Here is a 55,448-nt window from a genome sequence, read left to right as displayed (position 1 = left end):
CTTTTTGCGCTCTAACCTGTTCCAGGGTTCATGGAACTTTGAACGTATGCAGGCGCTTGGGTTCTGCTTCTCCATGGTGCCGGTAATCCGCCGCCTCTACCCGGAGAACAATGACGAGCGTAAGCAGGCGATCAAACGCCATCTGGAGTTCTTTAACACCCACCCTTACGTGGCCGCGCCGGTACTGGGCGTGACCATGGCGATGGAGGAGCAGCGGGCAAATGGGGCCGCCATCGACGACGGGGCGATAAACGGCCTGAAAGTCGGGCTGATGGGGCCGCTGGCCGGGGTGGGCGACCCGATTTTCTGGGGGACGGTACGGCCGGTGTTTGCCGCGCTCGGGGCGGGCATCGCGATGAACGGCAGCCTGCTCGGCCCGCTGCTGTTCTTTGTACTGTTCAACCTGGTGCGGTTGATCAGCCGTTACTATGGCGTAGCCTATGGCTACCGCAAAGGGGCGGACATTGTCAGCGACATGGGCGGCGGCTTCCTGCAAAAACTGACGGAAGGGGCGTCCATTCTCGGCCTGTTTGTGATGGGGGCGCTGGTCAATAAGTGGACGCACGTTAATATCCCGCTGGTGGTGTCACGCATTACCGACCAGACCGGCAATACCACCGTCACCACGGTGCAGACCATCCTTGACCAACTGATGCCGGGCCTGGTGCCGCTGCTGCTGACCTTCGGTTGTATGTGGCTGCTGCGGCGCAAGGTCAATGCGCTGTGGATTATCGTCGGGTTCTTTGTTATCGGTATTGTCGGCTACGCCATCGGCCTGCTGGGGCTGTAACGGCTTTACTGCACACTGCCGGGGGCCTGCCCCCGGCTTTATTTTGTCTGCACCGTACCGGGAGGGTACATGACACTGACAGAGGGGTTACTGCTGGGTTGTATTGTGGTGGTGCTGGCCTACGCCATCTACCTTGAGTGGATCCTGCCGCGGCGCAACGGCAAGACCTTGTTGCGGGTAAACTTATTACGCAAAGGCCGGGCAGACAGCCTGATTTTTATCGCCCTGCTGGGGATTGTTATCTACCAGCATTATACCGGCCGGGGTGCCCCCCTCACGCTTTATTTACTCACCTTCCTGCTGATTAGCGTCTGCTATATTTCTTTTATCCGGCGGCCGGTATTACTGTTTAAACCTGAAGGGTTTTACTATGGCAATCTGTTCATTGCTTATACCCGTATTCGCCGTCTGCATTTAAGTGAAGAGGGTGTGTTGTTCATCCATCTTGAACAACGAAAATTACCTATTCACGTACAATATATAGGCGATCTTGATAACATAAAAAACATTTTATTTAAAAATCAAGAAGATGGAATTAAAGCTATTTTATAGCATTGGCTATATTCAGATTATAGCAAAGGCTATATCTGGCTCTATTTCGAGCAATGTTTAACAATACGCTGACATTTCCCAATAAAAAGAGAGAGGGTTATTCCCCGTACAAGATGATGGTTATTTCATCATATTGCTTAATACCGTTATTCCCCTGCACATTATATGTTGTCTGGCGATAAAATATTATGTTAAGGTTGCGCCGTCATTGGGGAGTAGCCGGTTTCTGAATACATTTTCAGAAGCGCCCGTATCAACATACTCGTTTCATACAGAAACGTGGTGCGGGCAACCAGGTCAGGTTGGCGAGACCATAGGCATGTAACCCCGCGTTGGCTGGGGGTGGGTTACGTGCATATGGAGAGACCCGGCCGAGGCTTTTTTTCAATGAACCTTTCCGCAACGCTTATTCTTGCCTTTGGCATGTCAATGGACGCTTTTGCCGCCTCCATCGGCAAGGGTGCCACTTTGCACCGCCCGCGTTTCCGCGAAGCTTTCCGTACCGGTTTAATCTTTGGTGCCATTGAGGCCATTACCCCGCTGATTGGCTGGGGCCTGGGCCTGATGGCCAGCCGCTATATTATGGCCTGGGATCACTGGGTGGCTTTTGCCCTGCTGTTTATTCTCGGCTCACGCATGATTATGGAAGGGCTGAAAGCCCCGGCCGCGGATGAACCCTGCAAAGATTGCCACAGCTTCTGGGTGCTGGCCGCCACGGCTGTCGCCACCAGCCTGGATGCGCTGGCCATCGGCGTCGGGCTGGCCTTTTTGCAGGTCAATATTATTCACACTGCACTGGCGATTGGCATGACCACCATGCTGATGGCCACGTTAGGGATGCTGATTGGCCGCTTTATTGGGCCGATGCTCGGCAAACGGGCCGAAATTATTGGCGGGGTGGTGCTGATCGGTATCGGCTGCAACATCCTGTTGCAGCATCTCGGCCTGCTGGCCTGACCCCTGTCAGGCCGCCGGCTGCCGTTGATGCAGCCGGATAACAAAATCGGTTTCACACGCCAGCCCCTCCCCCAACAGCCGCCGCGCCTCTTCACCGGCACGCCAGGCAAATGGCGTCATCTGTAAGAGTTGCAATGCCGCCCCGCCCGTCAGCGCCATCGGGTAAGCCAGCGTCTGCTGGCGCAGGCGGGTAAAACCGGGGAACTGCTCATCCTGCTCCGGATGCAACTGGACATCCTCATACACTGCTGCCTTGAGTTGATACAGGTGCCGTGGCCCCGGTGCCACTGTCAGCACATAGCCACCCGGTTTTACCGTACGGGCCAGCTCCTGCGCATTACAGGGCGCATAAATGCGCACCACGGCATCCAGGCTGTTATCCTCGAACGGCAAACGGTGGCTGGAGGCGACGCAGAAATTCACCTGCCGGTAGCGTTTGGCCGCATAACGCACCGCCACTTTGGCGACGTCCAGCCCATAGACCGTGATTGCCCGCGTCTGTTTCAGCTGCCCTGCCAGCGCCGCCGTGTAATAGCCCTCACCACAGCCGATATCCAGCACGGCCTGCGCCGACGCCGGCAGTACCTCATCCAGTAACGTGCAGACCTGCTGCTGCAACGGCTGGTAATGCCCTGCGTCCAGAAAATCGCGGCGCGCCTGCATCATCTCCGGGCTGTCTCCGGGCTGTTTCGAGCGTTTATGCTGCACCGGCAGCAGGTTGACATACCCCTCTTTGGCGCGGTCAAACTGGTGGTTTTGTTCGCAACGCCATTGCTGGGCATGGGGCTGCAACGGCAGGTGACAGAGGGGACACTGGTAAGCCATGAGAAATTCCGTAAGCGCGGCGCGGGCCGCAGTCATTGAGGAGCGCCAGTCTAATCAACCCGGCAGGCCCGTGCAACCGTCAGGCTGGTCAAGTGCGGGCCACTCTGGCTACACTGGCGATTCTTTTCCCTTCAGCCCGGATGGCCCATGAAACACGATTCCCCCCTGCTCAGTGCGATCCCTGCCCTCGCCTACGGTTTCGGCGACAAGCGCGCCCTGATGCCGGTTGCCCTCGCGCCCTGGCGCGCCTCCTCCCCGGAGAAAAAACAGGTGCACGGCACCCGCATCGCCGACGTCACCCAGCCCGCCGAATGCTGCGGCGAGGCCGATGGCTTTTTCACCCGCCAGCCGGGCATTTTGCTGACGGTGCTGACGGCGGATTGCCTGCCGGTGCTGTTCAGCCGCCGTGACGGCGCGGCCATTGGGGTGGTGCATGCCGGGTGGCGCGGGCTGGCAGACGGCATTATTGAGAAAATGGCCGAACGGATCGCCTGCGAAGAGGCGCTCTCTGACTGGGTCGCCACGATTGGCCCGGCGGCGCACCCCTGTTGTTACCAGGTGAGTGATGAACTTACGGAGACCTTTTTGCAACGCCTGCCGGATTTACCGGCGTCACGGGTGATGCCGCGGCCGCGCTATCTGGATCTGCCGGGGATAGCGGCCGCCAAATTGCAGTCGCTGGGGTTTGGGGCGGTAGAGAATCTGGCACCCTGCACCATTTGCAGCCTCAGCCAGCAGGCAGACGGCCCGCGCTATGCCTTTACCAGTTATCGCCGTAACAGCCACCGGCGGGCGGTGGACCCGGCACACCCCGGCATCCGCGGCCGTAACCAGCATTCCGGGCTGGTGATCCTGCCCTGAATCGCGCCCATAAAAAAACCCGCACATGGCGGGTTTTTTTCACAGCTGACGCTGCTTAGATTGCAGTTACGTTAACTGCAGACGGGCCTTTCTGGCCGTCTTGGATTTCGAACTCAACGTTCTGGCCTTCAGCCAGGGTTTTGAAGCCGTTACCCTGGATAGCAGAGAAGTGTACGAACACGTCTTTGCTGCCGTCAGCTGGGGTGATGAAACCGAAACCTTTGGATTCGTTGAACCACTTAACTTGACCTTTGATCTTTGCCATCTTGAGTATTTCCTTTGGATTGTTTAAACCGCCCGGAGGCGTTACATAGACAAACTAGAGTCGTTACTGCTTGAGGCACTAAGATAAAAATCGGCAGAGAAGCGGTATTCAACGTGAACGTCTTTACTCAGAACTTCTTTACTGAAAATGCCACACATATACAGAACTGTACCTCGTTTTACCCAGATGCGTTATCACATACTCTGTAATCAATGGCAAGCCATTTTTAATCACTGATGGACATGTCGCACATATTTGAAACGGTTAAACGCGTTGGCCATCCCCTACGGTGAAAATAAGTTGATAGCCACGCTATTTTCTGCTCTGTATTTTACGCCCTCTACAATGTGGGTGTATCCCCGTACATTGCGGCCAAGCAATAACAACCGATCTTGATTATTGATCATTTATCCGGTGGCTGTAAGCGCCGGAGCCTGATAAATGATAATTATTATGCGATTTTATCGCGTTATAACGGCATAGCAATGCTGTTTTTTATCTTATGAAAAACAGATATTTGACTTAAGTCACAAGTTTACGTTTTTAACACACTGTTTTTCAAGAGAAAGTCAGCATAAGCGCGCCTGCGCCCCTTCTGCACCCCCGGCTGCGGGGCAACGCCGGCAGCCCGCACCGCCGCAGGACTTCCGGCGACTGCGCTTTTCTTCTGCCGGCCACAGGCGGTTGTCCTTTTCTCTTTACCTTTTTATTGTGACAGTCTGATGAAAACACAGGAGTTTACCCTTTACCACCACCGGCCCCCGGCACCGGCATTGACCCGTCTTTCGCGGTGCACCGGTTCACCATGACAGTGCAGGTTTTTTTGGTTACTTTTCCATCAGAACATTATTGCACCAGGCAAAAAACTGACCTTCAGGCTATTTGCGGTTATCGGGATTGTCAGAAATAAAATAGCGATACCGCCTGTCATGGAATAACGCGTTGCCGCTGCGCTATTACACTACAAAAATACTCCCCTTATCCCTGTTATGACAGGGTGGAATTAAAGCACCCTTTAAAAGGGAAATAGCAGAAGCGGATAAAAGGATTTTTATATCCCACTTTTATCACTCAATAATGATAAAAAATCATTGATAAGAAAAGTTGCAGAATGTGGAACACTTATCCCAGGTTGGGTGGCTCACCCGGTGTCGGCCGGGGTCTTCCTGCCCAGCAGCTTAATGCCCGCGAAAGCAACTTACCGCGAGCAACCTGCCGGCAGGAGCCTGATAACCATACGGTTAGCAAGCCTTCCAGCGGGTTTGCCCTTTCTCTCCCTAAAAAATGACACTTATTCTCATTAAACCCGGTAACTTAAACAAATTGATAACATTTTAGGGTGCACACCCCTCTGCGTTATTTTTCATTGCTGTTTGGCTGCCGCCCTACCGCAATTTCAAACGCCCCGGATTATTTTTGCAGGGCCGGCGAAGTGGCCGGTGAGGACAAATTAATGCGGCCACCAATTTTGAGTGCGCTAAACGCGTGTGCCGATATATTTTCTGCCAAAATAGCCTGTTGTAAAATGCCGGGCGGCTCATCCAGGGATTCATCCGCTAATTCAAACACTCCCCAATGAATCGGGATCGCACGTTGGCAATTGAGCTGCTTAAACAATTGGGCAGACTGTTGCGGGTCCATATGCTGCGGCCCCATGAACCATCGTGGTGCATAGGCACCGATCGGCAAGGCGGCCAGATCAAAGGGCCCAAGCCGTTCGCCAATCTGATGCAACAACGGCGTATACCCGCTGTCACCGGAGAAATAGAGGCGCACGGTGGGGTGGGTGATGACCCAGCCGCACCATAAACTGCGGTTGCGGTCCCACGGCGTGCGCATACTCCAGTGCTGGGCAGGCACACAGTGGAAATCCAGCCCGTTAAGCTGTTTCATGTCCCACCAGTCCAGCTCCTCTACCTGGCGGGCGCCGCGCCGCGTCAGCCAGCTTTTCAGGCCCAACGGCACGAGAAAGGTCACATCCGGGAAACGTTTAAGCAACTTTTTGACCGTTTGCTTGTCAAGATGATCATAGTGATTATGCGAAAGCAGCACCACATCAATGGGCGGCAGGTGATCAATCTCTGCCGCAACCGGGGTTTTTCGCCGCGGGCCGTAGAAGGAGAGCGGGGAAGCCCGTTCTGACAATGCCGGATCCGTCAGGATATAACGGCCCTGCACACGGAACAGCACGCAGGCGTGGCCCAGCCACCAGGCGGCGTCGTCATTGCCGCTGAAATCGGGCTGCTGCCACCAGTCGGCAATAAAACGCGCATAGCCCTGTGCCGGTGGCCGTGGCAGCCCCTGTTGCTTGCGTTCTTCTTGCCAGCGGCGGAAATCCCCTTCACCACGCGTTTGGGTTTGCTGCGGGTTACGGAATCCGTCAGGTGTGTGGTGGGCTTTGCTGGCATCGTAATAGCGGTTTTTATGGGCCATAGCGGCGCTCCCTGGCAAATACGCCCGACCGGCGGGACGCCGGCAGGCAGCATGGCTGTGCAGCCGATGCCTGATGACGGAATGGGTAACACAAGGATGCCGCGAAGGCATCCGGTAAATATTATGGATTTGTTAATGGCCCGGCACATTCCCCTTATCACGCCGGGTAAAACAGGGCCGTCGCCCTGTCTCATACCGAATGTTTGTAAGGAGTAAAGATGAACGCGCAAGAAAAGTCCTCCCCTCACCCACGGGCCAAACGGCACCGTTCACCGCTGGCGCGGTTGAGCAAGGCGGTGAAAAGCGGCTGGCAGCGCAGCACCCTGCCCGCTCGCGGTGTTAATGCCCTGAAAAAGATTGCCAACGCCCTGGTCTTAACGCTGATTATGGTGAGCGTGGTGGTCATTGATGTGGTTGCCACGCTGATGCACGCGCTCTGCCGGTTGTTCGGCGGGCGCAGTATGCGTGACGTCGGCCACCATGCCCCATGATGCAGGGCAGTCAATACCACGTTTTCACAGCATGACGTCTTAAGAAAAGGGTGCCGTCACCACCACGCAGTAAAAAGCCAGCCTTAAGGCTGGCTTTATCATTATCAGGGTGCGGGCGTCTCAGGCAGCGGCCATGCCGCACAACTTGCTGAGATTGCGCGCACCCGCCATCACGGTAGCCACATAGGACTGCCGCCGCGTCACCACTTCAACGGCCACACGGGCCCCTTTGTAATTCACCAGGTAAGTAGAAGGCCAGCCCTGCCGGCGCCGGCCGTAGGCTTTTTCATGACTGTCGATGGCGGCATGCGCCACGACCAGATGGGAGAGATTTTTATCGCCTTTAATGATGCGCTTCATAATGGACTCCGCCTTAGACAATACTGTCACAATGAAGAAACATTAATCAGTTGAAAGGTCTGACTTTTTAGCTCACCCTATTTATATAGCTTAATTTCAGGCGCCTTGCAGCATCGGCATCTGACTGAGTAAAAAACACTCCATTGCGGCCCGCAACGGGCAGGTATTGTAGGCCAGCCATTCGCCGGCGGGGTTGGTGATGCACGCGATCCATTGCTGGCCGGGGTTATCGGCGGGGAAACGCAGGTTGATGCGGTAATGGCAGATGATCGGCCAGGCATCGGCCGGGTTATTGCAGTAATCCTTGCCTTTCATGCCGCCGTACGGGTACCACTTATCCGGATTTTCGCCGGTTAACTCAGCGATGGTGCGATTAATATCGCTATCATGTTCTTCAGACCAGTCAATCATTGGGAAGCCTCGCCCTGTTAAAGAGTGGCTTCAGCTTACGGCGGCATTACGTCACTTTTATGACAGCGCGTGGCGGGGGGAAACGGGCGGGTAATCAGCGGAACAGGCAAAGGGATCCCTGCTCCGCAGACGGGTTAACGTTCCGGCACAAAACCTTTGAACTGAAGTATTTCTTCTTCCTGGGCGGGCGTGTCATGCGCTGCATCGCCGCCGGCCAGCCGCGCCAGCAGCTCCGTCTGACGGCGTTGCTGTTCAGCAATCTCCGTTAACAGCCGGATCTGCTCATTGGCCCTGACGCTGGCACGGTTTACCTTAAACCAGACCACCAGCAGCAATAAGGCGCTTAACAGTGATACCGCCAGCGATACCACGCCCGACGAACCTAATAAAAAATCAAACATTGCCTGTCCTGCCAGCAAAATAACCAGGCTCTTATCCTACCATCCGGCGGGCAGCACTGAACAGCAGCACTGCCCTACCAGGGGATAAAGGCGGTGACAGCACACATGCCGAGGGTGAAGTTCCCCCCCTGGTCGCAGTAACTGTTCAGGGCCAGCAGATACAGCGCGACGCACACCACACCGATGCCGGCTGCGGTGGCCACTACTTTACATTTCACCGTGATGTCTGCCTCAAGACCACTGAGATAATGGCGTATGCTACGCACCCTACCTTAAACCGGGGTGTAACTGAACCCGCATTGGCCGGGGATTTTTTTTCAGAATGTTGCCCTTTTTTGCCGCCGGGGCAGCCGGTAGAGTCGTGCCCGGTGCCCGCAGTGGGCCGTTTTACCGGGGGAGATAATATGCGGTTTAAGGGATTGGCAGCCATCGCGGTACTTTACGTGGTGTTTCTGTTTTCCGGCTACGGGGTGCTGGCCGGCAGTGAGAAAAACGCGGCCGGGCTGGGCCTGCATTGCCGCTATCTCACGGCGCGGGGCGTAGTCAGCGCGCAGTTCCTGCATTCTGACAGCGGCATCGTCGGAGTGAGCCAGTGTCCCTTGCTGAAAAAAGCGGTGGACGTGGTGGAGTAAGCGCGTAAAAAAACCCGCCGCGGCGGGTTTTTCTTATTCAGCAGCGGTGAACTTCAGGTCAATCAGCGCGATGGCTTTCTGCACTGCCCGCTTGGTGACCGCATCCGCGCCCGCCGGGTGGCGGTCAAAATCGATGCTTTTCAGCTGGTGTGACATCTTATCGCGCACCTCAGCCGGGGCGATCACATCAATCACATCCAGAATCTGTTTAATCACCAGCTGGCAGGCGACCAGGTCAGAGACCAGCTCCTGATCCTGCGTCAATAGGTCTGACATGGGTTACCTCTGTTTTAATCAGTTGCTCTGTTTACCACCCGCAATGTGCGTGGCGGCGGCAAGCATACCATGCGTTTACGCCGGGCAGAAAACAGAAAACCCGCCGCAGCGGGTTTCCAGGAACCATCAGTTTCATGTGAGGATTAGTTTGCTACAGAAAGAACCAGCCACGCCACCGTGCACCAAAAAGCAACACAACCGGCCAAAACATACGACAAAGGTGATTGAATCATATAGTGCATAACGACCTCGCATCGACAACTGTGTTATGAAAGTATCTCCTGGGAGATTAAGATTAATCTTACACCATAATCTTAAGTCTGCTGATGATTTATCGGATAATTGTTGTGATAGCCGCTGGCTATTTTCCGAAATGTTGACTGTGTCACAATCCCGGCATTTTACTGTGCATGTTTACCTGCCGCACTGTCGCCGGTGTAACAGCCCTGTCCTGTTTCAGGGCAATGCGCCGTGGCAGCGCACAGGCTGCACCGCGCCGGGATGGCGTTGAGCGGCTATGCTTGACTGAGGGGAAGGTGTTGCCGGCCGCTTCCGGTAAGCCGGTGTTGACCAAAAGGATATGCTGACGATGTATGCCCTGATTTTGTCGATTTGCTACCTGGGCGGTGGATGTGATGACCTGGTGATTGATGCGTTCAATACGGAACAACAGTGCCTGGCATCAATGGATGAGCAGCGGCTGCGCCATGCCGCCTGCTACCCGATAGAGGATTTTATTGACGGCTATGGCGTGCCGGCAGAGGAGCGTGCGGATTTCTGAGCGGGAAACGCCCTGGGAAATTTCCGGCTGAAGGGCGATAAAGGTTGCCTGACGATCCTCAGATGCTAGATTGATGATAATTTGCACATACCGGGGTGAAGTATGAAGTTCTCGGAACAAGAGATTCAACCGTTATGGGATGAGGTGGCACGTATTATCGGCGAGGGGGTCATTACGTTGCGCCATCAGGCGCGCCCGCTGAGCACGGATGCGCTGATTGAGCTGCTGGGGCATCAGTTGCGGGCCACCCCGGATACCCAACGGCGTATCATGCTCGGGGCGGCCATCAATATGCTCAAAGACAAAAACCGGGTCAATTGACGCCGGTTAACCGTGCGGTGCCGCCGGCCCGGCTGCCCGCCTGGTCAGCACCCACTTAATCAGTACCCACTTAGTCAGCAATCGTCAGTTCTGCGGTTTTCAGGCACTTCTCCAGCACCACATAATGCTGCCCATCCAGAAAGAGATAGTCGTTGATGATCATCCAGCGCACCATCGCGTCAAAATCATCCATCAATGCCCTGGCATCCGCTTCTTCCTGCGGGATGCGCCGGTTTTCCGCCCCGTGGCAGAAATAATACTCATAGACCGGCTCCGTCACGAAAATGCTGCTGGGTTCATCCTCTTTATTGCTCAACCGCTCAATATGCCAGTCACGGCGCGCCTCGCCCAACAGCCCTTCTGCCAGCGCGCGGTTAAGCGTCTGTTGGGGGTTAAGATCGTGGGCTTGTGGTAAGGCAGCCAGCGTGGCCTGGCGGATAACCTGGTACAACAGGATAAAGGTATTCATTGATAATCAGACGCCCCTCTGTGAGCCGCGCCACCGTGGCGGGCTTTCCGGACACACAAACACGCCATTATTCTGGCCCCCGCTTTGTAACATCCAGCCGGGGCGGCGGCAATCCCTGTTTATACCGGCCGCTCAGTCGCTGTCGTGCCGGTCGCGCTGGGCGAAAATAAACATCCGCTGGGCTACCTCATCCGCCCCTTTGATCATCGTGGTCTGCCGGATATTGCCCTGATTCACCGCCCGGTTAAACGCCAGCTCATGCGCCTGTTCAACCAGGGCAATCACTTTGTCACGGGTGGGTTTGTCAACGGCGCCGAGCAGGGTGGTAATAATGGCCTGATAGGCATGTGAGGCGTAGGTCAGGTTTTTTTCGCGCTGTTCCAGGACCTCAATACGGGCTGTCAGTTCTTCAAGCGAAGCATGATTTTCCATGACACTCTCCCTCTGAAAGGTGCCATCGCCGCGAAGACGTCGCCTGCGGGCAGAACACCCGCAGGCCATGAAGCGCGATGACTTACGTAAGTTTAGCAGAGGAACCGCAGCGGGGCGGCTTAACGGCGGGCAATGATCCAGATGGCGTGAATGATACCAGGGATGTAACCCAGCAGCGTCAGCAGGATGTTGAGCCAGAATGCCCCACCAAAACCGACCTGCATAAACACACCCAGCGGCGGTAAAATGATGGCAATAATGATACGTATCAGATCCATATAGTCTCTCCTTATTGTCGTCTGTTCTATTAACTCTAGACGATTATGCTGATTATTCAAGGCTATACAAAATTTTACAAACCATCATCCGGTACGGCGGGCAGGCACGGCGGGCAACGCCTGTGCCTGCCCTGCCCGGTCAACGTTGTTCATCCCGTGAATCGACCTCATCCGCATCCTGATCGGCGGGAATAATATTGCGCTGGTGGAAGGCCACTTCCTCACCCTGTTTCAGCTCCCAGTGGTCGAAAGGGATGTCTGCCGCCGGGGAGACCACCACCACATTGCCGATCAGCGTCTCGCCTTCACGGCGGGCCAGCATCACGTCCAGCAGGTAGACGTGATCCAATCCGTGGGTTTCCAGCCGCACGATATCACCCACAATGACCCTGTGGGCGCCCGCCGGGTGTTGGGTAGAAAACTGCACATCCGTTCTCATCATCTTTCTCCTTTTTATAGGTAACTTCATAAGGATAGATGATATTTTTCCGCTTTGCCGCCAATCTGCCCCCCTGCTCAGCAGGCAGAAACCGGCCGTGCTTCCCTCAGCGGTAGAGAATCGCTTGCGAGATCCACTGGTTGGGTACCTGGGTCGGCTCTACGTTGGTCACAAAATAGTAATGCGCACCCATCGCATCCGCTTTTTTCTGAATGAGTTCGGCGGCATTCATTGGGTTGCCGTATACCGTGACCGACGCCGTGCCGACCTGCGTCAGGTTGGCGGTTTGGTCGCGGCGGATCTCCTGCGCATGTGCGCCCGGTGACAGGGTACCCAGCGGCGCGCTTTCGGTCAGGCTACAGGCGCTCAGGCAAAGCGCCAACAGGGCAGGCAAACCAATCTTCATAAGTGTCATGATGTTATTCCATAAAAAGGGGGATTGCCGCCCAGCATACCGCCCCAGGGACACTGCCCGCCACTCTCTTTCGTTATCAACTTCTTATGCCCGGCCGCTTTTATTTACGTCCCTTTTGCCGCTGCCCCGGTGGTGCAACCTAAATAAAAGCTAAACAAAAATGTCATAATAATTGAGACACCCCTCATAAAATGCTGACCGGTCTGGTTCTACACTCTTAACGCCGTGTAATATCGTTTTTAACAGCAACAAACTCCCCTTTTCTGCTTTTTCTTCTTTTGCGGCCCTGTCGGCCCCGGTGAATGTGAGGATATGCCCTGTGGCAACCAGTTTCCCTGCGTTGTTTTCCCTGTTGTTATTTGCCGTGTCGATCACCCTTTGCCTGCGCAAGGGGATTACCAACCTGTTCTGGTTGATCTGCCTGCTGGCCAGTTCGCTGATCTTTATCCTGCTGAACCTGCTCTACTACGCCAGCAACTACTTTACCGGCAACGGCATCAATGATTCGGTGCTGTACACCCTGACCAGCAACCTGGAAGGCGCGGGGATGACCAAATACCTGCTGCCGGGGCTGGCGCTGCTCGGTGGGCTGGTGCTGCTGTTTTGTGGGGTGGTGTGGGTGCTGCTGCGGGCGTGGCGCCTGAAAAACCGCCCGGTCTATAGCCTGACGGCATTTGCGCTGATCAGCGCCTCCCTGGTCATCACCCCGGCCACCGGGGAGATTTACACCATGATCAAATCGCGGCGTGCGGACAAAGGCGAAGAGTTTTACACCTATTACAAAATCCCGTCCCGGCTGATCAGCGGCAAAAAGCGCAACCTGGTCTACCTCTACGCCGAGAGTTTTGAGCGCACCTATTTTGATGAGCAGGCGTTCCCCGGCCTGACGCCGGATCTGGCGGCGGTGAAACAGCAGGCGCTGGACTTCAGCCAGACCCGCCAGTTACCGGGCACGGAATATACCATCGCCGGGATGGTGGCCTCGCAATGCGGCATTCCGCTGTTTGCGCCGTTTGACGGCAACGCCGCCGGTTCAGTGGACGGCTTCTACCCCGGCAAAATCTGCCTCGGCGATATTCTGAAAGCCTCCGGCTACGCCCTCTCCTTCTATCAGGGGGCGGATCTGGCGTTTGCCGGCAAAGGGCAGTTTTTGAAGTCGCACGGGTTTGATCAGATCTATGGCCGCAAAGAGCTGCAACCGCAGCTTCAGGACCCGGCCTACGTCAATGACTGGGGGTTGTATGACGACACCCTGCTGGATCAGGCCTATGCGCAGTTTGAAACGCTGTCGGAACAGGGAAAGCCATTTGCCTTGTTTGCGCTGACGGTGGATACCCACCACCCGGACGGCTACGTATCACGCAGTTGCCGGAAAAACCGTTACCCGATAAACGGTAAAGAGAACAAATCCCTGAGCGCCATCCTGTGCAATCAGGAGACGGTGGCGAACTTTATCCGCCGCATCCAGCAGTCGCCTTACTACAAAGACACGGTGATTGTGGTCTCTTCCGATCACCTGGCGATGAATAACACCGCATGGAGCCAGCTGACGCGCCATGACCGTAAAGACCTGTTCTTTATCCTCGACGGCAGCGGCACGCTACAGGGCATGAACCACCAGCCGCGCAGCACGCTGGATAACGGCGCCACGGTGCTCGATCTGCTGGGCGGTGACAATTTCATTGGTCTTGGCCGCAGCACGCTCTCCAACGCCTCCCTGACCACTACCACGCAGGATCTGGCCGCGAAAATCACCTCCTGGGTACCGGCGCTGATTGAGCTGTGGGGCGTACCGAAACGCATCAGCCACTATCAGGTTGATCTCAATGCGCACCGCTTCTCCTTCTCCGGCAGCACCTTTACCTACCCGCTGGTGCTGAAGATCGGTAATCAGAAAATTGAGCCGAAGTTTGAAACTTACCTGCTGGCCCCGCTGAACCAGCAACTGGCAGGCTTCCGGCCGGGCGAGCTGTTTGTCTGGGTAGACGCCTGTGACCGCATCGGCCATATCTGGCCGGCGTCGCCGCCTTCCGGCCTCTGCCTCGCCTCCGGCAAGCTGGGGTCACGCCCGGACATCCAGCCGATCACCGGGCCGGTTTTCCAGGGCACCGTGCGTTTCCCGTTGGACAAGCACAGCGATACCCTCTACCAGCAGACGGTGGCGCAGCTGCAACAGGCGCCGGTTCCGGCGGAAAAAGGGTAAAAAAAACGGGAGCCGCAAAGGCTCCCGTTTCGCAGGCGTGATGACGATTACATGTTGCTGATGATGTCGTCGCCGAACTCGCTGCATTTACGCAGGGTGGCGCCTTCCATCAGGCGTTCGAAATCGTAGGTCACGGTTTTGGCGGCAATCGCGCCTTCCATGCCTTTCACAATCAGGTCTGCGGCTTCGAACCACTGCATGTGGCGCAGCATCATCTCAGCAGAGAGGATAACTGAACCTGGGTTCACTTTGTCCTGGCCGGCATACTTCGGTGCGGTACCGTGGGTGGCTTCAAACAGCGCGCACTCGTCACCGATGTTGGCGCCCGGCGCGATGCCGATCCCGCCGACCTGTGCAGCCAGCGCATCAGAGATGTAGTCACCGTTCAGGTTCATACAGGCGATCACGTCATACTCAGCCGGGCGCAGCAGGATCTGTTGCAGGAAGGCGTCAGCGATCACGTCTTTGATGACGATCTCTTTGCCGCTGTTCGGGTTCTTGATTTTCACCCACGGGCCGCCGTCAATCAGTTCACCGCCGAACTCTTCACGGGCCAGTTGGTAGCCCCAGTCCTTGAAGGCACCTTCGGTGAATTTCATGATGTTGCCTTTATGCACCAGGGTCACGGAGTCGCGGTCGTTGGTTATCGCATACTCAATGGCCGCACGGACCAGGCGCTTGGTGCCCTCTTCAGAACACGGCTTAATGCCGATGCCGCACTGCTCTGGGAAACGGATCTTCTTCACGCCCATTTCGTTTTGCAGGAAGTTGATCACTTTATCCGCTTCTGCAGAACCGGCTTTCCACTCGATACCCGCATAGATGTCTTCGGAGTTCTCACGGAAAATCACCATGTCGGTGTCTTCCGGGCGTTTCACCGGGCTTGGGGTGCCCTGATAGTAACGCACCGGACGCAAGCAGATGTAGAGATCAAGCTGTTGGCGCAGGGCAACGTTCAGGGAGCGGATACCGCCACCGACCGGGGTGGTCAGCGGGCCTTTGATGGCCACACGGTATTCACGGATCAGGTCAAGGGTCTCTTCCGGCAACCAGACATCTTTGCCGTACAGTTCAGTAGATTTCTCGCCGGTGTAAATTTCCATCCAGGAAATTTTACGCTCACCCTTGTAAGCTTTCTCAACCGCTGCATCCACAACCTTGATCATGGCGGGGGTAACATCGACGCCGATGCCGTCACCTTCGATGAACGGGATGATCGGGTTATGCGGAACAACCAGTTTACCCTGAGCATCAACCGTAATTTTATTACCTTCCGCCGGAACAACTACTTTGCTTTCCATTAACCTCTCCTTCAAAGCGCACTTTGTTAATGATTTGTAAGATGCGTGTCAATACTACTTGAATATTCAGCCCGCGCCAATCTGAAACCGTTATCGGCTATAATGCGCCTATTGTGGCCAACGTTAAAGAACATGAAAAAAATCCCTGTTAAAAATCACCACGTTAAACGATTCAGCGCGCCTGCGGCCGCGCGCAGTGAAAAACCTGCCGGCCCGCGGCGCATTGTGCTGTTTAACAAACCCTTCGATGTGCTGCCGCAATTTACCGATGAAGCCGGGCGCGCCACCCTGAAAGATTTCATTCCGTTGTCCGGGGTGTATGCCGCCGGGCGGCTGGACCGCGACAGCGAGGGGCTGATGGTGCTGACCAATGACGGCAAATTGCAGGCTCAGCTCACACAACCGGGCAAACGCACCGGGAAAATCTACTATGTTCAGGTAGAGGGCGAGCCGGATGAGGCGGCGCTGGCGGCACTGCGCCACGGCGTGACGCTGAAAGACGGCCCGACCCTGCCGGCCGGGGTGGAACGCGTGACCGAACCGGCGTGGCTCTGGCCGCGTAACCCGCCCATCCGCGAGCGCAAGGCGATCCCCACCGCCTGGCTGAAAGTGACGCTCTACGAGGGGCGCAACCGGCAGGTGCGCCGGATGACTGCCCACATCGGGTTCCCGACCCTGCGGCTTATCCGTTATGCCATGGGCAGCGCCACCCTCGGCACGCTGGCCCCCGGCGAATGGCGGGAAGTGCCGCACCTTTAGTTCCGTTTCAGCTGTTCAAGGAGAGCCTATGTTCAAACCCCATGTTACCGTGGCCTGTGTGGTGCACGCCCAGGGCCAGTTCCTGGTGGTGGAGGAAACCATCCGCGGCAAACCGTTGTGGAACCAGCCGGCCGGGCATCTGGAAGCGGACGAAACGCTGGTGCAGGCGGCAGAGCGCGAACTCTATGAGGAGACCGGCCTGCGCGCGCAGGTGCAGCATTTCCTGCGGCTGCATCAGTGGATCGCGCCGGACAACACGCCGTTCCTGCGCTTCTGCTTTGCGCTTGACCTGCCTGCCCCGCTGCCCACCGCGCCGCAGGACAGCGACATCGACCGCTGCCTCTGGCTGCCGGCTGATGAGATCCTGCAGGCCACCAACCTGCGCTCGCCGCTGGTGGCCGAGAGCCTGCGCTGCTGGCAGCAGCCGGCACGCTACCCGCTCTCCCTGCTGGCGGCATTTAACTGGCCGTTCCCGGCCTAGGCAATTTGTGTGATTGTCGCATTCGGCGGTGCAGCAGCCCCGGCAACGTGTTAAAATCCGGCGCTCATTTTTAACAGGCATGGCCGGCCTGCCCCGCCATGCCGTGCGGCACGCGCGCTGCGCCTGCCGCCTGGTATACAGGCTCGTGAGATTCCCATGTCAGATAACAGTCAGAAAAAAGTAATCGTCGGCATGTCCGGCGGCGTTGATTCCTCGGTTTCCGCTTACCTGTTGCAGCAACAGGGCTATCAGGTGGCCGGACTGTTTATGAAGAACTGGGAAGAGGACGACGACGAAGAGTATTGCACCGCCGCCACCGATCTGGCGGACGCGCAAGCCGTGTGCGACAAGCTCGGCATTGAGCTGCACACCGTCAACTTTGCCGCCGAATACTGGGATAACGTGTTCGAGCTGTTCCTGGAAGAGTATAAAGCCGGGCGCACGCCGAATCCCGATATCCTCTGCAACAAAGAGATCAAATTCAAAGCCTTCCTGGAGTTCGCCGCAGAGGATCTGGGCGCAGACTACATCGCCACCGGCCACTATGTGCGCCGCCAGGATGTGGACGGCGTCAGCCGTTTGCTGCGCGGCATCGACGGCAACAAAGACCAGAGCTACTTCCTCTACACCCTGAGCCACGAACAGATTGCCCAGAGCCTGTTCCCGGTGGGTGAGCTGGAGAAGCCGGAAGTGCGCCGCATTGCGGAAGAACTGGATCTCATCACCGCGAAGAAAAAAGATTCCACCGGCATCTGCTTTATCGGTGAGCGCAAATTCCGTGATTTCCTCGGCCGCTACCTGCCTGCCCAGCCGGGCCGCATCCTCAGTGTTGACGGCGCCGACATGGGGCAGCACCAGGGGCTGATGTACCACACCCTCGGCCAGCGCAAAGGCCTGGGTATCGGCGGCGTCAAAGACGGCGGCGAAGACCCGTGGTACGTGGTGGATAAGGATGTCGAAAACAACATCCTGGTGGTCGCGCAGGGCCACGAGCACCCGCGCCTGATGTCCACCGGCCTGATTGCCCAGCAGCTGCACTGGGTTGACCGTCAGCCGCTGACCGCCCCACTGCGCTGCACGGTGAAAACCCGCTACCGCCAGCAGGATATTCCCTGCCTGGTGACGCCGCTGGATGGCGAGCGTATCGAGGTGCGTTTTGATGAGCCGGTGGCGGCCGTCACGCCGGGCCAGTCCGCCGTGTTCTATCTGGATGAGGTCTGCCTTGGCGGCGGCATCATCGAACAACGTATTCAGGGGTAACCGTGGCGAAAAATTACCATGACATCACGCTGGCGCTGGCCGGGATCTGCCAGTCAGCGCGGCTGGTGCAGCAACTGGCCCAGGACGGCCAGTGCAACCGCGACGCGCTGGCCGTCACGCTGAAAAGCGTGCTGGAAACTAACCCTGCCTCCACGCTGGCGGTGTTCGGTAATGACCCCGGCAACCTGATGCTGGGGCTGGAAACGCTGATGGGCGTGCTGAACGCCAACCGCCAGGGCCCCGGTGCCGAGCTGACCCGCTACACCCTGAGCCTGATGGTGCTGGAGCGCAAGCTGAGTGCCAGCAACGGCGCACTGGCGACCCTCTCTGAGCGCATCAGCCAGCTTGAACGCCAGCTGGTGCATTTTGATCTGGAATCCGACACGCTGATGAGCGCGATGGCCGCCATCTACGTGGACGTGGTCAGCCCGCTTGGGCCGCGTATCCAGGTCACCGGCAACCCCGCCATTCTGCAAAACCCGGCCATTCAGGCGCGGGTGCGTGCGGCCCTGCTTGGCGGCATCCGTGCCGCGGTGCTGTGGCAGCAGGTCGGCGGCGGCCGCCTGCAACTGATGTTCTCGCGTAACCGCCTGTTTGAACATGCTAAAAAGATTCTCGCCCAATGTTAACTATCACACCCCAGGAGTTGCTACCGATGGAATTATCCTCACTGACCGCCGTTTCCCCCGTTGATGGACGCTACGGTGATAAAGTCAGCGCGTTACGCGCTATTTTCAGCGAATTTGGTTTGCTGAAATTCCGCGTGCAGGTTGAAGTACGTTGGCTGCAAAAACTGGCCTCCTGCACCGGCATTGCAGAGGTTCCTGCATTTGATGCCGACGCAAACGCTTTCCTTGATGAAATCGTCGCCAATTTCAGCGAGCAGGACGCGCAACGGATCAAAGAGATTGAAAAAACCACCAACCATGACGTCAAGGCGGTGGAGTATTTCCTGAAAGAGAAAGTGGCGGCCGTCCCGGCGCTTAACGCCGTGTCTGAGTTTATCCACTTCGCCTGCACCTCCGAGGACATCAACAACCTCTCCCACGCGCTGATGCTGAACACCGCACGTGACGAAGTGGTGCTGCCTTACTGGCGTAAGCTGATTGACGCCCTGAAAGCGCTGGCCCATGAGTACCGCGACATCCCGTTGCTCTCCCGTACCCACGGCCAGCCGGCGACCCCGTCCACGCTGGGCAAAGAGTTCGCCAACGTCGCGTACCGCATGGAACGCCAGTACCGCCAGCTGGCGCAGGTGGAAATCCTCGGCAAAATCAACGGCGCGGTCGGCAACTACAACGCCCACCTGGCCGCCTACCCGGACGTGGACTGGCACCAGTTCAGCGAGGAGTTTGTCACCTCCCTCGGCGTGACCTGGAACCCCTACACCACCCAGATTGAGCCGCATGACTACATCGCCGAGCTGTTCGACACCATGGCGCGTTTCAACACCATCCTGATCGATTTCGACCGCGACATGTGGGGTTACATCGCCCTCAACCACTTCAAGCAGAAAACCATCGCCGGGGAGATTGGCTCCTCCACCATGCCGCACAAGGTGAACCCGATTGACTTCGAAAACTCCGAAGGCAACCTCGGCCTGGCGAACGCCGTGCTGGGCCACCTGGCCAGCAAACTGCCGGTTTCCCGCTGGCAGCGTGACCTCACCGACTCCACCGTGCTGCGTAACCTCGGCGTCGGCGTCGGCTACGCGGTGATCGCCTATCAGGCCAGCCTGAAAGGCATCAGCAAGCTGGAAGTCAACGAAGACAACCTCGCCTATGAGCTGGACCACAACTGGGAAGTGCTGGCCGAGCCGATCCAGACCGTGATGCGCCGTTACGGTATTGAAAAGCCGTATGAGAAGCTGAAAGAACTGACCCGCGGCAAGCGCGTGGACGCCGCCGGGATGCAGGCGTTTATCGATGGCCTGGCACTGCCGGAAGAGGAAAAAACCCGCCTGAAAGCCATGACGCCGGGCAACTACCTCGGCCGCGCCGTGCAGATGGTGGATGACCTGAAATAAGCGTTTCTGACCTCCTGCCTCACCGGGCGGCACCCCGCCGCCCGTTTTCCCCGGTTTGCCTCCCCTGTTGCGCCTCCGTTTGCCCGGTTATCCCGGCGGTTTACCTGTGGTTTAGCCGGCGCAGTGATAATAGGCGCATCCGGGCAGCCGGCGGCGACAAAAGTCTCGGGCAAACACAGCGGTTCCTGCCATAATGGCGGGCTGAGCCTGACCGGGCCGCGCGCCCGGCTCCCCACTCATGGCAGCATTTCAGAGGAAACAGCTATGCGCGTTTTGGTCGTGGAAGATAATGCCCTGCTGCGCCATCATCTGGCGGTTCAGATGCGGGAGATGGGGCATCAGGTGGATGCCGCCGAAGATGCCAAAGAGGCGGATTACTTTTTGCGGGAACATGCGCCGGACATCGCGATTGTGGATCTCGGCCTGCCGGGCGAAGACGGGCTGAGCCTGATCCAGCGCTGGCGCAGCCACCAGACCACGCTGCCGATCCTGGTGCTGACCGCGCGGGAAAGCTGGCAGGACAAAGTGGCGGTGCTGGAAGCCGGGGCGGATGACTACGTCACCAAACCCTTCCATCTGGAAGAGGTGATTGCCCGGATGCAGGCGCTGATGCGCCGCAACAGCGGGCTGGCTTCCCAGATTATCAGCCTGCCGCCGTTCCAGGTCGATTTGTCACGGCGGGAGCTCAGCATCCATGACCAGCTGATCAAGCTCACCGCCTTTGAGTACACCATTATCGAAACGCTGATTCGTAACGCCGGTAAAGTCGTCAGCAAAGATGCGCTGATGCTGCAACTCTACCCGGATGCCGAACTGCGCGAGAGCCATACCATCGATGTGCTGATGGGCCGCCTGCGCAAAAAGATCCAGGCCGGTTACCCGCATGAGGTGATCACCACCGTGCGCGGCCAGGGCTACCGCTTTGATGTGGGCTGACCGGCACCATGCCTGAGGCCAGCCCGCGATGAGCCGCCGTACGCCTTTTTCGCTCCGCGCCCGCTTCCTGCTGGCCACCGCGGCAGTGGTGCTGGCGTTGTCCCTGGCGTATGGGCTGGTGGCGGTGGTCGGCTATATTGTCAGCTTTGATAAAACCGCCTATACCCTGCTGCGCGGCGAAAGCAACCTGTTCTTCAGCCTGGCGCAGTGGCGCGATAAACGGCTGACCATCACCGTGCCGCCGGATCTTGACCTCAACTCCCCGACGCTGGTGCTGATTTACGATGACCACGGCACCCTGCTGTGGCACCAGCGCGCCGTGCCGGGGCTGGAGTCCCGCATCCCGCGTGACTGGCTGCGCAAGGGCGGCTTCTACGAGCTGGACGCCGACCCGCACCTCAGCAGCACCGTGGTCGGCAATAATCCCCATGCCCAGCGCCAGTTAAAAGGGTACGAAGAGGATGAGCCGTCACTGACGCACTCGGTGGTGGTGAATAAGTACGCCGCCACTGCCCGCCTGCCGCCGCTGAGCATCGTGGTGATCGACACCATCCCGCAGGAGTTACAGCGCAGTGACCTGGTCTGGCAGTGGTTCAGCTATGTGCTGCTGGCTAATCTGTTGCTGGTGCTGCCGCTGCTGTGGCTGGCGGCGCACTGGAGCCTGCGGCCGATCAAGGTGCTGGCGCAACAGGTGGGCGAGCTGGAGAAGCGCGAACGGGAGATGCTGGAGGTGAACCCGCCGCAGGAGTTGCGCAGCCTGGTGCGTAACCTCAATGTGTTGCTGAACAATGAGCGCGGCCGCTCCCTGCGCTACCGCACCACCCTCGCCGATCTGACCCACAGCCTGAAAACCCCGCTGGCGGTGCTGCAATCGACCCTGCGCGCGTTGCGCGGCGGCAAACAGCTCACCATTGAGCAGGCTGAGCCGGTGATGCTGGAGCAGATCAGCCGCATCTCCCAGCAAATCGGCTACTACCTGCACCGCGCCAGCCTCGATTCAGAGAAAAACGTGCTGACCCGCGAAATCCACTCCGTCTCCGCCCTGCTCGACAGCCTCTGTTCCGCGCTCAATAAAGTCTACCAGCGCAAGGGCGTGGTGCTGACGCTGGAGATCCCGCCGGAGCTGACCTTTATCGGCGATAAAAATGACTTTATGGAAGTGATGGGGAACCTGCTCGACAACGCCTGCAAATATTCGCTGGAGTTTATTGAGGTCAGCGCCATTCCGGCGGAAAACCAGCTGGTGCTGGTGGTGGACGATGACGGCCCGGGCATCCCGCCCGCCAAACGTGAGCTGATTTTCCAGCGCGGCCAGCGCGCGGACACGTTACGCCCCGGCCAGGGTATCGGGCTGGCGGTGGCGAGTGAGATCATCATGCGTTATCAGGGCAGCATTACCCTCAGCGACAGCCCGCTCGGCGGCGCGCGGATGCAGGTAACCTTTGGCCGCCAGGGTGAGTCTGGGGAATAAATGCCCGCCTGATGGCTTTTGCGCAGGGAAATACACGCGCCGCGCCCGGCATCCGTTATACTCGCTGCTAGTCTCCCCCGAACAGTGGAATACACAATGGATTACCAACTTGACCTCGACTGGCCTGATTTCCTGCAACGTTACTGGCAAAAGCGCCCGGTTATCCTGAAGCGCGGCTTCAAGAACTTTATTGACCCGATCTCCCCGGATGAACTGGCCGGGCTGGCGATGGAAAATGAGGTCGACAGCCGGCTGGTCAGCCATGACGAAGGCAAATGGCAGGTCAGCCACGGGCCGTTCACCAGCTTTGATCATCTGGGTGAGACGAACTGGTCGCTGCTGGTGCAGGCAGTTGACCACTGGCATGAGCCGTCTGCGGCGCTGATGCGCCCATTCCGCCACATCCCGGACTGGCGCATGGATGATCTGATGATCTCCTTCTCGGTACCGGGCGGCGGCGTTGGCCCGCATCTCGACCAGTACGATGTGTTTATCATCCAGGGCACCGGCCGCCGCCGCTGGCGCGTGGGGGAAAAGGTGGCGCTGAAGCAGCACTGCCCGCACCCCGACCTGCTTCAGGTCGAGCCGTTCGATGCCATCATTGATGAAGAGATGGAGCCGGGCGACATCCTCTACATTCCGCCGGGCTTCCCGCATGAAGGCTATTCGCTGGAAAATGCGCTGAACTACTCCGTGGGCTTCCGTGCGCCGAACGGCCGCGAGCTGGTGAGCGGTTTTGCCGACTACGTGCTGTCACGCGAGCTGGGCAGCAAGCGCTACAGCGACCCGGACCTGCCGGCGCGTGAGCAGCACGCGGACATCCTGCCGCAGGAGCTGGACGGCCTGCGCGGCATGATGCTGGAGCTGTTGCAGCAGCCGGAGCACTTTGAGGGCTGGTTTGGGGAGTTTATTTCCCAGTCGCGCCACGAGCTGGATCTGGCACCGCCGGAGCCGCCGTACCAGGCCGGTGAGATTTATGAGCTGATGCAGAGCGGCGAAGTGCTGCAACGCGTCGGCGGCCTGCGGGTACTGCGGATTGGCGAGCGCTGCTTTGTGAACGGTGAGCGCATGGAAACAGAACATGCGGCAGCGGCAAATGCGCTCTGCCAGCACATGACGCTGGATGCCTCGCACTTCGGCGATGCGCTGGATGACCCGTCCTTCCTGGCGCTGCTGGCCGCGCTGGTGAACAGCGGCTACTGGTACTTCAAAGACTGAGTGACCGGCAAACCCGCCGGCCAATGAAAAAAGCCGGGCAGCCTGCGCTGCCCGGCTTTTTTATGCCTCGTTTCAGGCGCTTTTGGCGCGCTGCGCGGTGAGTTCGGCAATACGGGTGATCACCGACACCGATTTTTCCATCCCTTCCAGGGTGGCGAACTCATGTTTGCCGTGGTAGTTGTAACCGCCGGTGAAGATGTTCGGGCACGGCAGCCCCATAAACGAGAGCTGTGCGCCGTCCGTCCCGCCGCGGATCGGCTTCATCACCGGCTCGATGTCATTGTCTTTCATCGCCTGCGCGGCAATCTCAATGATGTGCGGGTGCTTCGCCACCTCCTCGCGCATGTTGTAGTAGCTGTCCTCCAGCGTCACCTCAATGTAGCAATCCGGGTGCAGCCCCTCGCCTACCTGTTCCGCCACGCTTATCAGCTGCTGTTTGCGCGCCTCAAATTTCTCGCGGTCAAAATCACGGATGATGTAGTGCATCTCTGCACGGTCAACGCTGCCTTTCATGCTGTTCAGGTGGAAGAAACCCTCGTAACCGGCGGTGTGCTCCGGCGTCTCCGCCGGCGGCAGCGCCTGATGGATACGGGTCGCCAGTGACAGGGCGTTCACCATCACCCCTTTGGCGGTGCCGGGGTGGACGTTATTGCCGACAATTTTAATCGTGGCCGAGGCGGCGTTGAAATTCTCATACTCCAGCTCGCCCACGCCGCCGCCGTCCACGGTGTAAGCCCACTCGGCCCCAAACGCCGCGACATCAAAGACGTGCGGCCCCTTGCCGACTTCCTCATCCGGCGTAAAGGCCACCCGGATCTCGCCATGCGGAATGTCACCCTGTTTCAGCCGGGCCATCGCCGTCATGATTTCAGCGATACCAGCTTTGTCATCCGCGCCGAGCAGCGTTTTGCCGTCGGTGGTGATCAGCGTCTGCCCCAGTAACTGGTGCAGCACCGGGAACATCACCGGCGACAGCACCTCCTCACCGCTGCCCAGTGCCACATCGCCGCCGCGGTAGTTCTCGACAATCTGGGGGTTCACATTTTTCGCAGTAAAATCCGGCGAGGTATCCAGGTGCGAAATAAAACCGATCACCGGCACCGGCCAGTCCACATTGGCCGGCAGGGTCGCCATCACGCAGCAGTGCTCGCTCAGGGTGATCGCCTCCAGCCCCAGCGCGGCCAGCTCCTGCTGCAATGCATGGGCCAGTTTCCACTGCCCTTCTGTGCTCGGCACCTGGCGGACATTCACTTTTGACTGGGTATCAATAGAGACGTAATGCAGAAAACGATCGAGTAAGTTATCCATAGTCTATCCTCTGAGAGCCGCGGGCCATTATGCGCAGCCTGATGGGGTGAGTGTATTGCGTCAGGTCAGTTTTCATCTTTGTTAACCTTAGCGTTTATTTGCCCCGTTTGGGCCGCTTACGCACTGTTTGCCGGGTTTTTCCCCGCTCAGGCTGCGTAAGCATTGGTGATACCGGCAGTTTCACGTAGAATTCACCCCCTCCGAGATCTGACTCACTGTATGAGACGATAGCCTGCTGCGCGCTGCCAAATCGGCAACCTGAGCACAAGAAAAGAGTGCCCCGATAAATGACTGAAAACCTGTCTCCGACCCCCCTGGTTACCCTGAGCGGATTGAGTAAAGCCTTTGACGGCAAAACCATTATCCGCGATCTCAACCTGACCATTAATCATGGCGAATTCCTGACCCTGCTCGGCCCGTCCGGCTGCGGCAAAACCACGGTATTGCGCCTGATTGCCGGCCTGGAAGAGACCGACAGCGGCACCATCATCCTGGATGGCCAGGATGTGACTGCCGTGCCGGCTGAACACCGCCACGTCAATACCGTTTTCCAGAGCTACGCCCTGTTCCCGCACATGAGCGTGTTTGAGAATGTGGCCTTTGGCCTGCGGATGCAGAAGACGCCGGAGGCGGAGATCGCCGGCCGGGTGACCGATGCGCTGCGGATGGTGCAACTGGATGAATTTGCCCAGCGCCGCCCGCACCAGCTTTCCGGCGGCCAGCAGCAGCGGGTGGCGATTGCGCGGGCGGTGGTCAACCGCCCGCGGGTCTTGCTGCTGGATGAGTCGCTCTCCGCGCTGGACTACAAATTGCGCAAACAGATGCAGAACGAACTCAAAGCGCTGCAACGCAAACTCGGCATCACCTTTGTGTTCGTCACCCACGATCAGGAAGAGGCGCTGACCATGTCAGACCGTATCGTGGTGATGCGTGACGGGCGGATCGAGCAGGACGGCACCCCGCGCCAGATTTATGAGGAGCCGGAGAACCTGTTTGTCGCCAGCTTTATCGGTGAAATCAACATTTTTGAGGCACAAGTGATCCGCCGCCTGGATGACCAGCGCGTGCGCGCCTGGGTCGAGGGGCGTGAGTGTGACATCACCGTGAACCAGCTGGCGGTGACGCCGGGGCAAAGGCTGAACGTGCTGCTGCGCCCGGAGGATCTCAAAGTGCAGGAGATTAACGAGGGCGACACCGCCGAGGGCTTTATCGGCCATGTGCGGGAGCGCAACTACAAAGGCATGACGCTGGAGTCCACGGTGGAACTGGCCAGCGGCAAACTGGTGATGGTCAGTGAGTTCTTCAACGAGGATGACCCGGATGTGGATCACTCCCTCAACCAGACCGTGGCGGTGACCTGGATCGAAAGCTGGGAGGTGGTGCTCGCCGATGAACAGCTCACGTAAGCTTTTTCAGCGCGGGGTGATCCTGCTGGTGGTGGCCTGGCTGACACTGTTTGTCTTCCTGCCGAACCTGATGATCATCGGCACCAGTTTCCTGACCCGCGATAACGACAGCCTGGTGCGGATGGTGTTCTCGCTGGACAACTACCGGCGGCTGCTGGACCCGCTGTACGCCGATGTGCTGCTGCACTCGCTGAATATGGCGCTGATCGCCACCCTCTGCTGCTTGCTGATTGGCTATCCGTTCGCCTTTATCCTGGCGCGGCTGCCGGCCCGCGTGCGGCCGTTGCTGCTGTTCCTGCTGATTGTGCCGTTCTGGACCAACTCCCTGATCCGCGTTTACGGGCTGAAGATTTTCCTCAGCACCCGCGGCTACCTCAATGAGTGGCTGATGGCGCTGGGGCTTACCGATACACCTCTGCGCATTATGTACACGCCGCAGGCGGTGATCCTCGGCCTTATCTACATCCTGTTGCCGTTTATGGTGATGCCGCTCTACGCCAGCATTGAAAAGCTCGACAAAGCCTATCTGGAGGCGGCGCGCGACCTGGGCGCAGGCAAGGTGCAGACCTTTGTGCGCATCATCCTGCCGCTGACCATGCCGGGCATTATCGCCGGCAGTTTGCTGGTGATGCTGCCGGCAATGGGGCTGTTCTACATTGCTGACCTGATGGGCGGTGCGAAAAACCTGCTGATCGGCAATGTGATCAAGAGCCAGTTCCTGAATATCCGTGACTGGCCGTTCGGCGCGGCCACCAGCATCTGCCTGACGCTGCTGATGGGCCTGATGCTGCTTGTTTATTACAAAGTGGCGAAAGCGCTGAACAAAAAAGGGGAGCTGGAATGATTGGACGCGGGTTGCGCGGCGGCTTTATGGCGCTGGTGTACGCTTACTTTTATATCCCCATCATCATCCTGATCGTGAATTCGTTTAACAGTTCACGCTTTGGCTTTAACTGGCAGGGGTTCACTACCCGCTGGTACAGCACCCTGATGAATAATGACAGCCTGATCGAGGCGGCACGCCACTCCGTGACGATGGGCGTGCTCTCCGCGACCTTTGCGACGCTGATCGGCGCGCTGACGGCGGTGGCGCTCTACCGCTACCGCTTCCGCGGCAAGCCGTTTGTCAGCGGGATGCTGTTTGTGGTGATGATGTCGCCGGACATCGTGATGGCGATTTCGCTGCTGGTGCTGTTTATGCTGGTGGGGATGTCGCTCGGCTTCTGGTCGCTGCTGTTTTCCCATATCACCTTCTGCCTGCCGTTTGTGGTGGTCACCGTCTATTCGCGGCTGAAAGGGTTTGATGTGCGGATGCTGGAAGCGGCCCGTGATCTGGGGGCCGGGGAGTTGACCATCCTGCGCAAAATCATCCTGCCGCTGGCGATGCCTGCGGTGGCCGCCGGCTGGCTGCTGAGTTTTACGCTGTCGATGGATGATGTGGTGGTGTCGTCGTTTGTCACCGGGCCGGATTACGAGATCCTGCCGCTGAAGATCTACTCGATGGTCAAGGTCGGGGTATCGCCGGAGATCAATGCGCTGGCGACCCTGCTGCTGGCACTGTCACTGGTGCTGGTGCTCGCCAGCCAGTGGCTGTTGCGTGACCGGTCATCCCATCAGGGGTAGCAACCGGTTGCTTCCTTTCACGCCGGGCGCTCCTTATACTGGGCGCCTGGTTTTTTAATGGACGGCCGAGACGTCCGGATGGTGAAACACCCCTCCCGTGCCGCAGGCACACTGGAGAGAGGGTGATTAACAGGGGTAACAATGAAAAAAACAGCACAGTGGCTGGCAGCGGGCTTACTGGCCGCCAGCGCCTTCGCCCAGGCGGATGACAACAACACCTTATACTTCTACAACTGGACGGAGTACGTCCCGCCGGGCCTGCTGGAGCAGTTCACCAAAGAGACCGGCATCAAGGTGATTTACTCCACCTATGAGTCCAACGAAACCATGTACGCCAAGCTGAAAACCTATAAAGAGGGCGCGTACGACCTGGTGGTGCCGTCGACCTATTTTGTGTCGAAAATGCGCAAAGAAGGCATGTTGCAGAAGATCGACAAAAGCAAGCTCAGCCACTTCTCTGCCCTGGACCCGAACCTGCTGAACAAGCCGTTTGACCCAGGCAATGACTACTCAATCCCTTACATCTGGGGTGCCACGGCGATTGGGGTCAACAGTGACCAGATCGATCCGAAAACCATCACCGGCTGGGCCGACCTGTGGAAGCCGGAATACAAAGGCAGTCTGCTGCTTACCGACGATGCGCGTGAAGTGTTCCAGATTGCGCTGCGCAAGCTCGGCCACTCCGGCAACACCACTGACCCGAAAGAGATTGAGGCGGCCTACCAGGAATTGCGCAAGCTGATGCCGAACGTGCTGGCCTTCAACTCTGACAACCCGGCGAACCCATACATGGAAGGGGAAGTGAACCTCGGTATGGTCTGGAACGGCTCCGCCTACGTGGCGCGCCAGGCCGGCACACCGCTGACGGTGGTGTGGCCGAAAGAGGGCGGGATTTTCTGGATGGACAGCCTGGCGATCCCGGCCAACGCGCATAACGTGGAAGGCGCGCACAAGCTGATTGATTTCCTGCTGCGCCCGGAAGTGGCGGCGCAAGTGGCGGAAACCATCGGTTACCCAACGCCGAACCTGGAAGCGAAAAAACTGCTGCCGCCTGAGGTGGCGAATGACCCGTCGCTCTACCCGTCTGACGCGGTGATGAAAAACGGTGAGTGGCAGAATGACGTCGGCACCACCAGCGAGCTGTACGAAACGCTTTACCAGAAACTCAAAGCCGGGCAGTAAACGGCTTCCCTGCCGGGCGCGCCCTGCGCCCGGTTATCCGTGCCTTACTGCCACTTCCCTTCCCCACCGGCGATCATCTGGCGGACAAACGCCGGCACCACCTCACTCGCCAGCCCATACTGCCGCTCATCAAACTGGCTTTCGACCTGGCTCGGCTCCAGGTTCAGCTCCACCGTGTGCGCCCCGCTCAGCCGCGCCTCATGCACAAAGCCCGCCGCCGGGTAAACATGGCCGGAGGTGCCTATCGAGATAAAGTAATCCGCTTTCGCCAGCGCCTGATAAATCTCATCCATGCCGATCGGCATTTCGCCAAACCACACCACATGCGGGCGCAGCGGTGACGGGAACTGGCAACAGTGGCAGCGGTCATCCACTGTCAGGTCGCCCGGCCACTCAATCACCTGGTTGGAACGGGTACAGCGCACTTTCAGCAGCTCGCCGTGCATATGCAGCACCCGCTGGTTACCGGCGCGTTCGTGCAGGTTATCGATATTCTGCGTCACCAGCAGGAAGTGGTCGCCCAGGTTTTCTTCCAGTTCTGCCAGTGCCAGATGGGCGGCGTTGGGCGCAATCGCCGGTTGCTGCAACTGTTGCCGCCGGGCGTTGTAGAACGCCTGCACGCGCGCCGGATCACGCTGGAACCCTTCCGGCGTGGCGACATCCTCCACGCGGTGCTCCTCCCACAGCCCGTCCGCCGCGCGGAACGTGCGGATGCCGGACTCCGCGGAAATGCCCGCGCCGGTCAATACCACCACAAAAGGTTTTTTCATCTCGGTAACCGCCATATTGTCACGATGGAAAATGCGTGAGCGAAATCGTTGGTGCCGCAAATGTTTCAGCTTGCGGAACCGGCGCAGCCTGTGGCGTGTGTGCATGACACCTGCTCCTCTGTACTGCGGTGCGCGACCCCGGATGGGATAACGTTACTCTAACAAATTTAGGCAGGCTGCCCCGCGCGCGCCACCTGCATCGCCATAGCGGGCTTTTTCAATGCGCGGCGGCTCACAGCCCGGCAACAGGTGGGCCGGCAGGCGCGCGGCCAGCGCCGGGTAAAGCTCATCCACATTCGACAGGCCGCCGCCAATCACCACCAGATGCGGGTCCAGCACGGTCAGCAGGTTGCCGAGGCAGGCCGCCAGCAGGTCGGCGTAGCGGTCAACGTGCGCCACGGCAATGGCGTCCCCGGCCCGGTAGCGCGCCATGATCGCCGGGGCGGTGAGCGGTTGGCCGCCGCCCAGGGCATATAAGCGCTCAAACCCACGGCCGGAGAGGTAACCCTCCATGCAGTCGGTCTGGCCGCAGCCGCACACCACCGGCGCGGCATCAGGCCCCAGCAACGCCCGTGCATCCACCGGCAGGCGCATATGGCCCACTTCCCCGGCCACGCCGTTACGGCCGCCAAACACCCTGCCGTTAAACACCAGCCCGCCGCCGACGCCGGTGCCGAGAATCAGCCCCAGCACGCTCGGGTAGGCACGGAATTCGTCATCCCAGGCTTCTGAGAGCGCAAAACAGTTGGCATCATTGTCAATGCGGACGTCACGCCCCAGCAGGCGCGCCAGATCCGCCTGCAACCGCTTGCCGGATGCCGCCGGGACATTGGCGGAAAACAGCGTGCCGTCAGCCTTAATCAGGCCGGGAATACCGATGCCGACCCGCCCGCCACCGACACGGGCATCGGCCTCCTGCACCAGCGCCGCCAGCGCCGCCAGCAACGCCGCGTAGTCATCCCGCGGGGTCGGCACCCGTTTCTGCCACCGCCGGGTGAGCTGCCGGTCAAACACCGCCAGCTCAATTTTGCTGCCGCCCATATCAATGCCGTAATACATGCTCAATCCCTTACTGGCCGCCGCTCAACACGCGTGCCGGGTCGATGCGGCTGGCGCGCCGTGCCGGATACCAGCTGGCGATCAGGCTCAGCAGGATGGCGGTCAGCAGCACGCCGCCGACATCCAGCCAGTGCAGTTCTGACGGCAGGAAATCGATGAAGTAGATGTCACCCGACAGGAACTGATGGCCGATCAGCGTTTCCAGCCCGCGCACAATCGGCGTAAGCTGCAATGCCGCCGCCACGCCGACCACCACGCCGCTCAGGCTGCCGACCAGCCCGGCCAGCAGCCCGTACCAGATGAAAACAGCGCGGATCAGCCGGTCACCCGCGCCCAGGGTGCGCAGCACGGCGATGTCACTGCTCTTGTCTTTGACCGCCATCACCAGCGTGGAGACGATATTGAAGCAGGCCACGCCAATCACCAGCACCAGCGCCAGGTACATAATGGCGCGCACCATTTCGATGTCGCGGTACATGTAGCCGTAGGTGCCGATCCAGCTGCGGATATAGACGTAAGCTTCAGTGACTTTGCCTGCGTCGCGCACCAGGGTATTGGCACTGAACGGGTCATTGGCTTTGAGGGCAATCCCCGTGACACTGTCACCCATGTCGAGATAGCCCTGCGCATCGGCCAGCGGCACCATCGCAAAGCTGTGGTCGAGCTGGCCGCTGAGTTGCAGGATGCCGGTCACCCGCAGGCGGATGCGCTTGGGTTGCAGCAGTTTGCCCTGCGGATCGCTGTTTGGGATCATCACCGTGACGGAGGACCCGGCCTTGACGCCCAGTTCATCGGCGATGCCTTTGCCCAGGATCACCTGCTGTTCACCGGCGCGGAAATGCGCCCAGGCGTCGCCCTGCACAAAGTGCGGCAGCGCGCTGAGTTGCGCTTCCTGTTGCGCGTCCACGCCTTTTACCTGCACCGCGCGCAATTTCGCGCCGCTTTCCAGCAGGCCGGTGAAATTAATGTACGGCGCGGCGGCCGCCACGCCCGGCACCGCCGCCACTTTCGGCAGCAGCGCTTGCCAGCCGTTAAACGGCTGGTCTACCGGCTCAATTTCACCATGCGGCACCACCGCCAGAATACGGTTATTCAGCTCACGCTCGAAACCGTTCATCGCGCTCAGGCCGACAATCAGCACTGCCACACCCAGCGCAATGCCGACGGTCGAAATGATGGAGATCAGCGACACCATGCCGCTGCGGCGACGGCCGCGGCTGAAGCGCAGGCCAATCACCAGGGAGAGAGGCAGCCCCATTACTGCGCCCCCAGCAGGGAAACATCCTGCTGCAACCGGCCGTCACGCATCTCCAGCTGGCGGTTCAGGCGGCGCGCCAGCGACAGGTCGTGGGTCACCACCAGGAACGCGGTGCCCTGCCGCACGTTCAGCTCGCCCAGCAGTTCAAAAATGCTGTCGGCATTGCGCTGGTCAAGGTTGCCGGTCGGCTCATCCGCCAGCACCAGCGACGGGTTATTCACCAGCGCACGGGCGATCGCCACCCGCTGGCGCTCCCCGCCGGAGAGTTCTGACGGCCGGTGGCCGCTGCGTTTCTCCAGCCCGACGGCAGCCAGCATCTCACGCGCTTTTTCCTGCGCGTCCGCCGCGCTGCCGGTGCCGATCAGCAACGGCATCGCCACATTCTCCAGCGCCGTAAAATCCGGCAGCAGGTGGTGGAACTGGTAGATAAAGCCCAGCTCACGGTTACGCAGTGCGGCTTTGGCGCGGGAGGACATGCCGCTGAGCGCCGTGCCTTTGAACACCACATCCCCGGAGGTGGGGGTGTCCAGCCCGCCCAGCAGGTGCAGCAAGGTACTTTTGCCCGACCCGGAGCTGCCCACGATCGCCATCATCTCGCCCGGCTGCATGGCAAAGGTCACATCGCGCAGCACAGAGGTTTGCAGCTTGCCTTCCTGATAGGTTTTGCACAGGCTGTCGCACTGCAATAAAGGATGGTTACTCATAACGTAAAGCCTCAGCGGGTTGAACGGCGGCAGCGCGCCATGAAGGGTAAAGCGTGGAAAGCAAAGCCACCGCCATCGCCACCAGCGCAATGCTGATGACCTGGAGCGGCTCAATGTCGACCGGCAGCGACGCGCCGTCAATCGCCATGCCGAGCGCGGGCATAATCGTCCCCAGCTGGCTCGCCAGCAGGGTGCCGAGCAGCGCCCCGAGCAGTGCGCCGATAATGCCGGCACTGGCGCCCTGCACCATAAACACCGTCATAATCTGGCGGCGCGTCAGCCCCTGGGTTTGCAGGATCGCGACTTCACCCTGCTTTTCCATCACCAGCAGGCCGAGCGAGGTGATGATGTTAAAGGCCGCCACCGCCACAATCAGGCTAAGCAGCAGCCCCATCATGTTCTTCTCCATGCGCACCGCCTGGAACAGCTCGCCTTTGCGGTCACGCCAGTCTTTCCACTGGGTGCCGGCCGGCAGCGGCTGTTGGCTCAGGGTATCTACCGCGAGCGGTTGTTCCAGCGTCAGCCGCCAGCCGGTGATGTTGCCTGCCGGGTAGCGCATCAGGCGGGAGGCGTCCTGCTGGTTTACCAGCAACTGGTAGCCGTCTACTTCACTGTTGGCCGCAAAGGTGCCGATCACGGTAAACAGGCGCTGGCTCGGGATCCGCCCCATCGGGGTGAATTCGCTGGCGCTGGTGACCATCAGCCGCAGCGTGTCGCCGCGTTTGACGCCCAGTTGCCCGGCCAGCTGTTCACCCAGAATGACGTGGTAACTTTTCGGCTGGAGCTGCTGTTGCTGTGCGCCGACCAGATAGCGCGCCAGCGGCTCCGGCTGGTCCGGGTTGACGCCCAGCATCACGCCGACGGCCACGCCGCGCGCGCTTTGCAGCACCACATCGCCGGTGGTCAGCGGCACAATGCCCGCGACGCCCTGCAAACCGGCCAGGCCGGAGGCGGGGAGTTTCTGTGGGTTAAGGGAGCCCTGCGGGGTGGTGATCAGCGCCTGAGGCATCAGCCCGAGAATGTTCCTCTCGAGATCGCGCTCAAAGCCGTTCATCACGGAGAGGACGGTAACCAGCGCCATCACGCCAAGCGTAATGCCGATGGTGGAAAGCCAGGAAACAAACCGGCCGAAGCGGTCTGAGGCCCGCCCGCGCATATAACGCAGGCCGATGAATAACGCGACAGGTTGATACATGAAATCCGTTTTATGACAGTTGCTAAAGCAAAGTGATCAAGGATAATAAAGGCTACAACCGCATTAGGGAACCACTTCCTTTAGTAAGTACTTGTGTCGGTACTTATCTATTAACTACCAGGCTTTCAGGGTTGCTTATACTTACTGCATCGCGTTTTCTGCGCTGGTAAGCCAGCCTGATGCGTGTGCTGCCGCGAACCTGCGGCTTCACGATACGGCGGGCAAGATGCCCGACTGACCGGGATGGCCCGTTGCTGAACAAGAGAATGTAAAACTGCCTATGCCTCACACATACCGTTACTCCCTGCCCGCCCGCCGCGGCGATGTCCGTGTGCTTGGTCAACTGACCGGCTCAGCCTGCGCCGTCGAGTGCGCCGAGATCATTGAGCGCCATGATGGCCCGGTGATGCTGATCGCCCCTGACATGCAAAATGCCCTGCGGCTGCGTGATGAGATCCAGCAGTTCACCTCACACCTGGTGACGGCGCTGTCGGACTGGGAAACCCTGCCCTATGACAGCTTCTCCCCGCACCAGGAGATCATTTCCGCCCGCCTCTCCAGCCTCTACCAGCTGCCGACGATGGCGCGCGGGGTCATTATCCTGCCGGTCAACACCCTGATGCAGCGCGTCTGCCCCCATGCGTTTTTGCACGGCCACGCGCTGGTGATGCAAAAAGGGCAGCGCCTCTCGCGTGACAAATTGCGCGCCCAGCTGGAGCAGGCGGGCTACCGCAGTGTGGATCAGGTGATGGAACATGGTGAGTACGCCACCCGCGGCGCGCTGCTTGACCTCTACCCGATGGGCAGCGAGGAGCCGTACCGCCTCGATTTCTTTGATGACGAGATCGACAGCCTGCGGGTGTTTGATGTGGATACCCAGCGCACCCTGAGCGAAGTGGATCGCATTAACCTGTTACCGGCGCATGAGTTCCCGACCGATAAACCGGCGATTGAGCTGTTCCGCAGCCAGTGGCGGGAAAAATTTGATGTGCGCCGTGAGCCGGAGCACATCTACCAGCAGGTCAGCAAAGGCACCTTCCCGGCCGGGATTGAGTACTGGCAGCCGCTGTTCTTCAATGAACCGCTGAGCACGTTGTTCAGCTACCTGCCGGAAAATACCCTGCTGGTGAATACCGGCGATCTGGAGGCGTCAGCTGAGCGTTTCTGGCTGGACGTGAACCAGCGCTATGAGAACCGCCGCGTTGACCCGATGCGCCCGCTGCTGGAGCCGGAATCCCTGTGGCTGCGGGTTGATGCCCTGTTCGCCGAGCTGAAACAGTGGCCGCGGGTGCAACTGAAAACTGAGCAGCTGCCGGAGAAAGCCGCCAACACCAATTTAGGCTATGAGCCGCTGCCGTCACTGGCGGTGGAGCCGCAGCAGAAATCGCCGCTTGATACCCTGCGCCGTTTTGCGGAAGCCTTTACCGGCCGCCTGATCTTCTCGGTGGAGAGTGAGGGCCGCCGTGAAACCCTGCAGGATTTGCTGGCGCGGATTAAATTACGCCCGGTGCTGATTGAGCGCCTGGAGCAGGCGGAAGCGCCGGGCCACTACCTGATGATCGGCGCCAGTGAGCGCGGGTTCCTCGACCGCCCGCGTGAGCTGGCGCTGGTGTGCGAAAGCGACCTGCTGGGCGAGCGCGTCAGCCGCCGCCGCCAGGACAACCGCCGGACCATCAACACCGAAACGCTGATCCGCAACCTGGCGGAGCTGCACCCCGGCCAGCCGGTGGTGCATCTGGAGCACGGCGTCGGCCGCTATGCAGGCATGACCACGCTGGAAGCCGGCGGCATCAAGGCGGAATACCTGATCCTGACCTATGCCGGGGAGGACAAACTCTATGTGCCGGTCTCTTCGCTGCACCTGATCAGCCGTTATGCCGGGGGCGCGGATGAAAACGCCCCGCTGCATAAACTGGGCGGTGAAGCCTGGGGCCGGGCGCGCCAGAAAGCCGCCGAGCGGGTGCGGGATGTGGCGGCTGAGCTGCTCGACATCTATGCCCAGCGCGCCGCCAAAGAGGGCTACGCCTTTAAACATGACCGCGAGCAATACCAGCTGTTCTGCCAGTCATTCCCGTTCGAAACCACCCCGGATCAGGAGCAGGCGATCAATGCCGTGCTGAGCGACATGTGCCGGCCGCTGGCAATGGACCGGCTGGTGTGCGGCGACGTCGGCTTCGGCAAGACCGAGGTGGCGATGCGCGCCGCGTTCCTGGCGGTGGAAAACCACAAGCAGGTGGCGGTGCTGGTGCCGACCACCCTGCTCGCCCAGCAGCATTATGATAACTTCCGCGATCGCTTCGCCAACTGGCCGGTGCGTATTGAGCTGATGTCGCGTTTCCGCAGCGCCAAAGAGCAGCAGGTGGTGATTGATGAGGCGGTTGAGGGCAAGGTCGACATCATTATCGGCACCCATAAATTGCTGATGAGCGATCTGCGCTGGAAAGACCTCGGCCTGCTGATTGTCGATGAGGAGCACCGTTTCGGTGTACGCCACAAAGAGCGTATCAAGGCGATGCGCGCCGATGTGGACATCCTGACCCTGACGGCCACCCCGATCCCGCGGACGCTGAACATGGCGATGAGCGGGATGCGCGACCTGTCGATCATTGCCACCCCGCCGGCGCGGCGGCTGGCGGTGAAAACCTTCGTGCGCGAATATGACAGCCTGGTGGTGCGCGAGGCGATCCTGCGTGAGGTATTGCGCGGCGGGCAGGTGTACTACCTCTATAACGACGTGGAAAATATTGAAAAGGCGGCCCAGCGCCTGACCGAACTGGTGCCGGAGGCACGGATTGCGGTCGGCCACGGCCAGATGCGCGAGCGCGACCTGGAGCGGGTGATGAATGATTTCCACCACCAGCGTTTCAATGTGCTGGTGTGTACCACCATCATCGAAACCGGCATCGACATCCCCAGCGCCAATACCATCATCATTGAACGGGCCGATCACCTCGGGCTGGCGCAGCTGCACCAGTTGCGCGGCCGGGTCGGGCGTTCCCACCACCAGGCCTACGCCTACCTGCTCACCCCGCCGCCCAAGGCGATGAGCGGCGATGCACTGAAACGGCTGGAGGCGATCGCCTCATTGGAAGATCTGGGGGCCGGGTTCGCGCTGGCCACGCATGATCTGGAGATCCGCGGGGCCGGTGAGCTGCTGGGTGAAGACCAGAGCGGGCAGATGACCACCGTCGGCTTTACGCTCTATATGGAGCTGCTGGAGAGCGCGGTGAATGCGCTGAAAGAGGGGCGCGAGCCGTCACTGGAGGATCTCACCAGCAACCAGACTGAGGTAGAGCTGCGGATGCCGTCGCTGTTGCCGGAAACCTACGTGCCTGACGTCAACACCCGGCTTTCGTTCTATAAACGCATCGCCAGCGCCAAACAGGCCGGTGAGCTGGAGGAGATCAAAGTTGAGCTGATTGACCGCTTTGGCCTGCTGCCGGATGCGGCGCGCAACCTGCTCGACATCGCCGCGTTGCGGCTGGCAGCGCAGGCGCTGGGCATCCGGCGCATTGAAGGCAATGAGCGCGGCGGCTTTATTGAATTCGGCGAACAGAACCGCGTCGACCCGGCCTACCTGATTGGCCTGTTGCAGAAAGAGCCGCAGGTCTACCGGCTGGATGGCCCGACCAAGCTGAAATTCAACCGCGATTTAACCGAGCGCAACCTGCGGCTGCAATTCCTGGACAGCCACCTGAAGGCCTTTGCTGAGCACACGCTCTGACCCCCTGCCGGGCGGCGGCCGCTGCCCGGTATTTTCCCCATAAGAAAGCCCGCGCCAATGTTAATGCCACTCGCTTACCTTGCCTCAGGCGGGTAAACGATCAGAACTAACACTGTGCGCGGGCGCAATTTTTCTATAGATACTGCGCTGTCAGGTGCGGTTGCTGTCGTTCAGAATCAGCTGGCCGTTACGATCCAGCGGGATCTGGTTGCCCGGCTGACGATCCATCCGCACTTTGCCCTGCTGGTCACCGATTTTATAGGTGACGTCATACCCCAGGGTTTTTTGGGTTTTCTCATACACCGTGCTGCAATGCTGTTTCGTGGTGGTGTAGGTGTCATTCTCCTGCAGGCTGCTCTGCGCGCGGTTCCCTGCATAGCCACCAGCCAGCGCCCCGGCCACGGTGGCGACATCGCGCCCGCGGCCGCCGCCAAACTGGTGGCCCAGCACCCCACCGGCCACCGCACCCAATACTGAGCCGGCGATCTGGTGTTCATCCTGCACCGGGCGACGGTGGGTGACGGTGACGTCACGGCACTCCTGGCGCGGCGTTTTTATGGTTTCCGTAATCGGTGTGGCATTCACTACCTGCGCATATTGCGGGCCGGAGAACGCATCCATATTGCTGGCGACGGCGGCGATACCCATCGCGGCGGCAATGCCAATACCGATACCTGCGGCCATTGATTTATTCACAGGACATCCTCCCGGTTCATTCTTATGCCATGTTACATGCCCGGTACACCCCGGCCGTCAGACGACGCATCGTACCGCGGCCGGGTGCCCGGACAGGGGCAGTGATACCTGCTCTGCCCCCTTCTGATGGAAAGGAGTGTGCCTCTGGATTACGCATCCGGCAATAAGAGACGTGGACGAAAAGTGGCATTTTCACGGGGAAAACCGCAGGTTTAGGAGTTGTCTGAAGGGTAAAGCGTGCTTAAGTAAAATTTTATGCGGTCAACGTAACGTGGGAAAGAATAAGGCCCGCCGGGGATGGCGGGCCTTGGGTCACCTAAACAGGCTTAATGTAATTTCAGCCGCGGGCGGATGACGCGGTTAATACTGCCCACCAGCACCATCAGGCCGGTACGCAGGTAACCATGCAGCGCCACCTGGTGCATACGGTAGAGCGAGACGTAAACGAAACGCGCGATGCGCCCTTCGATCATCATCGAGCCGCGCATCAGGTTACCCATCAGGCTGCCCACGGTACTGAAGCGGGAGAGTGACACCAGCGAGCCGTTGTCTTTATAGATATACGGCTTCAGCTTGTTGTCATGGCCGTTGAGCTGCAACAGCAGGTTGTCATAGCAGCGGGAGGCCATCTGGTGCGCAGACTGGGCGCGCGGCGGCACAAATTTGCCGTCCGGCTGCGGGCAGGAGGCGCAGTCACCGATGGCATAGATGAACGGGTCACGCGTGGTTTGCAGGGTCGGTTCGACCACCAGCTGGTTGATGCGGTTGGTTTCCAGGCCGCCGATCTCTTTCATAAAGTCCGGTGCCTTGATCCCGGCAGCCCAGACCATCAGATCGGCTTCAATGTACTCGCCGCCTTTGGTGTTCAGGCCGCCCGCATCGGCGCTGGTGACCATGGTGTTGGTCAGCACGCGCACGCCGAGCTTGGTCAGCTCCTGATGGGCGGCGGCTGAGATGCGCGGCGGCAGCGCCGGCAGAATGCGTTCCCCGGCCTCCACCAGCGTCACATTCAGCGCTTTATTATCCAGCCCCTGGAAACCGTAGCTGTGCAGCTGTTTCACCGCATTGTGCAGTTCCGCAGAGAGCTCCACCCCGGTGGCCCCGCCGCCGACAATGGCGATGTTTACCTGCTCACGGTCAGCCGGGTTCGCGGAGAATTTCAGGAACAGGTTCAGCATCTCGTTGTGGAAACGGTGCGCCTGATGCGGGTTATCGAGGAAGATGCAGTTCTCTTTGACGCCCGGCGTACCGAAGTCATTGGAGGTGCTGCCCAGCGCCATCACCAGGTAGTCGTAGCTGATTTCACGCGCGGCAACCAGCACATCACCCTGGGCATCGCGGATCTCCGCCAGTTGCAGGGTTTTGCTCTCACGGTTGATGTCAGTGACTGACCCGAGCTGGAACACGAAATGGTGGTTGCGGGCATGGGCCAGGTAGCTCAGTTCATCTACCCCGGCGTCCAGTGAGCCGGTGGCCACTTCGTGCAGCAACGGTTTCCATAAATGGCTGTTATTGCGATCGACCAACACAATTTCAGCCTTGTTTTTGCGGCCTAATTTATTCCCCAGGCTGGTTGCCAGCTCCAGCCCGCCTGCACCACCACCTACGATGACGATCTTTTTCATTGGCGTAGTCAATTTGACCCCCTCAAATGTGAACCATTTGTAATCTAAAAGTTAAAATAATGTCCTTAGAAAACATAGGGTTCGCGTAAATTAAACCTGCATCTGGGGCCAGAATAGCATGCGGGGTTATTTGGTCATACCAAAATTGATGTGCATCAAACTTTTTTGTTTATTTTGTAGACACGAGGCGATTTTAATGCATTTAAATCATTAAGTTATTAAGAATAATCTCACCTGCCGGCACAGGTTATATGCTGAAAAAAAGCGCAGGCAGCGTGCAGGAAACCAGCAAAAACGCACAAAAAAACCGGCCAGCTGAAGCGGGCCGGTCTTGGCACAAAACAGGCGTCAGCTTACGGTTTTAAACGCGTTAATACGTTGCAAATGCGGGGAGAGGTTTTTGAATTTATGGCCCTGCTGCTCATCCCAGAGGATGGGGTAATAAGGGTGCAGCGCGGCCGCACTGCGGCGGCTGTCCAGCACCTCATCCTGACGGGAGAGGATCAACAGACAGCGGTCACGGTTGCGCTCGCGGAAATCACTGACACATTTGGTGGCGATGTCGAGGTACTCTTCCGGCCGGTCGATTTTGCCGGGCATGTTCTCTTCCGGCCAGAGGTTGGGGTTGACGCTGACCTGGCGGATACCGCAGAGAAAACCGATACGCTCTGCCCAGAAGCCGCCCAGCCCCACCCCACAAATCAGCGGGCGGTCGTCACTGTTTTGCTGGAGCGCTTTATCCACCTCTTTCAGCAGGAATTGCATATCGTGGCGTGGATGCAGGGTGCTGTAGCTGATCAGCCTGACATCAGGATCGATGAATTGCAGTTGCAGCACTTTTTCATGATTGCCGGGACTGGTTGAATCAAAACCATGCAGATAAATGATCATGTTTTTCCCCGTATGATGTGAAACGGCCCCGGCCTGGATGGCCGGGGCCGGATAATCACCCGGCGTTCTGCTGTTTATGCGCCTGCCAGCGGTCATCCAGGGCGGTAAGCTCCCGGTTGGCCTGCTTCCAGCGCGGCGAGTCTAACAACGCCTGCCGGGTATATTTACCGCGATGATACAATTGTGCAACCTGTCCTGCGTTGACCGGCGTCAGGTTATCCAGCACGCTGACGGCCCCGGCGCGGTGGTTACACACCAGGATCATGTCGCACCCGGCATCCAGCGCGGCCTGGCCGCGTTCCGCGTAGCTGCCCATAATGGCTGCGCCTTCCATGGAGAGATCGTCCGAGAAGATGATGCCGGTAAAGCCCAGCTCCTGGCGGAGCACCTGCTTCAGCCACCAGGGTGAACCGCTGGCCGGGCGCGGATCGGCCTCAGTATAGATGACATGCGCAGGCATGATGGCATCCAGGCGGCGGCGGGCAATCAGCTCGCGGAAAATCAGCATGTCATGTTCGCGGATCTGCGCCAGCGGGCGCGGGTCACGCGGCGTCTCTTTGTGGGAGTCCGCGGCCACTGCCCCGTGGCCGGGGAAGTGTTTGCCGGTGCTTTTCATCCCGGCCTGTTGCATGCCGAGGATAAAGCGCTCCGCCATCGCCAGGGCAATCTGCGGCTCCTCATGGAAGGATCGCTCGCCAATCGCCGCGCTGCGGTGGCCGATGTCCAGCACCGGGGCAAAACTGATGTCAATGTCCATGCTGATCATCTCGGCGGCCATCAGCCAGCCCGCCTCTTCGGCCAGCCGCCCGCCCTCTTGCGCATCATTCAGCGCCGCAAAAGATTGGGCCGCCGGCAGGCGGGTAAAGCCGTCACGGAAACGCTGCACCCGGCCGCCTTCCTGATCCACCGCCACCACCAGCCGGTCATGTGAGGCCTGGCGGATTTGGCGCACCAGCTCGCGCAACTGCGCGGCATCATGAAAATTACGGCTGAACAGGATCAACCCGCCGACCAGCGGATGGCGCAGAATTTCACGTTCTTCTGCATCCAGTTCATACCCTTCCACATCTAACATTACCGGACCCACGGTACTCTCCCTTGACTGCCTGCTTGGGAACCTGTCGGTTCCGCTGTTATCGACTCTGTAACCGGGCGTGCAGGCCATCAGCCGCCGCCCTGAATGAAATAGTGTGTGTTTGCTGCCAGCGGACTTCGTACCACATCAGCATCAGGTAGTCGATCCACGGCAGCCAGCGGGTTACCGCTGTGTGCAGCCTTCCGGCATCGCCGTAGCCGCCCGCCGCACAGTAGGCGGCCACCAGGGCTGTCTGCTGTTGTGCTGACCAGCCGTTGCCGCGCACCAGCGCCGCCAGTTCGCAGGCAATATCACCGTCGGCGGCGTACTCCCAGTCAATCAGCCGCCAGCCACCGCCGGTCACGATGATATTGCCGGCATGGATATCCATGTGCAGCGGCGCGATCTTCAGCACCGGCGGCAACGGCGCGCGCAGCAATGCCTGATGGTAACGCAGCCAGCGCGGCGTCAGGCGGGTGCGATCGATCTGCTGCCCCGACCTGACCAGGGCCGCCTTCAGCACCAGCGGAGAACCGCCGCGCGGCTGCCGGTGCAGCCTGACCAGCAACGGTGCCAGTGCCCCATCAGGCCCAAACGCCGCATCCGGCAATGGCTCACCGCCAATCCAGGCCACCAGCAGCCAGTCCCCGTGCAGCCCCAGCGGTGGCGGCCCCACGGCACCCTGGCGCTGGCGGCGCAGCATCCGCAGCTCCCGGCGGCGGCTGACGCCCATTTCCGCCATTTCCCGGGTCTGGCGGCGGGCCAGATACTCCCCCTGTGGGGTCTGGATGCGCCAGCTCTCCCCGGATAAGCCGGCCACCGGGCTAAAACAGCAACCGGCGGTATCGACCGCCGGCAGGAGCTGTTTCAGGCTGACAATCAGGCTGGGATCAACGCTGTACGTCACCGCTGCCCGACCAGACGATTTCGCCGGTCTGTACCAGCATCAATTGCATCTCCAGCGTCGGGGCTTTGGCACTGCCGCTGGCGTCACTGTAAAGCACATACTGCGCCTTGAGGTAACGCGCCAGGCCAATCGCCTTGCTGCGGGAGACCAGGCTGTCGTCGGCAGACAGGCCGAGCGCCTGCTTGGCCTGGATCAGCTGGCTGGCCGGCACCACCGAGAAGGTGCTGCTGCCGCCCAGGGCATCATAGAGGGCGGCCGTCGCGGCGCTGGTCTGTAGTGTGCCGTTGGTGCTGTTTTTCACATTATCCAGCAGCAGCACGCCCCCGCTCTCCACGCCCCCGGCGTTCAGCATCTGGGCCACCAGCGGCTGCACGCTGGCCGGCCAGTCAATCGGCTTTTGCATTTTCGGCGGCTGCGGCACGGTTTCTGACGTCGGCGGCAGCGGTTGGGTCGGCTGCGGTTGCGGCTGTTCAGGCTGCGGTTGGGTCGGGATGGTGGTGACCGGTGCCTGCGGCTCTTCCGGCGGCCGGGTCATACACCCGGACAGAATTAACGCGGCCGCAGCCACAAGTAAAAGCTTTTTCATTTACCCTCTCCGGTAACTGATTAAAGATAAAGATAGAGACGTACACTGTCGGCATCCAGGTTGCCCATCAGCGAATAGATCGTGGCCGTTGATGCGGGAGCCAGCGTAATGGTGCGCGGCGGCTGGAACGGCAGCACATCCAGCCCCTGCGCATCATACCAATAGAAGCGGTAATGCACGGTTACCGGGGTCATCTGGCTGTTTGACAGCACAGACGCGGCGCTTTTGCGCCCGGAGGCATCCGCAATGGTGGGTTTGTCTGCGATAATCCCTGCGGTAAGCACCGGCGACTCCATCACCACGGTTTGCTGCGTATTCAGCGCAATTTTTTGCGGGGAGCTGCACCCTGCCAGGGCGATGCCCATCAGCAGTGCCCACCCTGCGCGCCTGTAAACCTGCATAGTGTGTTTCCTGTCAGCGTGCCAGCATCGGGCCGAGCGGCCGGCCGCCCACCAGGTGCATATGAATGTGGTACACCTCCTGGCCGCCATGCCGGTTGCAGTTCATGATCAGGCGATAGCCATCTTCCGCAATGCCCTCTTGTTCAGCAATTTTTGCCGCCACGGTAAACATCCGCCCCAATGCGTGCTCATGCTCTGCGGCGACATCGTTAACGGTGGGGATCAGTAAGTTCGGCACAATCAGGATATGCGTGGGGGCCTGGGGCGAAATATCACGGAACGCCGTGACCAGCTCGTCCTGATAGACCACATCCGCCGGGATTTCGCGGCGGATAATTTTACTGAAAATGGTTTCTTCAGCCATGACGGTTGTCCTTTAGTAACGCATGAATGATGTACGCAGTATGAGTGACATTTTCCATTTCTTTCAACCTCATTCCAAACATTCAGTGCTGACTGCCGGAGAAAAGAGCAGCGCCGCCGGGCTTGGCACCGTGCGGTAAGCAGGCCCGGCGGGACATGCGCTATGCCCGTACCGGAAAAGCAGGCATAAAAAAAGGGAGGCTTTCGCCTCCCTCTGGTGCTCCCCAGCAGAAATTAATGATTACGGATGTAATCGTCCATGTCAGTTTTGAGGTTGTCTGATTTGGTGCCGAAAATCGCCTGCACACCGGAACCTGCCACGACCACACCGGCCGCGCCCAGTTTCTTCAGACCGGCCTGGTCAACCTTGGAGACATCCGCCACGCTGACGCGCAGACGGGTGATACAGGCATCCAGGTTAGTGATGTTCTCTTTACCGCCGAACGCTGCCACCAGTGCCGCAGACATTTCGCTGCCGCTCTGGGTAGAGCGCTCACCGTTCGTGTCTTCACGGCCCGGCGTTTTCAGGTTCAGCTTGGCGATCAATACGCGGAACACCGTGTAGTAAATCAGGCCATAAATGATACCGATGATAGGGAACAGCCAGATTTTGCTGCTGTTGCCGCTCAGCACCACGAAGTCAATCAGGCCGTGGGAGAAGCTGGTTCCGTCACGCATGCCCAGCAGAATACAGATCGGGAAGGCCAGACCTGCCAGGATGGCGTGGATACCGTACAGGATCGGCGCCACGAACATAAAGGAGAACTCAATCGGCTCGGTGATCCCGGTCAGGAACGAGGTCAGCGCCGCGGAGATCATGATGCCGCCGACTTTGGCACGGTTTTCCGGTTTCGCAGAGTGCCAGATGGCAATCGCCGCAGCCGGCAGGCCGTACATTTTGAACAGGAAGCCGCCTGAGAGTTTACCGGCTTCCGGGTCACCCGCCATATAGCGCGGAATGTCACCGTGGAAGACCTGGCCTGCGGCGTTCACGTATTCACCGATCTGCATCTGGAAAGGTACGTTCCAGATATGGTGCAGACCAAACGGCACCAGCGCACGCTCAATCACACCGTAGATGCCGAACGCCACCACCGGGTTCTGGTAGGCCGCCCACTGGGAGAACGTCTGGATCGCGGTACCGACCGGCGGCCAGATGAAGGAGAGCAGCACGCCCAGGATAATCGCTGCCAGGCCGGAGATAATCGGCACGAAGCGTTTCCCGGCGAAGAAGCCCAGGTATTCCGGCAACTGGATGCGGTAGAAGCGGTTAAACATATACGCCGCAATGGCACCGGCAATGATCCCGCCAAGCACACCGGTATCCGCCAGGTGCTTGGCCGCAATCTCTTCGGCCGGCAAGTGCAGAACTAACGGTGCCACCACCGCCAGCGTTTTCACCATGATGCCGTAAGCCACCACGGCCGCCAGGGCGGACACGCCATCGTTATTGGTAAAGCCAAGTGCCACGCCGATAGCGAAGATCAGCGGCATGTTGGCAAACACCGAACCACCCGCTTCCGCCATCACATGGGAGACAACGGCAGGCAGCCAGCTGAAGTTGGCGGAACCGACACCGAGCAGAATACCTGCAATGGGCAGTACCGACACCGGCAGCATTAGCGATTTACCTACTTTCTGTAGGTTGGCAAATGCATTCTTGAACATAATTGAGTGTGCTCCTGAGTAATAGTGCTTTTGGTACTACTGGCACCTGACAGCAGAGATGGCGCGGTCTGGTGTGCAGCCGGAACGGGGGAGAAAGCCCCGGCTGTCAGGGCGTCTGAAGCGCCCCTTTAATTTTTACGAAGAGTAAAATAAATGCCGTTTGTAATGTTTGATAACAGTCACGTTTCTACAAATAAAAGATGTATCTTTCATTTTTAGCCCCCGTTTTACCGGGGAAAGGGGTGAAAAAGGCGGATTAATCGCCGGAATTAAACAGCGGCACCTCGTTTTATCCGGCATTAATTACGAACCGGAAAATAAAGCGCCGCCGAAAAATCGTCAGCTAAAGATTAGGCCAGTGCGGCCGGGGACACATGGAATAATTGGGAAAAGTTTTTCGTGGTGGTGTCCGCCAGCTGCTCCAGCGACACCCCTTTCAGCACCGCCAGGTATTCCGCCACGTCGCGCACGTACGCCGGCTGGTTCTCTTTGCCGCGGTGCGGTACCGGCGCCAGGTACGGCGAATCCGTCTCGACCAGGAGGCGATCCAGCGGGACATACCGGGCGGCGTCACGGATCTGCTCTGCATTGCGGAACGTCAGGATGCCGGAAAACGAGATGTAGAACCCCAGGTCCAGCAACGCTTTGGCGGTGGCCTGATCCTCAGTGAAGCAGTGCAGGACACCGCCGCACTGATCCGCCTGCTCTTCACGCAGGATGGCCAGCGTATCTTCACGCGCATCACGGGTATGGACGATCACCGGTTTGTTCAGCTCACGCCCGATGCGGATATGATCCCGGAACGATTGCTGCTGCACATGCAGGTTCTCTTTCTGGTAATAATAATCCAGCCCGGTTTCCCCCATCGCCACGACCCGCGCGTCAGATGCCAGCCGGCGCAGGGTGTCAACCTCATAAACGGCCTCCATATTCAGCGGGTGAACGCCGCAGGAGAACACCACATCCGGGCGATCGCCAATTAATGTGCGCATCGCGCTGTAGCCCGGCAGCGTGGTGGCCACCGCCAGGAAAAACTTCACATCACGCTGGTGGGCTTTTGCCAGGGCATCGTCAACGCCGGTGTGGAGATCCTGATAGTTCAGCCCATCAAGGTGGCAGTGTGAATCAACTAAAAACATAATTTTAAACTCGACAACCGTTAGAAAGCAGAATCCGGCGCGGCAAGCAACGCTTCCCACGCCAGCAGGTGTTCGGTGAGCAACAGCTCGCGGTTGACGGCATTGACCGTCAGTAACTGATGCCGGCAGGTCAGCCAGCCCTGCATCAGCGATTGCAGGGCTGACTGGCCCAGTGTTGCGGCCAGTGCCGCCACCAGCGGCTGCTGATCCTGATTCAGCAGATAAGCCGCCGCGCCCTGCTGCCATTTCATGGCATCCAGTAACAGCGTGCACAACCAGTGTAGACGCTCAGCCGCATCCTCGTGATTGAGCACCGGCAGCAGCGCCAGCAGGTCATGCGTTGTTAACTGGCTGCTCAGTTGCCGGCAGAGCTGTTGCCGCTGCTGCCAGCGCTCCGGCTGCAACAGCGCCGCCGCGGCCAGCGGGGCACCGTGGCTGAGTTTCAGCGCCGTCTCTACACTTTGCGGGTCTGCCGGCTGCTGGCGCTGGATCCACTGGCTGCTCAGGGCGGGCGGCGGATTTTGCAGATGCCAGTAGCTGCACCGGCTGCGCAGGGTCGGCAGCAGGCGGGAAGGCGTGCGGCAGCCCAGCAGGAAGTAGGTTTTCTCCGGCGGCTCCTCCAGGGTCTTCAGCAGCGCATTGGCGGCCGCCTCCGTCAGGGCCTCGGCCTGCGCCAGCCAGATTACTTTTGCCCCGCCCTGCTGCGCATGGGTGTACAGGCCGTCGATCACCTGACGCACCCGGTCAATCCCCAGGCTCGCCTTGCCTTTTTCCGGCGTCAGCACATGCCAGTCAGGGTGGTTACCCGCCAGCATCAGGCGGCAGCTGTGGCACTCCCCGCAACTTTTCTCGCCCTGCGGGTGCTGGCACAGCAGCCAGCGGCTCAGGCCGTACACCAGCGCCGCATCACCGTTACCCTCATCGGCATGGATCAACAGGGCGTGGTGGCCGCGCCCGGCCTGATACTGGGCAATCAACTGGCGATAAGGGGCGTTCAGCCACGGATACCAGTTCATCAGGCGTGCCCCTGCTGCAACCAGGCGCGCAGGGTGGCGGTAATCTGCGCAGAGACGTCCGGCAGCGGTTGCGCGGCATCAATGGTTTTGATGCGTGGGTCTGCTGCTGCCAGTGCCTGATAACGGGCGCGCGTGCGTTCAAAGAAGGCCAGCGACTCCTGCTCAATCCGGTCGAGTGCGCCACGCTGGCGGGCGCGCTCCAGGCCGATGGCGGGCGGCAGATCCAGATAAAGGGTTAAATCCGGGCTGAAGGCCCCCAATACGATGTCCCGCAAGGCGGCCATCATCGTGGGATCAATCCCGCGGCCGCCGCCCTGGTAAGCCTGGGAAGAGAGATCGTGACGGTCGCCGATGACCCACGCCCCACGGGCCAGCGCCGGTTTGATCACGGTTTCCACCAGTTGCACCCGCGCGGCGTAGAGCATCAGCACTTCCGCCTTGTCCGTGAGGGTTTCACCTTCAATGCCCTCTTTGATCAGTGTCCGCAGGCTTTCGGCCAGCGGCGTGCCGCCCGGTTCACGGGTAAACACCAGATCGGTGATGCCGGCTTCCCGCAACGCCGCCACGATGGTGTCCCGGGCGGTGGTTTTTCCGGCGCCTTCCAGCCCCTCAATCACAATAAATTTGCCGTTCATGGTCTGTCAGCGCCCCGTACTGGTTTTCAGGATTTCACGGTAACGTTGCACCGCTTTGTTATGGTTTTCAAGGTTGGTGCTGAACGTATGCCCGCCCGTCCCGTTCGCCACAAAGTAGAGATAGGGGGTTTTTGCCGGGTGGGCAGCAGCCTGCATGGAGGCCAGGCTGGGCATGGCGATCGGCGTTGGCGGCAACCCGGAAATCACATAGGTGTTATAGGGGGTCGGCGTCTCCAGATCTTTGCGGGTAATGTTGCCTTTATACGCGTCGCCCATACCATAAATCACCGTGGGATCCGTTTGCAGACGCATACCGATACGCAGGCGATTGATAAATACCGAGGCCACTTCATCCCGCTCCTCGCTGACTGCCGTCTCTTTTTCGATAATCGACGCCATTGTCAGCAGATCATTCGGCGTTTTATACGGCAGATTCGGCGCGCGCTGCGCCCAGATCTCGTCCACGGTTTTCTGCATCCGCGTATAGGCGCGTTTGAACAGGGAGAGATCGCTCATACCGGCAGTGTAGAGGTAAGTATCGGGATAGAGACGCCCTTCTACGGGTTCCCCCGGTTTCATGCCCAATGCCGCGCCGATGGCCGCCTCATCTTTGCCTGCCAGCTGATGCTTCAGATAGGGTGCCGCCTGCGCAACCTGCAACCAGTCACGCAGCCGCAGCCCTTCAATCAGGCGGATGCTGAACTGGGCTTCCTTACCGCTGACCAGCAGGGCCAGCATCTCCCGCACTGTCATGCCGGGGGTAAAACGGAACGTCCCGGCTTTGACATTCGCCAGCGAAGGCTCAATACGCAGCAGCCAGGCAAACCACGGGCTGGGTGCCAGCACCTTCTGCTCATTCAGCAACGTTTCCAGCCCGCTGCGGCCGGTCCCGGCCGGCAGGGTAAAAATGGTTTCCTGGCTGATGGCCAGCCGCTGGCCGGCAAAATGTTCAGCCCGCTGGTAAATAAACACAGCAGCAACCAACAACGCCGCTGCCAGGAATGTTATCACTTTGAGTTTTTTCTTCATTCAACAGCCTGGGTTAACAATAAGGAATCAGCGTATGGCAAAGCGCCCGCGACCGGTAGCGCCATTCACCGATGGCATTGACCGGCAGCAGCGGCATCAGGGCGTTACAGATAAAAACTTCCTCTGCCCCGGCCAGCGCGGCCATCGGTGCACGCACAACCTCTGCCTGATAGTCAGGGTGGTCAGCCAGCAGCGCCAGAATATGCTGCCGCATCATCCCATCCACGCCGGAAAGCGAGACGTCCGGCGTCATCACCCGCTGCCCGGTACGCCAGAATAAATTGGCCGCACAGCATTCCACCAGCATCCCGGAGGTGTCAAGTACCAGCGCCTCGTCCGCCGTTGTCTGCTCAAGATGCAGCCGGATCATCACCTGCTCCAGCCGGTTCAGGTGTTTGATGCCGGCAAGCCAGGGGCTTTGCGCCAGCGCTACCGGGCTTAGCACCAGCGTAACGCCGCGCTCACGCCAGTCATTGTAGTGCGCCGGGTAAGAGGATGTTGTAACGATTCGTGTGGGATGAAGGCAACCGGCCGGGCTGTAGCCCCGCCCGCCGCTGCCGCGGGTAAGGATCACTTTAAGTACGCCCTGCCCTGATACGGCAGCCGCCTGTACCATCTCCTGTTCCAGCGCCTGCCAGTCCACGCCCTCAATCATCAGGGCCGCGGCAGCGCGTTGCAGCCGCGTCAGATGTGCGGGCAGCCACTGCACGCTGCCGCCAAGAATACGGGCAGTGGTAAAACAACCGTCGCCAAACTGCACGGCGCGGTCACCCAGGGGAATGTCAGCGGCAGAACGGCCATTGAGCCAATACATCAGAGACCTCCGGGGCATGTCATCTCAAAGGGGTTGATACAGGCAACCTGAAACCGCTGAAGGTGCCGCGGCAGGCGGCAGGCGGTGCCCTTTCTCAGGGGACGCCACACCTGTAAAAAAGCCCGGCAGAGCCGGGCTTAGGATGCTTCTCGCCTGAGCGTTGTCGTTTTTTATACCCGACGGAATACCAACGAGCCGTTGGTGCCGCCAAAGCCAAACGAGTTGCACAAGGTATATTCCAGATTGGTCACCTGGCGCGCCTCATGCGGCACGAAGTCCAGGTCACACCCTTCATCCGGGTTATCCAGGTTGATGGTGGGCGGTATCGCCTGATCACGCAATGCCAGCACAGCAAAGATTGACTCCACTGCCCCTGCCGCACCCAGCAGGTGGCCGGTCATGGATTTGGTGGAGCTGACCATCACGCGTTTAGCATCTTCACCGAACACCGATTTCACTGCCTGAGCTTCGGCTTTGTCACCCGCTGGGGTAGACGTACCGTGGGCATTGATGTAACCGATGTGATGGGTCGAGAGGCCGCAATCCTGCAGGGCATTTTTCATTGCCATGGCAGCGCCTGAACCATCTTCCGGCGGTGAGGTCATGTGATAGGCATCGCTGCTCATGCCGAAGCCGACGACTTCTGCATAAATTTTCGCGCCGCGCTTTTTCGCATGCTCATACTCTTCCAGCACCATAATGCCTGCGCCGTCACCCAGCACAAAACCATCACGATCTTTGTCCCACGGGCGGCTGGCCGCTTGCGGGTCTTCATTGCGGGTAGAGAGTGCCCGTGCGGCGCCAAAGCCGCCCACGCCCAGCGGGGTGCTGGCTTTTTCTGCGCCGCCTGCCAGCATCACGTCTGCATCGTTATAAGCGATGATACGCGCAGCATGGCCGATGTTATGCACACCGGACGTACAGGCCGTCGCGATAGAGATGCTCGGGCCACGCAGGCCATACATGATGCTCAGGTGACCGGCGATCATGTTGACGATAGTGGAAGGCACAAAGAACGGGCTGATTTTGCGGGGGCCACCATTGACCAGTGCGGTATGGTTTTCTTCAATCAGGCCCAGTCCGCCGATGCCGGAACCAATGGCCGCGCCAAAACGCGTTGCGTTTTCTTCAGTGACCTGGATACCGGAATCCTGCATAGCCTGAATACCGGCCGCAACTCCATATTGAATGAAGGCATCCATCTTGCGTGCATCTTTGCGCGAGATGAATTCTTCACAGTTAAAATCCTTTACTAAGCCGGCAAAACGCGTTGCGTAGGCAGTAGTATCGAAATGGTCGATTAGGCTGATGCCGCTCTGACCGGCAAGGAGAGATTTCCACGTGGACTCTACAGTATTGCCGACAGGAGACAACATGCCCAGTCCGGTCACAACAACTCGACGCTTAGACACGGTTGTCCTCCAGGGAGGGAAAAAAATATGGATACTCAGGGACAAAAAAACTTAGGCGGTCGAATGACCGCCTAGATATGTTCGCTTACTGCTGGCTAGCCTGGATAAAATCAATAGCTGCCTGAACAGTAGTGATTTTCTCAGCTTCTTCGTCCGGAATCTCAGTATCAAACTCTTCTTCCAGAGCCATTACCAGCTCAACGGTGTCAAGAGAATCAGCGCCCAGGTCATCAACAAAAGAAGCGTTGTTTAAAACTTCTTCCTGCTTAACACCAAGCTGCTCAACGATGATTTTCTTAACGCGTTCTTCGATAGTGCTCATACTCTTAAATTTCCTATCAAAACTCGCTTTCGCGATGGTTTTCGTAGTGTATAAAATGTTGAAAAAGATGCAACTAAATCCCGGCTGGTCAAACCACGATTTTACGCTATTTTGCGGTGTTTACCCCAAATAACGCAAATAGTTTTCGTGATTTTTAAATCATATACATGCCGCCATTGACATGTAATGTTTCACCGGTGATATAGCCAGCCTCATCAGAGGCTAAAAAAGCAACAGCGCTGGCGATTTCTTTAGCTTCCCCAAGCCGGCTAGCCGGAACCTGGGCCAAAATGCCTGCGCGTTGATCTTCTGTCAACGCCTGTGTCATGTCCGTCTCAATAAAGCCGGGCGCCACGACGTTGACCGTAATGCCACGTGAAGCCACTTCACGTGCCAAAGATTTGCTAAAACCAATCAGACCCGCTTTAGCCGCCGCGTAGTTCGCCTGCCCTGCATTGCCCATCGTGCCGACAACGGACCCGATGGTAATGATACGGCCAAAACGCTTTTTCATCATAGCGCGCATTACCGCTTTTGACAGGCGGAATACGGAAGTCAGGTTAGTGTCCAGGATATCCTGCCACTCATCATCCTTCATACGCATCAGCAGGTTATCACGGGTAATCCCGGCATTATTGATCAAAATGTCGATCTCGCCGAATTCCGCACGGATTGTTGCCAGCACGGCATCAATCGACGCGGAATCTACCACATTTAACATCAAACCTTTACCGTTATCGCCCAGATAAGCACTGATTGCTTCAGCACCCTTCTCGCTGGTCGCGGTACCAATCACTTTGGCACCCTTTGCCACCAGGGTTTCAGCGATAGCCCGGCCGATGCCGCGGCTTGCCCCGGTCACCAGGGCAATTTTTCCTTCGAAGCTCATTGTTTTCCTCTTTTTATTGTTCAAGCGCCGCTGACAGGCTGGCCGTATCGTTTACGGCGGCCGCGGTCAGGGTGTCAACAATACGTTTGGTCAGCCCGGTCAACACTTTGCCCGGCCCAACCTCAATCAGGTGCGTGACGCCCTGGGCAGCCATGAACTCTACGCTCTCCGTCCAGCGGACCGGGCTGTAGAGCTGGCGAACCAACGCACTGCGGATCGCCTCTGGCGACTGCTCAGTGGCGACATCCACATTATTCACCACCGGCAAGGCCGGTGCAGAGAATGTCACGTTTTCCAGCGCCTGCGCCAGTTTCTCTGCCGCCGGTTTCATCAGCGCACAGTGAGAAGGCACGCTCACCGGTAACGGCAGGGCACGTTTGGCACCGGCCGCTTTACAGGCGGCATTCGCACGCTCGACGGCTTCTTTATTGCCGGCAATCACGACCTGCCCCGGTGAGTTGAAGTTCACCGGTGAGACGACCTGCCCCTGGGCTGATTCTTCACAGGCTTTGGCGATCGCGTCGTTGTCCAGGCCGATGATGGCGGACATGGCGCCGGTACCTTCCGGTACGGCTTCCTGCATCAGTTTGCCGCGCAGTTCAACCAGGCGAACAGCTTCCTGGAAATCCAGCACACCGGCGCAGACCAGCGCCGAGTATTCGCCCAGGCTGTGCCCGGCCAGCAGCGCCGGGGTTGCCCCGTTCTGCTGCTGCCAGACACGCCAGATGGCCACAGAGGCCGCCAGCAGTGCCGGCTGGGTCTGCCAGGTTTTGTTCAGCTCTTCAGCCGGCCCCTGTTGCACCAGCTGCCACAGGTCATAACCCAGCGCCGCGGAGGCCTGGGCAAATGTCTCTTCCACAACCGGATACTGCGCGGCCAAATCAGCCAGCATACCGAGCGCCTGGGAACCCTGCCCAGGGAATACCATTGCAAATGTCGTCATTATTCTTTTCCTGCCAGATTAGAAACGAACCAACGCCGAGCCCCAGGTAAAGCCGCCGCCAAAGGCTTCGAGCAGTACCAGTTGACCGCGCTGAATACGTCCGTCCCGGACCGCTTCGTCCAGTGCTGCCGGAACAGAGGCCGCAGAGGTGTTGCCGTGGCGGTCAAGCGTGACAACCACATGCTCCATCCCCATGCCAAGTTTTTTGGCCGTGGCGCTGATGATACGCAGGTTGGCCTGATGCGGCACCAGCCAATCCAGCTCACTGCGGTCCAGATTATTGGCCGACAGCGTTTCATCCACGATATGCGCCAGTTCTGTCACCGCCACTTTGAACACTTCGTTGCCTGACATGGTCAGGTACGCGGTGCCGTCCGGATCCTGGCGGTTATGGTGCGGCAGCGCCAGCAGGTTGCCGTAACGGCCATCGGCGTGCAGATGGGTCGAGAGGATGCCCGGCTCTTCGGATGCGCCCAGCACCACGGCACCGGCACCATCCCCAAACAGGATCAGGGTGCCGCGATCGTTCGGATCGAGGGTGCGGGACAGGACATCAGACCCAATCACCAGCGCATGTTTGACTGCGCCGCTTTTGATGTACTGGTCGGCCACGCTCAGGGCATAGGTAAACCCGGCACATGCGGCAGCCAGGTCAAAGGAGGCCGCATCTTTTACACCCAACAGTTGTTGGATCTGGCATGCGGAACTGGGGAAAGCGTGACTGGAGGAGGTCGTGGCGACGATGATCAGGCCCAGATCGTCTT

General features: G+C 59.0%; 62 protein-coding genes and 1 riboswitch (2 of these 63 only partly in view). Of the genes, 22 read left to right on the top strand and 40 right to left on the bottom strand.

Translation table 11 applies throughout. The annotated features are described in order from the left end of the window. From JK232_RS13745 to mntP, 3 genes are all read left to right on the top strand, one after another. Positions 1-790 carry the 3' portion of a PTS mannose transporter subunit IID gene (locus JK232_RS13745; protein WP_072925243.1) on the top strand. Its footprint begins 74 nt before the window's first position, so 790 of the gene's 864 nt are visible here — the last part of the coding sequence; the start codon falls outside the window, past its left edge; its stop codon occupies positions 788-790. Positions 791-859: 69 nt separating this feature from the next. Further along, the gene (locus JK232_RS13740) at positions 860-1,342 is read left to right on the top strand and encodes a DUF986 family protein (protein WP_072925246.1); all 483 of its coding nucleotides are present in this window, start codon (positions 860-862) and stop codon (positions 1,340-1,342) included. A gap of 198 nt (positions 1,343-1,540) precedes the next feature. After that, a riboswitch (yybP-ykoY riboswitch) is annotated at positions 1,541-1,717 on the top strand. A 12-nt stretch (positions 1,718-1,729) separates the two neighbouring features. Further along, positions 1,730-2,299, top strand: coding sequence for a manganese efflux pump MntP (mntP, locus tag JK232_RS13735; RefSeq protein ID WP_072925250.1), 570 nt, complete (start codon positions 1,730-1,732; stop codon positions 2,297-2,299). Positions 2,300-2,305: 6 nt separating this feature from the next. On the opposite strand, the gene rlmA is transcribed toward mntP, so the two are convergent. Further along, positions 2,306-3,124 carry a 23S rRNA (guanine(745)-N(1))-methyltransferase gene (rlmA, locus tag JK232_RS13730; protein WP_101828499.1) on the bottom strand — a complete coding sequence of 273 codons (819 nt, stop codon included), beginning with the start codon at positions 3,122-3,124 and terminating at the stop codon, positions 2,306-2,308. Between the two features lie 147 nt (positions 3,125-3,271). Here rlmA and JK232_RS13725 point away from each other — a divergent pair, with 147 nt between their 5' ends. Then, on the top strand, positions 3,272-3,985 hold the full coding sequence (locus JK232_RS13725) for a purine nucleoside phosphorylase YfiH/LACC1 family protein (RefSeq protein WP_072925255.1): 714 nt from the start codon (positions 3,272-3,274) through the stop codon (positions 3,983-3,985). Between the two features lie 55 nt (positions 3,986-4,040). On the opposite strand, the gene cspE is transcribed toward JK232_RS13725, so the two are convergent. The 3 genes from cspE to JK232_RS13710 form a co-directional block, all read right to left on the bottom strand. Further along, positions 4,041-4,250 carry a transcription antiterminator/RNA stability regulator CspE gene (cspE, locus tag JK232_RS13720; protein WP_002221949.1) on the bottom strand — a complete coding sequence of 70 codons (210 nt, stop codon included), beginning with the start codon at positions 4,248-4,250 and terminating at the stop codon, positions 4,041-4,043. Between the two features lie 41 nt (positions 4,251-4,291). Next, positions 4,292-4,408: a DUF2627 domain-containing protein gene (locus JK232_RS13715; RefSeq protein WP_072925258.1), complete on the bottom strand. Its 117-nt coding sequence runs from the start codon at positions 4,406-4,408 to the stop codon at positions 4,292-4,294. Positions 4,409-5,660: 1,252 nt separating this feature from the next. Further along, the gene (locus JK232_RS13710; protein WP_072925261.1) at positions 5,661-6,683 is read right to left on the bottom strand and encodes an MBL fold metallo-hydrolase; all 1,023 of its coding nucleotides are present in this window, start codon (positions 6,681-6,683) and stop codon (positions 5,661-5,663) included. Between the two features lie 218 nt (positions 6,684-6,901). On the opposite strand from JK232_RS13710, the gene JK232_RS13705 reads away from it, so the two are divergent. Continuing rightward, on the top strand, positions 6,902-7,174 hold the full coding sequence (locus tag JK232_RS13705; RefSeq protein ID WP_072925264.1) for a hypothetical protein: 273 nt from the start codon (positions 6,902-6,904) through the stop codon (positions 7,172-7,174). A 120-nt stretch (positions 7,175-7,294) separates the two neighbouring features. On the opposite strand, the gene JK232_RS13700 is transcribed toward JK232_RS13705, so the two are convergent. The 4 genes from JK232_RS13700 to mgrB form a co-directional block, all read right to left on the bottom strand. Further along, positions 7,295-7,534: a DUF4060 family protein gene (locus JK232_RS13700; protein ID WP_072925267.1), complete on the bottom strand. Its 240-nt coding sequence runs from the start codon at positions 7,532-7,534 to the stop codon at positions 7,295-7,297. Positions 7,535-7,630: 96 nt separating this feature from the next. After that, positions 7,631-7,945, bottom strand: coding sequence for a phage protein NinX family protein (locus JK232_RS13695; RefSeq protein WP_072925271.1), 315 nt, complete (start codon positions 7,943-7,945; stop codon positions 7,631-7,633). A gap of 134 nt (positions 7,946-8,079) precedes the next feature. Beyond that, positions 8,080-8,346: a YebO family protein gene (locus tag JK232_RS13690; RefSeq protein WP_072925274.1), complete on the bottom strand. Its 267-nt coding sequence runs from the start codon at positions 8,344-8,346 to the stop codon at positions 8,080-8,082. A 74-nt stretch (positions 8,347-8,420) separates the two neighbouring features. Further along, on the bottom strand, positions 8,421-8,549 hold the full coding sequence (mgrB, locus tag JK232_RS13685) for a PhoP/PhoQ regulatory lipoprotein MgrB (RefSeq protein ID WP_476739105.1): 129 nt from the start codon (positions 8,547-8,549) through the stop codon (positions 8,421-8,423). Positions 8,550-8,750: 201 nt separating this feature from the next. Between mgrB and JK232_RS13680 the strand changes: the two genes are divergently transcribed. Next, positions 8,751-8,978 carry a YobH family protein gene (locus JK232_RS13680; RefSeq protein WP_072925277.1) on the top strand — a complete coding sequence of 76 codons (228 nt, stop codon included), beginning with the start codon at positions 8,751-8,753 and terminating at the stop codon, positions 8,976-8,978. Between the two features lie 33 nt (positions 8,979-9,011). On the opposite strand, the gene JK232_RS13675 is transcribed toward JK232_RS13680, so the two are convergent. Continuing rightward, positions 9,012-9,254 carry a DUF2766 family protein gene (locus JK232_RS13675; RefSeq protein ID WP_072925280.1) on the bottom strand — a complete coding sequence of 81 codons (243 nt, stop codon included), beginning with the start codon at positions 9,252-9,254 and terminating at the stop codon, positions 9,012-9,014. Between the two features lie 589 nt (positions 9,255-9,843). On the opposite strand from JK232_RS13675, the gene JK232_RS13670 reads away from it, so the two are divergent. Both JK232_RS13670 and JK232_RS13665 read left to right on the top strand, forming a co-directional pair. Next, on the top strand, positions 9,844-10,035 hold the full coding sequence (locus tag JK232_RS13670; RefSeq protein WP_072926835.1) for a YdfD/YebW family protein: 192 nt from the start codon (positions 9,844-9,846) through the stop codon (positions 10,033-10,035). Positions 10,036-10,137: 102 nt separating this feature from the next. Beyond that, on the top strand, positions 10,138-10,356 hold the full coding sequence (locus JK232_RS13665; protein WP_072925283.1) for a hypothetical protein: 219 nt from the start codon (positions 10,138-10,140) through the stop codon (positions 10,354-10,356). Positions 10,357-10,426: 70 nt separating this feature from the next. On the opposite strand, the gene JK232_RS13660 is transcribed toward JK232_RS13665, so the two are convergent. From JK232_RS13660 to bsmA, 5 genes are all read right to left on the bottom strand, one after another. After that, positions 10,427-10,825 carry a hypothetical protein gene (locus JK232_RS13660; protein WP_072925285.1) on the bottom strand — a complete coding sequence of 133 codons (399 nt, stop codon included), beginning with the start codon at positions 10,823-10,825 and terminating at the stop codon, positions 10,427-10,429. A 132-nt stretch (positions 10,826-10,957) separates the two neighbouring features. Beyond that, entirely contained in the window at positions 10,958-11,257 is a 300-nt protein-coding gene (locus JK232_RS13655) for a hypothetical protein (RefSeq protein ID WP_072925288.1), read from the bottom strand. A 119-nt stretch (positions 11,258-11,376) separates the two neighbouring features. Further along, positions 11,377-11,535, bottom strand: coding sequence for a YqaE/Pmp3 family membrane protein (locus JK232_RS13650; RefSeq protein WP_072925292.1), 159 nt, complete (start codon positions 11,533-11,535; stop codon positions 11,377-11,379). A gap of 139 nt (positions 11,536-11,674) precedes the next feature. Further along, positions 11,675-11,977, bottom strand: a complete 303-nt coding sequence (locus tag JK232_RS13645; RefSeq protein WP_079205137.1) for a hypothetical protein — start codon at positions 11,975-11,977, stop codon at positions 11,675-11,677. Between the two features lie 103 nt (positions 11,978-12,080). Continuing rightward, entirely contained in the window at positions 12,081-12,389 is a 309-nt protein-coding gene (gene bsmA, locus JK232_RS13640) for a biofilm peroxide resistance protein BsmA (RefSeq protein WP_072925298.1), read from the bottom strand. A 319-nt stretch (positions 12,390-12,708) separates the two neighbouring features. Here bsmA and opgB point away from each other — a divergent pair, with 319 nt between their 5' ends. Next, positions 12,709-14,592: a phosphatidylglycerol--membrane-oligosaccharide glycerophosphotransferase gene (gene opgB / locus JK232_RS13635; protein WP_212589310.1), complete on the top strand. Its 1,884-nt coding sequence runs from the start codon at positions 12,709-12,711 to the stop codon at positions 14,590-14,592. A gap of 47 nt (positions 14,593-14,639) precedes the next feature. Here the strand turns inward: opgB and icd are convergent, their stop codons facing one another. After that, positions 14,640-15,893, bottom strand: coding sequence for an NADP-dependent isocitrate dehydrogenase (gene icd, locus JK232_RS13630; RefSeq protein WP_072925305.1), 1,254 nt, complete (start codon positions 15,891-15,893; stop codon positions 14,640-14,642). A gap of 132 nt (positions 15,894-16,025) precedes the next feature. Between icd and rluE the strand changes: the two genes are divergently transcribed. The 8 genes from rluE to JK232_RS13590 all read left to right on the top strand — a co-directional run bounded on the left by rluE (position 16,026) and on the right by JK232_RS13590 (position 24,044). Next, the gene (gene rluE / locus JK232_RS13625) at positions 16,026-16,652 is read left to right on the top strand and encodes a 23S rRNA pseudouridine(2457) synthase RluE (protein ID WP_079205139.1); all 627 of its coding nucleotides are present in this window, start codon (positions 16,026-16,028) and stop codon (positions 16,650-16,652) included. A gap of 28 nt (positions 16,653-16,680) precedes the next feature. Further along, a complete protein-coding gene (locus JK232_RS13620) occupies positions 16,681-17,133 on the top strand; it encodes an NUDIX hydrolase (protein WP_072925310.1) in 453 nt (150 codons plus the stop codon). Between the two features lie 156 nt (positions 17,134-17,289). After that, positions 17,290-18,393, top strand: a complete 1,104-nt coding sequence (gene mnmA, locus JK232_RS13615; RefSeq protein ID WP_072925313.1) for a tRNA 2-thiouridine(34) synthase MnmA — start codon at positions 17,290-17,292, stop codon at positions 18,391-18,393. Between the two features lie 2 nt (positions 18,394-18,395). After that, entirely contained in the window at positions 18,396-19,022 is a 627-nt protein-coding gene (hflD, locus tag JK232_RS13610; protein ID WP_072925316.1) for a high frequency lysogenization protein HflD, read from the top strand. Positions 19,023-19,048: 26 nt separating this feature from the next. Next, positions 19,049-20,419 (top strand): adenylosuccinate lyase, encoded by a 1,371-nt coding sequence (gene purB / locus JK232_RS13605; RefSeq protein ID WP_072925320.1) that lies wholly within the window; start codon positions 19,049-19,051, stop codon positions 20,417-20,419. Between the two features lie 264 nt (positions 20,420-20,683). Further along, positions 20,684-21,355: a two-component system response regulator PhoP gene (gene phoP, locus JK232_RS13600; protein WP_072925322.1), complete on the top strand. Its 672-nt coding sequence runs from the start codon at positions 20,684-20,686 to the stop codon at positions 21,353-21,355. Between the two features lie 28 nt (positions 21,356-21,383). Then, positions 21,384-22,826 (top strand): two-component system sensor histidine kinase PhoQ, encoded by a 1,443-nt coding sequence (phoQ, locus tag JK232_RS13595; RefSeq protein ID WP_072925325.1) that lies wholly within the window; start codon positions 21,384-21,386, stop codon positions 22,824-22,826. Positions 22,827-22,922: 96 nt separating this feature from the next. Beyond that, the gene (locus JK232_RS13590; RefSeq protein WP_072925329.1) at positions 22,923-24,044 is read left to right on the top strand and encodes a ribosomal protein uL16 3-hydroxylase; all 1,122 of its coding nucleotides are present in this window, start codon (positions 22,923-22,925) and stop codon (positions 24,042-24,044) included. Positions 24,045-24,116: 72 nt separating this feature from the next. Here JK232_RS13590 and pepT read toward each other — a convergent pair whose 3' ends face one another. Next, positions 24,117-25,352, bottom strand: a complete 1,236-nt coding sequence (pepT, locus tag JK232_RS13585) for a peptidase T (protein ID WP_072925331.1) — start codon at positions 25,350-25,352, stop codon at positions 24,117-24,119. Between the two features lie 287 nt (positions 25,353-25,639). Between pepT and potA the strand changes: the two genes are divergently transcribed. The 4 genes from potA (at position 25,640) to potD (ending at position 29,563) form a co-directional block, all read left to right on the top strand. After that, a complete protein-coding gene (gene potA, locus JK232_RS13580; protein ID WP_072925334.1) occupies positions 25,640-26,758 on the top strand; it encodes a spermidine/putrescine ABC transporter ATP-binding protein PotA in 1,119 nt (372 codons plus the stop codon). Beyond that, complete coding sequence (potB, locus tag JK232_RS13575; protein ID WP_072925337.1) at positions 26,742-27,602, top strand: spermidine/putrescine ABC transporter permease PotB; 861 nt, start codon at positions 26,742-26,744, stop codon at positions 27,600-27,602. Before potA ends, potB begins: the two co-directional genes overlap by 17 nt. Continuing rightward, positions 27,599-28,381, top strand: coding sequence for a spermidine/putrescine ABC transporter permease PotC (gene potC, locus JK232_RS13570; protein ID WP_101854324.1), 783 nt, complete (start codon positions 27,599-27,601; stop codon positions 28,379-28,381). Before potB ends, potC begins: the two co-directional genes overlap by 4 nt. A gap of 141 nt (positions 28,382-28,522) precedes the next feature. Then, positions 28,523-29,563: a spermidine/putrescine ABC transporter substrate-binding protein PotD gene (gene potD / locus JK232_RS13565; RefSeq protein ID WP_072925343.1), complete on the top strand. Its 1,041-nt coding sequence runs from the start codon at positions 28,523-28,525 to the stop codon at positions 29,561-29,563. 44 nt (positions 29,564-29,607) lie between these two features. Here the strand turns inward: potD and cobB are convergent, their stop codons facing one another. Genes cobB through lolC form a run of 5 tightly spaced genes read right to left on the bottom strand, consistent with a single transcriptional unit; the run spans position 29,608 to position 34,549 of the window. Next, positions 29,608-30,438: a Sir2 family NAD+-dependent deacetylase gene (cobB, locus tag JK232_RS13560; protein WP_072925347.1), complete on the bottom strand. Its 831-nt coding sequence runs from the start codon at positions 30,436-30,438 to the stop codon at positions 29,608-29,610. Positions 30,439-30,486: 48 nt separating this feature from the next. Next, positions 30,487-31,392 (bottom strand): N-acetylglucosamine kinase, encoded by a 906-nt coding sequence (gene nagK, locus JK232_RS13555; protein ID WP_101828494.1) that lies wholly within the window; start codon positions 31,390-31,392, stop codon positions 30,487-30,489. A 10-nt stretch (positions 31,393-31,402) separates the two neighbouring features. Continuing rightward, on the bottom strand, positions 31,403-32,650 hold the full coding sequence (gene lolE / locus JK232_RS13550; RefSeq protein WP_212589309.1) for a lipoprotein-releasing ABC transporter permease subunit LolE: 1,248 nt from the start codon (positions 32,648-32,650) through the stop codon (positions 31,403-31,405). Then, positions 32,650-33,354, bottom strand: coding sequence for a lipoprotein-releasing ABC transporter ATP-binding protein LolD (gene lolD / locus JK232_RS13545; protein WP_072925354.1), 705 nt, complete (start codon positions 33,352-33,354; stop codon positions 32,650-32,652). The genes lolE and lolD overlap by 1 nt, the downstream gene beginning before the upstream one ends. Further along, positions 33,347-34,549, bottom strand: coding sequence for a lipoprotein-releasing ABC transporter permease subunit LolC (lolC, locus tag JK232_RS13540; protein ID WP_072925357.1), 1,203 nt, complete (start codon positions 34,547-34,549; stop codon positions 33,347-33,349). The genes lolD and lolC overlap by 8 nt, the downstream gene beginning before the upstream one ends. A 280-nt stretch (positions 34,550-34,829) precedes the next feature. Between lolC and mfd the strand changes: the two genes are divergently transcribed. Further along, positions 34,830-38,273: a transcription-repair coupling factor gene (gene mfd, locus JK232_RS13535; RefSeq protein ID WP_212589308.1), complete on the top strand. Its 3,444-nt coding sequence runs from the start codon at positions 34,830-34,832 to the stop codon at positions 38,271-38,273. Positions 38,274-38,423: 150 nt separating this feature from the next. On the opposite strand, the gene JK232_RS13530 is transcribed toward mfd, so the two are convergent. From JK232_RS13530 to JK232_RS13440, 19 genes are all read right to left on the bottom strand, one after another. After that, a complete protein-coding gene (locus JK232_RS13530) occupies positions 38,424-38,969 on the bottom strand; it encodes a glycine zipper 2TM domain-containing protein (RefSeq protein WP_072925362.1) in 546 nt (181 codons plus the stop codon). 326 nt (positions 38,970-39,295) lie between these two features. Beyond that, entirely contained in the window at positions 39,296-40,606 is a 1,311-nt protein-coding gene (locus JK232_RS13525; protein ID WP_072925364.1) for an NAD(P)/FAD-dependent oxidoreductase, read from the bottom strand. Between the two features lie 336 nt (positions 40,607-40,942). Then, complete coding sequence (gene ycfP, locus JK232_RS13520) at positions 40,943-41,485, bottom strand: alpha/beta hydrolase YcfP (protein ID WP_072925367.1); 543 nt, start codon at positions 41,483-41,485, stop codon at positions 40,943-40,945. A gap of 55 nt (positions 41,486-41,540) precedes the next feature. Continuing rightward, positions 41,541-42,572, bottom strand: coding sequence for a beta-N-acetylhexosaminidase (gene nagZ, locus JK232_RS13515; protein ID WP_101828490.1), 1,032 nt, complete (start codon positions 42,570-42,572; stop codon positions 41,541-41,543). 46 nt (positions 42,573-42,618) lie between these two features. Then, the gene (locus JK232_RS13510) at positions 42,619-43,467 is read right to left on the bottom strand and encodes a phosphotransferase (RefSeq protein WP_212589307.1); all 849 of its coding nucleotides are present in this window, start codon (positions 43,465-43,467) and stop codon (positions 42,619-42,621) included. Then, on the bottom strand, positions 43,451-44,053 hold the full coding sequence (gene lpoB, locus JK232_RS13505; protein ID WP_101828488.1) for a penicillin-binding protein activator LpoB: 603 nt from the start codon (positions 44,051-44,053) through the stop codon (positions 43,451-43,453). The genes JK232_RS13510 and lpoB overlap by 17 nt, the downstream gene beginning before the upstream one ends. Before the next feature lie 20 nt (positions 44,054-44,073). Continuing rightward, positions 44,074-44,454 carry a YcfL family putative periplasmic lipoprotein gene (locus JK232_RS13500; protein WP_072925377.1) on the bottom strand — a complete coding sequence of 127 codons (381 nt, stop codon included), beginning with the start codon at positions 44,452-44,454 and terminating at the stop codon, positions 44,074-44,076. Between the two features lie 13 nt (positions 44,455-44,467). Continuing rightward, entirely contained in the window at positions 44,468-44,818 is a 351-nt protein-coding gene (gene hinT, locus JK232_RS13495; protein WP_072925380.1) for a purine nucleoside phosphoramidase, read from the bottom strand. A gap of 233 nt (positions 44,819-45,051) precedes the next feature. Further along, entirely contained in the window at positions 45,052-46,485 is a 1,434-nt protein-coding gene (gene ptsG, locus JK232_RS13490) for a PTS glucose transporter subunit IIBC (protein WP_072925383.1), read from the bottom strand. Positions 46,486-46,835: 350 nt separating this feature from the next. Next, positions 46,836-47,624: a metal-dependent hydrolase gene (locus JK232_RS13485; RefSeq protein ID WP_072925399.1), complete on the bottom strand. Its 789-nt coding sequence runs from the start codon at positions 47,622-47,624 to the stop codon at positions 46,836-46,838. A gap of 20 nt (positions 47,625-47,644) precedes the next feature. Further along, positions 47,645-48,640 (bottom strand): DNA polymerase III subunit delta', encoded by a 996-nt coding sequence (holB, locus tag JK232_RS13480; RefSeq protein ID WP_072925403.1) that lies wholly within the window; start codon positions 48,638-48,640, stop codon positions 47,645-47,647. Next, positions 48,640-49,275: a dTMP kinase gene (gene tmk / locus JK232_RS13475; RefSeq protein WP_212589306.1), complete on the bottom strand. Its 636-nt coding sequence runs from the start codon at positions 49,273-49,275 to the stop codon at positions 48,640-48,642. Before tmk ends, holB begins: the two co-directional genes overlap by 1 nt. A gap of 6 nt (positions 49,276-49,281) precedes the next feature. Continuing rightward, positions 49,282-50,304: an endolytic transglycosylase MltG gene (gene mltG / locus JK232_RS13470; RefSeq protein ID WP_101828485.1), complete on the bottom strand. Its 1,023-nt coding sequence runs from the start codon at positions 50,302-50,304 to the stop codon at positions 49,282-49,284. A 13-nt stretch (positions 50,305-50,317) separates the two neighbouring features. Then, positions 50,318-51,118: an aminodeoxychorismate lyase gene (pabC, locus tag JK232_RS13465; protein ID WP_212589305.1), complete on the bottom strand. Its 801-nt coding sequence runs from the start codon at positions 51,116-51,118 to the stop codon at positions 50,318-50,320. A 170-nt stretch (positions 51,119-51,288) separates the two neighbouring features. Continuing rightward, positions 51,289-52,530 carry a beta-ketoacyl-ACP synthase II gene (fabF, locus tag JK232_RS13460; protein ID WP_072925415.1) on the bottom strand — a complete coding sequence of 414 codons (1,242 nt, stop codon included), beginning with the start codon at positions 52,528-52,530 and terminating at the stop codon, positions 51,289-51,291. Between the two features lie 85 nt (positions 52,531-52,615). Next, a complete protein-coding gene (acpP, locus tag JK232_RS13455; protein ID WP_072925418.1) occupies positions 52,616-52,852 on the bottom strand; it encodes an acyl carrier protein in 237 nt (78 codons plus the stop codon). Between the two features lie 154 nt (positions 52,853-53,006). Beyond that, positions 53,007-53,741 carry a 3-oxoacyl-ACP reductase FabG gene (gene fabG / locus JK232_RS13450; protein WP_072925420.1) on the bottom strand — a complete coding sequence of 245 codons (735 nt, stop codon included), beginning with the start codon at positions 53,739-53,741 and terminating at the stop codon, positions 53,007-53,009. A 13-nt stretch (positions 53,742-53,754) separates the two neighbouring features. After that, positions 53,755-54,684, bottom strand: a complete 930-nt coding sequence (gene fabD / locus JK232_RS13445) for an ACP S-malonyltransferase (protein ID WP_072925423.1) — start codon at positions 54,682-54,684, stop codon at positions 53,755-53,757. Between the two features lie 18 nt (positions 54,685-54,702). After that, on the bottom strand, positions 54,703-55,448 hold the 3' portion of the coding sequence (locus JK232_RS13440) for a beta-ketoacyl-ACP synthase III (protein ID WP_072925426.1). Its footprint extends 208 nt past the window's final position; the window shows 746 of its 954 coding nt (coding positions 209-954); its start codon lies off the right edge, out of view; it ends in the stop codon at positions 54,703-54,705.

The sequence above is a fragment of the Nissabacter archeti genome (genome assembly GCF_018257325.1).
Classification (GTDB): domain Bacteria; phylum Pseudomonadota; class Gammaproteobacteria; order Enterobacterales; family Enterobacteriaceae; genus Chimaeribacter; species Chimaeribacter arupi.
The sequence above is the reverse complement of the archived record's forward strand: the minus strand, read 5'-3'. Positions and strand labels throughout refer to the sequence as shown.

Excerpts from the sequence above, each read along its gene's own strand:
- lolC (WP_072925357.1), bottom strand. The coding sequence starts at position 34,549 with ATGTATCAACCTGTCGCGTTATTCATCGGCCTGCGTTATATGCGCGGG.
- JK232_RS13645 (WP_079205137.1), bottom strand. The coding sequence starts at position 11,977 with ATGATGAGAACGGATGTGCAGTTTTCTACCCAACACCCGGCGGGCGCC.
- cobB (WP_072925347.1), bottom strand. The coding sequence starts at position 30,438 with ATGCACACACGCCACAGGCTGCGCCGGTTCCGCAAGCTGAAACATTTG.
- mntP (WP_072925250.1), top strand. The coding sequence starts at position 1,730 with ATGAACCTTTCCGCAACGCTTATTCTTGCCTTTGGCATGTCAATGGAC.
- JK232_RS13695 (WP_072925271.1), bottom strand. The coding sequence starts at position 7,945 with ATGATTGACTGGTCTGAAGAACATGATAGCGATATTAATCGCACCATC.
- JK232_RS13665 (WP_072925283.1), top strand. The coding sequence starts at position 10,138 with ATGAAGTTCTCGGAACAAGAGATTCAACCGTTATGGGATGAGGTGGCA.
- ptsG (WP_072925383.1), bottom strand. The coding sequence starts at position 46,485 with ATGTTCAAGAATGCATTTGCCAACCTACAGAAAGTAGGTAAATCGCTA.
- JK232_RS13650 (WP_072925292.1), bottom strand. The coding sequence starts at position 11,535 with ATGGATCTGATACGTATCATTATTGCCATCATTTTACCGCCGCTGGGT.
- cspE (WP_002221949.1), bottom strand. The coding sequence starts at position 4,250 with ATGGCAAAGATCAAAGGTCAAGTTAAGTGGTTCAACGAATCCAAAGGT.
- rluE (WP_079205139.1), top strand. The coding sequence starts at position 16,026 with ATGAAAAAAATCCCTGTTAAAAATCACCACGTTAAACGATTCAGCGCG.
- mfd (WP_212589308.1), top strand. The coding sequence starts at position 34,830 with ATGCCTCACACATACCGTTACTCCCTGCCCGCCCGCCGCGGCGATGTC.
- potC (WP_101854324.1), top strand. The coding sequence starts at position 27,599 with ATGATTGGACGCGGGTTGCGCGGCGGCTTTATGGCGCTGGTGTACGCT.
- purB (WP_072925320.1), top strand. The coding sequence starts at position 19,049 with ATGGAATTATCCTCACTGACCGCCGTTTCCCCCGTTGATGGACGCTAC.
- potD (WP_072925343.1), top strand. The coding sequence starts at position 28,523 with ATGAAAAAAACAGCACAGTGGCTGGCAGCGGGCTTACTGGCCGCCAGC.
- nagK (WP_101828494.1), bottom strand. The coding sequence starts at position 31,392 with ATGTATTACGGCATTGATATGGGCGGCAGCAAAATTGAGCTGGCGGTG.
- bsmA (WP_072925298.1), bottom strand. The coding sequence starts at position 12,389 with ATGACACTTATGAAGATTGGTTTGCCTGCCCTGTTGGCGCTTTGCCTG.
- mltG (WP_101828485.1), bottom strand. The coding sequence starts at position 50,304 with ATGAAGAAAAAACTCAAAGTGATAACATTCCTGGCAGCGGCGTTGTTG.
- icd (WP_072925305.1), bottom strand. The coding sequence starts at position 15,893 with ATGGAAAGCAAAGTAGTTGTTCCGGCGGAAGGTAATAAAATTACGGTT.
- JK232_RS13680 (WP_072925277.1), top strand. The coding sequence starts at position 8,751 with ATGCGGTTTAAGGGATTGGCAGCCATCGCGGTACTTTACGTGGTGTTT.
- JK232_RS13710 (WP_072925261.1), bottom strand. The coding sequence starts at position 6,683 with ATGGCCCATAAAAACCGCTATTACGATGCCAGCAAAGCCCACCACACA.
- rlmA (WP_101828499.1), bottom strand. The coding sequence starts at position 3,124 with ATGGCTTACCAGTGTCCCCTCTGTCACCTGCCGTTGCAGCCCCATGCC.
- hinT (WP_072925380.1), bottom strand. The coding sequence starts at position 44,818 with ATGGCTGAAGAAACCATTTTCAGTAAAATTATCCGCCGCGAAATCCCG.
- tmk (WP_212589306.1), bottom strand. The coding sequence starts at position 49,275 with ATGAACGGCAAATTTATTGTGATTGAGGGGCTGGAAGGCGCCGGAAAA.
- ycfP (WP_072925367.1), bottom strand. The coding sequence starts at position 41,485 with ATGATCATTTATCTGCATGGTTTTGATTCAACCAGTCCCGGCAATCAT.
- holB (WP_072925403.1), bottom strand. The coding sequence starts at position 48,640 with ATGAACTGGTATCCGTGGCTGAACGCCCCTTATCGCCAGTTGATTGCC.
- JK232_RS13620 (WP_072925310.1), top strand. The coding sequence starts at position 16,681 with ATGTTCAAACCCCATGTTACCGTGGCCTGTGTGGTGCACGCCCAGGGC.
- acpP (WP_072925418.1), bottom strand. The coding sequence starts at position 52,852 with ATGAGCACTATCGAAGAACGCGTTAAGAAAATCATCGTTGAGCAGCTT.
- JK232_RS13725 (WP_072925255.1), top strand. The coding sequence starts at position 3,272 with ATGAAACACGATTCCCCCCTGCTCAGTGCGATCCCTGCCCTCGCCTAC.
- JK232_RS13500 (WP_072925377.1), bottom strand. The coding sequence starts at position 44,454 with ATGCAGGTTTACAGGCGCGCAGGGTGGGCACTGCTGATGGGCATCGCC.
- fabD (WP_072925423.1), bottom strand. The coding sequence starts at position 54,684 with ATGACGACATTTGCAATGGTATTCCCTGGGCAGGGTTCCCAGGCGCTC.
- pabC (WP_212589305.1), bottom strand. The coding sequence starts at position 51,118 with ATGTATTGGCTCAATGGCCGTTCTGCCGCTGACATTCCCCTGGGTGAC.
- JK232_RS13670 (WP_072926835.1), top strand. The coding sequence starts at position 9,844 with ATGTATGCCCTGATTTTGTCGATTTGCTACCTGGGCGGTGGATGTGAT.
- potA (WP_072925334.1), top strand. The coding sequence starts at position 25,640 with ATGACTGAAAACCTGTCTCCGACCCCCCTGGTTACCCTGAGCGGATTG.
- JK232_RS13590 (WP_072925329.1), top strand. The coding sequence starts at position 22,923 with ATGGATTACCAACTTGACCTCGACTGGCCTGATTTCCTGCAACGTTAC.
- fabG (WP_072925420.1), bottom strand. The coding sequence starts at position 53,741 with ATGAGCTTCGAAGGAAAAATTGCCCTGGTGACCGGGGCAAGCCGCGGC.
- potB (WP_072925337.1), top strand. The coding sequence starts at position 26,742 with ATGAACAGCTCACGTAAGCTTTTTCAGCGCGGGGTGATCCTGCTGGTG.
- lolE (WP_212589309.1), bottom strand. The coding sequence starts at position 32,650 with ATGGGGCTGCCTCTCTCCCTGGTGATTGGCCTGCGCTTCAGCCGCGGC.
- JK232_RS13675 (WP_072925280.1), bottom strand. The coding sequence starts at position 9,254 with ATGTCAGACCTATTGACGCAGGATCAGGAGCTGGTCTCTGACCTGGTC.
- JK232_RS13690 (WP_072925274.1), bottom strand. The coding sequence starts at position 8,346 with ATGTTTGATTTTTTATTAGGTTCGTCGGGCGTGGTATCGCTGGCGGTA.
- JK232_RS13715 (WP_072925258.1), bottom strand. The coding sequence starts at position 4,408 with ATGTGTGGCATTTTCAGTAAAGAAGTTCTGAGTAAAGACGTTCACGTT.
- mnmA (WP_072925313.1), top strand. The coding sequence starts at position 17,290 with ATGTCAGATAACAGTCAGAAAAAAGTAATCGTCGGCATGTCCGGCGGC.
- lpoB (WP_101828488.1), bottom strand. The coding sequence starts at position 44,053 with ATGAAAAAGCTTTTACTTGTGGCTGCGGCCGCGTTAATTCTGTCCGGG.
- JK232_RS13705 (WP_072925264.1), top strand. The coding sequence starts at position 6,902 with ATGAACGCGCAAGAAAAGTCCTCCCCTCACCCACGGGCCAAACGGCAC.
- JK232_RS13700 (WP_072925267.1), bottom strand. The coding sequence starts at position 7,534 with ATGAAGCGCATCATTAAAGGCGATAAAAATCTCTCCCATCTGGTCGTG.
- JK232_RS13740 (WP_072925246.1), top strand. The coding sequence starts at position 860 with ATGACACTGACAGAGGGGTTACTGCTGGGTTGTATTGTGGTGGTGCTG.
- JK232_RS13485 (WP_072925399.1), bottom strand. The coding sequence starts at position 47,624 with ATGTTTTTAGTTGATTCACACTGCCACCTTGATGGGCTGAACTATCAG.
- pepT (WP_072925331.1), bottom strand. The coding sequence starts at position 25,352 with ATGGATAACTTACTCGATCGTTTTCTGCATTACGTCTCTATTGATACC.
- JK232_RS13660 (WP_072925285.1), bottom strand. The coding sequence starts at position 10,825 with ATGAATACCTTTATCCTGTTGTACCAGGTTATCCGCCAGGCCACGCTG.
- phoQ (WP_072925325.1), top strand. The coding sequence starts at position 21,384 with ATGAGCCGCCGTACGCCTTTTTCGCTCCGCGCCCGCTTCCTGCTGGCC.
- lolD (WP_072925354.1), bottom strand. The coding sequence starts at position 33,354 with ATGAGTAACCATCCTTTATTGCAGTGCGACAGCCTGTGCAAAACCTAT.
- phoP (WP_072925322.1), top strand. The coding sequence starts at position 20,684 with ATGCGCGTTTTGGTCGTGGAAGATAATGCCCTGCTGCGCCATCATCTG.
- JK232_RS13655 (WP_072925288.1), bottom strand. The coding sequence starts at position 11,257 with ATGGAAAATCATGCTTCGCTTGAAGAACTGACAGCCCGTATTGAGGTC.